A 55,133-nucleotide genomic window follows, 5' to 3' on the forward strand; every position below is an offset into this window, starting at 1 on the left:
GGCCAGGGTGTTGAGATGACCGCGCACCCAGCAGGACGCATCCACCGTGCATTGCAGTTGAGTATCGGGCCAGCCACTTTCATAGCAGGCATTCTCCGTGAGCATTTCCCACAGGGCCTGGATCTGGATCGCTTCGTCGGGCAACCGCGTGCGCTCGGTGTCCAGCCATGCCAGCTGCAGTGTGTCTTCCACCAGGCGCTGCATGCCATCGACCTCGCGGCCGATTCGTTCGCGCAACAGCTCCAGCCCCTGCTCGCTTTCACTGGCCACCCGCAGGCGACTCAGGGGCGTACGCAATTCGTGGGACAAGTCGCGCAGCAGTTGCTGCTGCAAGGCCACGGTGCTTTGCAGGCGCTCGGACATGTGATCGAAGGCCCTGCCCAACTCGCCCAGTTCATCCGAGCGATTGGTGGTCCGGGTCGACAACCTTACGTTCAGTTGATCGGCACGCCAGGCATTGGCCTGTTCACGCAGGCTGTTGAGCGGCACCACCAGCAAACGGTACAGGCCGACGCACAACAGCAAGGTGAACAACCCCGGAATCACGCCGTTGGTGATCACGCGCCAGAACACCCGGTAATGCCCCGGCACAAAGCGCTTGGGCAGTTCGATTACCAGGCTGCCGACGGACGGGTCGCCGGGAAAGGGTATGCGCATCCACGGCCGGCCTTTCTTGTGGATCGGCCAATCGAGGCCGCGCAGAAACGTCAGGCGTTCGACTTCCTTGTCCGTCAGCGATTGGTTGCTCAAGGACTGTAAATCACCGCCGATGACACCGACCCAGCCTTTTTCCCGCTGATACATGCCTTGCAGCCAGTCATCGACACCGGCGCTCTGGCGCTGCTGCCACGCCAGCTCGGCTTCGGCGGCATAGCCCGTCAGAGTGCCGCGAGCTTCATCGGAAAGAAACTGGTTACGCTCCTCCATATAGCGTCCCCAGGACCAGCTGAGCCAGATCATCAGCAAGCAGAACGCAACCAACAGGCAAGCAAGCTTCCAGAACAGCGAATGCCGGCCCGGCAAGTTACATTTCATCGGCGGCGCTCAGGATGTACCCCTTGCCCCATACCGTGCGCACCTCGCGCTCGGTGTAGCCAATGGCCTTGAGCTTGCGGCGGATCTGGCTGATGTGCATGTCCAGGCTGCGGTCATGGGCGGCAAAACCGCGCTGCAGCACCTGTTGATAAAGGAAGGCCTTGCTCAATACTTCGTCGGCGCTGCGATGCAGCGTCTCCAGCAACCGATATTCGCTGCGGGTCAGGCCAGCGGCCTGTTCGCCATAAAAGACCTCGAAACTTTCGTCATCGAAACGCAGGCTGTCCGTCGCAGGGGCCGGCACTGCGGGTACGAGCCGCCGGTCGAGGGCCACCCGCCGCAGAATGGCTTCGATGCGTACCCGCAACTCCACCATGCTGAAGGGTTTTGGCAGGTAATCATCGGCCCCCAGGCGAAAGCCGCTGATGCGATCGGCCTCGGCACCGAGGGCCGACATCAGCAGCACCGGGGTGGAATGGCTCTGGCGCAATTGGGTCAGTACCGCCAGGCCGTCCATGCCCGGCAGCAGAATATCCATCAGCACCACGTCGAAAGGCTGTCGCCGCGCAATGTCCAGGCCTTCCTGGCCGTTCTGGCACCAGGTCACCTGGAAGCCGCTGCGGTCCAGGTGCTCATGAACGTAAGCGCCGAGCACAAGGTCGTCTTCGATGGACAGGATTCGGGGGAGGCCGGCAGTGATGGGAGTCATGACTATCTGCAAACAATTCTCAGTTGTGCTGATTATTCAAGATTGCCACGCCAGGGGCAACCCACGGTTTGTCCGTATCGCCAATGAGCCGCCCTGGCCAACGAATGAGCGCAGCATTTTTACGAAGATTGCCCGCGAGCAAATCGCTACACTGCGCAAGTGGTGCATGGCGGATGCAGGTGCCGGTCTATAAATAGCGGGATGCAGGAGAAATGCGTGCTCAAGAAACTGGGAATCAAAGGCCGCGTGCTGTTGCTGACCCTGTTGCCAACCAGCCTGATGGCGTTGGTGCTTGGGGGATATTTTACCTGGATGCAACAGGCTGACCTGCAAACCCAGCTCATGCAGCGCGGCGAAATGATCGCCGAGCAGTTGGCGCCACTGGCGGCGCCAGCGATGGGCCATCAGGACAACGAACTGCTCGAACGCATCGCCACCCAGGCTCTGGAACAAACCGACGTACGGGCCGTGACCTTCCTGGCTCCCGACCGCACGCTGCTGGCCCACGCCGGCCCGACCATGCTCAATCAGACACCCTCCGGTACTGGCACGCAGTTGCTGCGCCGCAGTGGCAACGATGCGACCCGCTATCTGCTGCCGGTATTCGGCAAACACCGTAACCTGGCCGGGGACCTGATTCCCGAAGAGGCCGACCGCCTGCTCGGCTGGGTCGAACTTGAACTGTCCCATAACGGCATGCTGTTGCGCGGTTACCGCAGCCTGTTCGCCAGCCTGATGTTGATCAGTGCCGGGCTGATCGGTGCGGCACTGCTGGCCCTGCGCATGGGCCGCACGATCAATCGGCCACTGAGCCAGATCAAGCAGGCCGTGGCCCAACTCAAGGACGGTCATCTGGAAACCCGCTTGCCGCCCCTCGGCAGCCAGGAACTGGACGAGCTGGCTTCGGGCATCAACCGCATGGCCGGCACCCTGCAAAACGCCCAGGAAGAATTGCAGCACAGCATCGACCAAGCCACCGAAGACGTGCGCCAGAACCTGGAAACCATCGAGATCCAGAACATCGAGCTGGACCTGGCGCGCAAGGAAGCCCTGGAAGCGAGCCGGATCAAGTCCGAATTCCTGGCCAACATGAGCCATGAAATCCGCACCCCGCTCAATGGCATACTCGGCTTCACCCACCTGCTGCAAAAAAGCGAGCTCACCCCACGCCAGCTCGACTACCTGGGCACCATCGAAAAATCCGCCGACAGCCTGCTGGGCATCATCAACGAGATTCTCGACTTTTCGAAAATCGAGGCCGGCAAGCTGGTGCTCGACCATATTCCGTTCAACCTGCGCGACCTGCTGCAGGACACCCTGACCATCCTCGCCCCGGCCGCCCACGCCAAGCAGCTGGAACTGGTGAGCCTGGTGTACCGGGACACGCCGCTGTCACTGGTGGGCGACCCGTTGCGACTCAAGCAGATCCTGACGAACCTGGTAAGCAACGCGATCAAGTTCACTCGCGAAGGCACCATCGTCGCCCGTGCCATGCTCGAAGAAGAGCACGAAGACACCGTGCAGTTGCGCATCAGCATTCAGGACACCGGCATCGGCCTGTCGAACCAGGACGTGCGCGCGCTGTTCCAGGCCTTCAGCCAGGCCGACAACTCGCTGTCGCGGCAACCCGGCGGCACCGGTCTTGGCCTGGTGATTTCCAAGCGCCTGATCGAACAGATGGGCGGTGAGATCGGCGTCGACAGCACACCGGGGGAAGGGTCGGAATTCTGGATCAGCCTGAGCCTGCCGAAAACCCGCGACGATGCCGAAGACCTTCCCGCCGCGCCCTTGCTCGGGCGCCGGGTGGCGGTGCTGGAAAACCACGAGCTGGCGCGGCAGGCATTGCAGCATCAACTGGAAGACTGCGGCCTGAGCACCACCGCGTTCAATACCCTGGAAAGCCTGACCAATGGCGTCACCGCCGCCCACCAGACCGATCAGGCGATCGACCTCGCCGTGCTCGGCATCACCAGCAACGACATGCCGCCCGAGCGCCTCAACCAGCACATCTGGGACCTCGAGCATCTTGGCTGCAAAGTGCTGGTGCTGTGCCCGACCACGGAACAGACGCTGTTCCATCTTTCCGTGCCCAACCCCCACAGCCAGCTCCAGGCGAAACCGGCCTGCACCCGCAAGCTGCGACGCTCCCTGTCTGACCTGGTCAGCCCGCGCCCGATACGCAGCGAGCCGGGCGAGCCGGTGTCCAGCCGTGCCCCGAAGGTGCTGTGCGTCGACGACAACCCGGCCAACCTGATGCTGGTGCAGACCCTGCTCGAAGACATGGGCGCCAAGGTGCTCGCGGTGGAAAGCGGTTATGCCGCCTTCAAAGCGGTACAGAACGAGACTTTCGACCTGGTGTTGATGGACGTGCAGATGCCCGGCATGGACGGACGCCAGAGCACCGAGGCGATCCGCCAATGGGAAAGCGAACGGCATTGCACGCCGCTGCCGATCGTGGCCCTCACCGCCCACGCCATGGCCAACGAAAAACGTGCGCTGTTGCAAAGCGGCATGGACGACTACCTGACCAAACCGATCAGCGAACGGCAATTGGCGCAGGTGGTGCTGAAATGGAGCGGCCTGGCGCTGCGCAATCACAGCCCGGAGCGCTCCGGTGACGGGCATGGCGGCGCCCATGACCTGTTGGTGCTCGACCACGAGGAAGGATTGCGCCTGGCCGCCGGCAAGGCGGACCTGGCTGCAGACATGCTGGCGATGCTGCTGGCATCCCTGCAGGCCGACCGCGAAGCCATCCGTCTTGCCCAGCAAAGCAATGACCACAACGCCCTGATCGAACGGGTCCATCGCCTGCATGGCGCGACGCGTTATTGCGGCGTACCGCAATTGCGCGCGGCCTGCCAACGCAGCGAAACCCTGCTCAAGCAACAGGACCCGAAAGCCAGCGTGGCACTGGATGAGCTCGACCGGGCGATCAATCGCCTGGCGGCCCATGCGCGCATGAATGCTTGATGCAGCGCAATCGCGCAGTTTTAACATCAGCGCATACTCTGTGGGAGCTGGCTTGCCAGCGATGGCGGCCTCAAGGGCAACGTAGATTTTGCGACCCTCATCGCTGGCAAGCCGACGCCCACAGGATTGGGATAAAGGGGAAATCATGCGTACGATTCTTTTCAGCAGCCAGAACTACGACCGCGATAGTTTTCTTGCGGCCGGGCAACCGGCCGGCATCGAGTTGCACTTTCAGCCTGCGCGCCTGAGCCTCGACACGGTGGCGCTCGCCCAGGGGTACGAAGCGGTCTGCGCGTTCATCAATGATGACCTCGGCGCCGCGGTGCTCGAACGCCTGGCCGCGGGAGGCACGCGCCTGATCGCCTTGCGCTCGGCCGGTTACAACCACGTCGACTTGCCGACGGCAAAGCGCCTGGGCCTGGCCGTCGTGCGCGTCCCGGCCTATTCGCCACACGCCGTGGCCGAACACGCAGTGGCGCTGATCCTCGCACTCAACCGCCGCTTGCACCGCGCCTATAACCGCACCCGCGAAGGGGATTTCAGGCTGCAGGGGCTGACCGGTTTCGACCTGGTGGGCAAGACCGTCGGCGTGGTCGGCACCGGGCAGATTGGCGCCACGTTCGCAAAGATCATGAACGGTTTTGGCTGCCGGCTGCTGGCCTATGACCCCTACCCCGACCCGCAGGTCGAAGCCCTCGGCGCACGCTACCTGAGCCTGCCGCAACTGCTGGCCGAATCGCAGATCATCAGCCTGCACTGCCCGCTCAACGAGCAGAGCAAGCACTTGATCAACCGCCAATCCCTGGCGCACATGCAACCGGGCGCGATGCTGATCAATACCGGACGCGGCGGCCTGGTGGACACCCCCGCGCTGATCGATGCACTGAAAGACGGTCGCCTGGGTTACCTGGGACTGGACGTGTATGAGGAAGAAGCGCAACTGTTCTTCGAGGACCGCTCCGACCTGCCGCTGCAAGACGATGTGCTGGCACGGCTGCTGACCTTCCCCAACGTGATCGTCACCGCGCACCAGGCCTTTCTGACCCACGAAGCGCTGGACGCGATTGCCGCTACTTCGTTGCGCAATATTGCAGCCTGGATAGCCGGCACCCCGGAAAACCTGGTGACAGCAGACTGAAACGGATCGAAGGTCATCTGCCTGCGCGATGCGGCGTGCAAGCCCGTGCTAGCATATCGCGCATATTTGGAGGACCCATGGTCGAACACGATTTCCGCTACAGCCTGATGAACCCGCAACACACCCTCACCGAATGCCGCGCCCTGGTGCCGGGGCGTTATCAGGTCACCGGCAACGGTGGCTCGATTCGCAACAACGACGTGCTGGTCGTGACCCTCAAGGGTGCCAGGGACTTGTCCATGCGCCTGACCGTCGAAACGGTTCGCCACCTGATCAACCCGCCCGGTCAATGGGTCGCGGTAGCCAGTGGCCCGGTGTTCGGCGAACTGGCGATCCACACCTGGCAGGTGAACTGCGACAGCTGCGCCAAAGAGCTCAGCTTCGAGTTCGCCGTCGATGCCAAACTGGGCAACAAGGCTGAAAAGCCTGCCGCCACCGCGCGCATTGCCGAGCTGGGCTGGACCACCGTTGGCGAGAAACACCTGTGCCCGAAATGCCAGGAGCCTGCGTGATGAAACGCCTCGCCCTGACCACGGCGGTCGGTGCCAGCCTGCTGGGCTGCGCCGCCGAGCCGGTGCAGCTTGAACACAATCGCAGCTACATTCTGGAATGGATCGGCGAACGGCCGTTGATGGACTACAGCCACCTGACCATCACCCTCGGTGAAGATGGCCGGGCCTACGGCAATGGCGGCTGCAACCACTGGTTCGCGCCGTACACCCTGGATGGCGACAAACTGAGCTTCGGCAAAATCGGCAGCACCCGCAAACTGTGCGCGCCGGCGCTGATGGAACAGGAAAAACGCTTCCTTCAGGCCCTGGAAAACGTCCAGCACTGGGACGTCTCCCCGATCGAGCAGATCCGCTTCTGGCCGGCCGAAGGCAAGCCGCTGCGCTGGTGGCTCGAGGAGGGTTGATCGCCCTTCTCCTGCATCCAGGTGAATGACTGTGGCCAGGGACCTTGCTCCCTAGCCACAAAAGCTGCCTCGCCAAAGGTGAGCAGGATCACCTGATCAATTCTTCGCCTGCAACGCCTCAAGCTTCGCCATCACCCCCGCCGCCGTCTGCTCCCCCATCAATTGCTCGCGCACCTTGCCCTTGTTATCGATGATGTACGTCACCGGCAACGCCTCGCTGCGCGGCAGTTCGAACAGCTCGGAAGGATCCTGGGCCAGCACCGTGAACCTGATCCCCATTTTCTCGCTCGCGCCCTTCAGCTCTTGACCCTGCACGTTGTCGAAGTTGACCCCGAACACGCCGATTTTCTTGTCCTTGAGCTGCTCGGCCAGGGTGTTCAACTCAGGAATCTCGGTACGGCAAGGCCCGCACCACTCTGCCCAGTAGTTGAGTACCAGCCATTTGCCGTCCAGCCGGTCGGCGGCGATCTTGTGGCCGTCCTGGTCGATACCATAGTCATTACCGCAGCCCCCCAGCATCAACGCTCCGATGATCGCCAATGCTGCTGCCAGTCGCCTTGTCATGTCGTGTTCCCTGTCAAAAATGGAATGCGCCTGCGACCCATCGCCTCTCACGGTTCTGGATTGCGCGCTGCACAGTTAGAATAGCCGCCACCTTACGCAAGATGCGACCCGCTCATGACCGATCTGACGCTTTATCACAACCCGCGCTGCTCGAAATCCCGCGGTGCGCTCGAACTGCTTGAAGCCCGTGGCCTGACTCCGACCGTGGTCCGTTACCTGGACACTCCGCTGGACGCCGCGCAAATCCAGAGCCTGCTGGGCAAGCTCGGGATCAGCGCCCGGCAATTGCTGCGCACCGGCGAAGACGAGTACAAAACCCTCGACCTGGCCAACAGCAGCCTGAGCGAAGCGCAATTGATTGCCGCCATCGCCGCCCACCCGAAACTGATGGAACGGCCGATTCTCGAAGTCGGTGACAAAGCCATCATCGGCCGCCCGCCGGAGCAGATCCTGGAACTGCTGCCATGAGTGCGCCCTACATTCTGGTTCTGTACTACAGCCGCAGCGGCTCGACCAACGAAATGGCCCGGCAGATTGCCCGTGGCGTCGAACAGGCCGGGCTTGAGGCCCGCCTGCGCACCGTGCCGGCGATTTCCACCGAGTGCGAAGCCGTTTCGCCGGAAATTCCCGACGAAGGTGCACTGTATGCCAGCCTCGACGACCTGAAGAACTGCGCCGGCCTGGCACTCGGCAGCCCGACCCGCTTCGGCAACATGGCAGCACCGCTCAAGTACTTCCTCGACGGCACCAGCAACTTGTGGCTGACCGGTGCCCTGGTGGGCAAACCGGCGGGCGTGTTCACCTCCACGGCGAGCCTGCACGGTGGCCAGGAGACGACCCTGCTGTCGATGATGCTGCCGTTGCTGCACCACGGCATGCTGATCACCGGCCTGCCGTACAGCGAATCGGCCCTGCTGGAAACCCAGGGCGGAGGCACGCCATACGGCGCCAGCCACCACGCCGGTGCCGACGGCAAAAACGGCCTGGATGCCCATGAAGTGGCGCTGTGCCGAGCGTTGGGCATGCGCCTGGCCAAGACTGCACAGAAACTGGAGGGCTGAGGGTGGCCAAGAAGCCGAAAATCCTGCCCACCCTCGAATGGCTCGAGCCACGCGTCAAGGCGATGCGCGTGATCAGCCTGTTGTGTTTTTTCGGTCTGGTGGGACTGCTGTGCGTCTACTACCTGTTTGTAGCCGATCTGCACGGCGCCCGGCCTTGGGTGATTTTGCTGATCGAACTGGTGCCGCTGCTGATCCTGGCGCCGGGGATGATCATCGGCAACCCTCGCGGGCACTCGTGGATGTGCTTTGTGGTGAACCTGTATTTCATCAAGGGCGCACTGGCTGCCTATGACCCGAACCGGCAGATCTTCGGTTTGCTGGAGATGGGCGCGAGCCTGGCAGTGTTCTGCTCGGCGCTGTTGTATGTGCGCTGGCGGTATCAGTTGAATCGCAAGCTGGCTGGCGAGGGCGAGATTTCCGTCGCCTGACAGACCGTTTTCGCGAGCAGGCTCGCTCCCACAGGGCCAGCGTAAATCCTGTGGGAGCGAGCCTGCTCGCGAATGGGGCGACCCGGTCTTAATGATTCACTGTGTAAGCCAGCATCATCGAAATCTGGCTCATCGGCCGTCCGCCACTGTCTTCATGCCACTGGTTGAACACGTCCTGCACCAACGCCAGGTCGCGCAGGCTGCTCGGCACCTTGTCGATGATGCCCTGCGCATTCAATGCCGCCACTACGTCATAACTCGGTACAAAGGTGTCCTTGCCAATCATGCGCAGGAAGCGTGGGGCGGACAGCCCGCCCAACTGATGTCCGCGCTTTTTCAGGAAGGTCCAGAGCCCGACGATATCGGTCACCGGCCAGTCGGCGATCAGCGCGCCGAAGCTGCCCTTTTCCTGGGCCACGTCCAGAATGAACTGGGCATTGCGCGGCACGCTCTTGAGCTTGCCCAGGTGACGGATGATCCGCGTGTCCTGCATCAGGCGCTCAAGGTGCTCGGCACTCATCAGCACGACTTTTTCCGGGTCGAACCCGAAGAACACTTCTTCGAAGGCCGGCCACTTGGCATCCACCAGGCTGTGCTTGAGCCCGGCGCGGAATACCCGTAGCGCCATCATCGAGAGGTAGCGATCATCGCTGATCTTGCGCAGTTGCTCGGGAGTCTCGGGTACGGGCAGATAGGCTTGCAGTTCAGCCGCCGAACCGAAGCGGTTCAAGCAGTATTCGTTCAGCCACTTGTAGTCGCGCATGCCCTCTCCTGAGCTATTAGAGAAACCAATGTGGGAGCGAGCCTGCTCGCGAAGGCGGTGTGCCATTCAACATTGAAGTCGGTTGACACTACGCCTTCGCGAGCAAGCTCGCTCCCACAGGGAATGTGGTTAAAGGTTGACCACGTTGACGAAACGCGATGCCGCGGACTCGTCGATCTTGAGGCTGGTGAAGTCAAACAGGTTGCGGTCCGCCAGCTGCGACGGGATCACGTTCTGCAGGCTGCGGAAAATGCTCTCGGTACGGCCCGGGGTCTTACGCTCCCAGTCCTGCAGCATTTCCTTGACCACCTGACGCTGCAGGTTTTCCTGGGAACCACAGAGGTTGCACGGGATGATCGGGAATTGCTTGAAGTCCGAGTAGGCCTGGATGTCTTTTTCGTTGCAGTAGGCCAGCGGGCGGATCACCACGTTACGGCCATCGTCGGCGCGCAGCTTCGGTGGCATGGCCTTGAGCGAACCGTTGAAGAACATGTTCAGGAAAAACGTTTCGACGATGTCATCGCGATGGTGACCGAGGGCCATCTTGGTCGCGCCGATTTCATCGGCAAAGGTATAGAGCGTGCCGCGACGCAGGCGCGAGCACAGCGAGCACGTGGTCTTGCCTTCCGGAATCAGCTCCTTGACCACCGAGTAAGTGTCTTTCTCGACGATGTGGTACTCGATACCCAGTTCTTTCAGGTAGGCCGGCAGCACGTGCTCCGGAAAGCCCGGCTGCTTCTGGTCCATGTTCACGGCCACGATCTCGAACTTGATCGGCGCGACCTTCTGCAAGTGCATCAGCACATCGAGCATGGTGTAGCTGTCCTTGCCACCGGACAGGCAGACCATGACCTTGTCGCCGTCTTCAATCATGTTGAAATCGGCAACCGCCTCACCGGCCAGTCGGCGAAGGCGCTTTTGCAGTTTGTTCTGGTTGACCGTGAGAGTGCCCATGACGCGAAATCCGTGAGGTGTGACGAAAGGCGGGCATTTTACGCAAAAACACTGCCAGGGCGAAGTGCCCCCTATCCCCCTGTGGGAACGAGCCTGCTCACGAAGTCGGTTTCGTCAGCCAACACCGTATTGTCTGACCTATCGCTTTCGCGAGCAGGCTCGCTCCCACAAAGATCCATTGACAGTCCCAGCGGCGATTAACAGAGATGTTTACAGCGCGATTTGCTCTAAAGCCCCTACTCCTTCTGGGGAAACTCATCCCTATACTGCGACATAAGGTCTCATGAAAATTTCAGACCTGTGACTTGCTTGGCCGCATTGGCCCGTAGGCGCTCCACTGGGGGGCGACGGTAAAAAAGAGGAGTGACTGGCATGATCCATCACGTAGTGGGGCTCTTCACCCACCCTGACCAAGAATGGAAAGAGATCCGTGGCGATCAGGAGGAAAGCATCAGCCACATGTACCTGACCCACACGCTGATCCTGGCGGCAATTCCCGCCGTGTCTGCCTTCATAGGCACCACACAGGTCGGCTGGGTCATCGGCAATCGGGCTCCCGTGATGTTGACCGTAGAAAGCGCGATATGGATGACGGTCATGTCGTACGTGGCGATGCTCGGAGGTGTTGCGGTAATGGGCGCATTCATTCACTGGATGGCCCGCACCTATGACGCCAACCCAAGCCTCGCCCGCTGCATCGCGTTTGCAACCTACACCGCCACACCGTTGTTCATCGGCGGCCTCGCCGCCCTGTACCCGCACTTGTGGCTGGGGATGATCGTCGGCACCGCAGCCATCTGCTACACGGTGTACTTGCTGTATGTGGGCTTACCGACATTCATGAACATTCCATCTGACGAGGGCTTCCTGTTTTCAAGTTCGGTGCTCGCCGTAGGCCTGGTGGTGCTGGTCGCCATCATGGCGTTCACCGTCATTGTCTGGGGACTCGGCGTAGGGCCGGTCTACACCAATTAGCCGCTCATCACTGATAATCAGAAACAACCGAAACAGGCCGCCGCAAGGCGGCCTTTCCATTCTTCAGGAACGAGGCGGCGCACGACCATTCGGCACCTGGGCGATTCGCAAGGCCGCAGGGTTGCGGCATACTCGACCGCTCTGGAGATCCATCAAGCATGCCCGAGCAACTCAATTCCCGCGTCGAAGACTGTTTCCAACTAGCCGAATCCTTTTTCAAACGACCTTTCAAGCGCCCCGTGGTGAGCCTCAAGCTGCGCGGGCAAAAAGCCGGTGTCGCGCATTTGCACGAGAACCTGCTGCGCTTCAACCCGCAGCTGTATCGGGAAAACACCGAAGATTTCCTCAAGCAGACCGTCGCCCATGAAGTCGCCCACCTGATCGCCCATCAGTTGTTCGGCGACCGCATCCAGCCCCATGGCGAAGAGTGGCAATTGATCATGCGCGGCGTGTACGAACTGCCGCCCAACCGCTGCCACACCTATGACATCAAACGCCGCAGCGTGACCCGCTACATCTACAAGTGCCCGTGCGCCGACAGCGACTTCCCGTTCTCGGCCCAGCGTCACAGCCTGGTGCGCCAGGGGCGCAGGTACTTGTGTCGGCGGTGTCGCCATACGCTGGTGTTCAGTGGGGAGATGCGGGTCGAATAGCGGAGTGTGTGGTGGCTGTACTGGCCCCTTCGCGGGCAAGCCCGCTCCCACACAGGATTTATGCGACACCAAAGCCTCCCCTGTGGGAGCGAGCCTGCTCGCGAAGAGGCCGGAGTAGACGCTATAGAATGACCTTGGCGCCCCGCAATTCAGCAATCCGCAGCGCACTGAACCCCAACTCCCCCAACACCTGATCCGTATGCTGCCCCAGCGCCGCGCCGATATGCCGAGGCTCAGGCAACCCGTCTGAAAACTTCAGCGGACACGCCATCTGCGCCTGGCTTGATCCGTCGCCCCGCGGCACTTGCGCCACCAACTCCCGTGCCTGCAGTTGCGGATGATGCAGCGCTTCCCCCAGGCTCAATACTGGCTCGACACAAGCATCCAGCTCCGCGAACAGCGCGCGCAACTCGGCAAAGTCATGCTTTTCGAATTCGAGTTTCAGCGCGTCTTTAAGCTGTTGCCGATGCGCCAGTTGCGGTGACAGGCCGAGACCGGCCAGTTCCTCCAGCCCCAAGGCTGTACACAACTGTTTCATGAATGCCGGCTCCAGGCTACCCACCGACAGCCAGCGCCCATCCCGGGAGCGGTAGTAATCGTAGAAGCTGCCGCCATTGAGCACCTGGTTTTCCGGCCCCGGCTCGACGCCACAGGCCAGATACCCGGCACCCGCCATCGCATGCAGGCTGAACGCACAGTCGGTCATGCTGACATCCAGGTGCTGGCCCTGACCGGTTTGCTGCCGGGCAATGACCGCCGCCAACAAGCCAATCACCCCGTGCAACGAGCCTCCGGCGACATCCGCCACCTGCATGCCCAACGGCAACGGCCCACTGTCGGCCCGCCCGGTGTAACTCGCCAGCCCGGACAAGGCCAGGTAGTTGATGTCATGGCCGGCGCGGTCCTTGTAGGGGCCGGTCTGGCCGTAACCGGTGATCGACACATAAATCAATTTCGGATTGATCGCCTTCAGGGCTTCGTAACCCAGGCCAAGACGCTCCATGACGCCCGGGCGAAACTGCTCGAGCACAATGTCGTAGTCCTGCAGCAACGACTTGATCACCTCCAGCGCCTCAGGTTGCTTGAGGTCCAGGGCGAGGCTGCGCTTGTTGCGATTGAGGTACGCATGGCTGGCTGACACGCCTTGATCGTGGGGCGGCAACACCCGTAGCAGATCCATGCGGGTCGGCGATTCGATGCGCAGCACTTCGGCGCCCATGTCCGCCAGCAACAACGAGGCGAACGGCCCCGGCAACAGTGTCGAAAAATCCAGAACCTTGAGTGATGCCAGTGGACCGGGCATGAACGTTCTCCCTTGACGATGCACCCAGCCTAGGCAGCCGTCGGCTTTGCAGCAATCACCTAATGCGCCACGTGCAGTGACCGTTGCGCTCAAACACCAGGCATGAAAAAACCCGCCGAAGCGGGTTTTTCATAGCGACAAGACTTACTTGGCGTTTGTCGGGGTTGCCCCTTCGACGTGGCCCAAAACATCGTCTTTAGGCTCTTCGGCAATACCGCGACCGCCCGAAGCCAGCTCGGCTTGCAGTACGTCGGTGTCCAGTTCCTTGACCCACTTGGCCACAACGATGGTGGCCACGGCGTTACCGACCAGGTTGGTCAGGGCACGGGCTTCGGACATGAAGCGGTCGATGCCGAGGATCAGCGCCAGGCCGGCAACCGGCAGGTGGCCCACGGCGGACAGGGTAGCCGCCAGTACGATGAAGCCGCTACCGGTCACACCCGCAGCGCCCTTGGACGACAGCAGCAACACCACCAGCAGGGTGATCTGGTGCGTGATGTCCATGTGGCTGTCAGTGGCCTGGGCAATGAATACCGCGGCCATGGTCAGGTAGATGGCGGTACCGTCGAGGTTGAACGAGTAGCCGGTCGGGATCACCAGGCCTACGACCGATTTCTTCGCGCCCAGACGCTCCATCTTGATCAGCATGCGTGGCAGCACCGATTCCGACGACGAAGTACCCAGCACGATCAGCAGTTCTTCACGGATGTAGCGGATCATTTTCAGCACGCTGAAACCGTGCAGGCGGGCAATCGAACCCAGCACGATCAGGATGAACAGCAGGCAGGTGATGTAGAAACACGCCATCAACTGGCCCAGTTGCACCAGCGAGCCGACGCCGTAGGCACCGATGGTGAACGCCATGGCACCGAAGGCACCGATTGGCGCGAGCTTCATGATCATGTTGATGATGTTGAACATCACGTGGGCGAAGCGATCGATGAAGTCCAGCAGCGGCTTGCCGTAGTCACCCAGGCGATGCAGGGCGAAGCCGAAGATCACCGAGAACATCAGCACTTGCAGGATGTCGCCGGTGGCGAAGGCGCCGAAGATGGTGGTCGGGATCACGTTCAGCAGGAAGCCGACAACGCTTTGGTCAGCACCGGCTGCAACATAGGCGGCCACCTTGGAGGCATCAAGGGTGGCGACGTCAATGTGCATGCCATTGCCTGGCTGCACAATGTTGACCACGACCAGACCGACCAGCAGGGCAATGGTCGAAACGATCTCGAAGTACAGCAGCGCATAGCCACCGGTCTTGCCGACCGACTTCATGTTCTGCATGCCGGCGATACCGCTGACAACGGTACAGAAGATGATCGGGGCGATGATCATTTTGATCAGCTTGATGAACCCGTCACCCAACGGCTTCACGGCCACACCGATCTGTGGATAGTAGTGACCGAGTGCGATACCGATGACAATTGCAACGATCACCTGGAAATACAGGGATTTGTACAGTGGCTGACGAGTCGTCATTGCAAAGTTCCTCAAGGGTGCCCGGTGTCAACATCCATCTGTTGCCCGCAACACCGCAATTGCGAACCCTCCTGCACTGGAGGGATTTGTTTTTTCGAGCTGCGCAACGGCAGGCATCTGCACGTTGTATCGCAAGGCCCGTGCCACCTTGCGCAAAATCCCTGCAAGCCTTTTGATATCAGGGGTCGCAGCAATTTCCCTGTCACCGGACGTTTACAATCATGTGGCGGATTTCCGCCCTTCCATTAAAAGACGCCCTGCAATTTGGCGGATATCCGCCCTGTTCACGCCCGCAGTGCGCAGCTACCATCCGTCACTCAACGGTCAGAACTGCTGTCATGCGCGAACGCACCATTGCCAGTCATTTCGCCCGCGCCGCCCTTGGTGGTGCGCGTCGGCACGGCTACGACTATTCGGGCCTGCTACAACAACTGGGGATCAGCCCCGAGTTGCTGGACGAGCCCCGGGCGCGCATCGCTCCAGAGCAATTCACTCAGTTGATTCAGGCCTTGTGGCTGGCACTGGACGACGAGTACCTGGGGTTCGGGCAAGCCCCGAGCAGGCCGGGCAGCTTCGCGATGATGTGCCATGCCGTGATTCACTGCCGCAGCCTGGATAAGGCACTCAATCGTGGCTTATTGTTTTATAGCCTATTCCCCGGGGCTCCGCGTTTGACCCTGAGCCGCGAAGATGAATGGGTGCGCCTGAGCCTCGACGACTCGCAGCTTTGGGACCCGGATCATTTCCTCAGTGAAAGCCTGCTGGTGATCTGGCACCGATTCGGCAGCTGGCTGATCGGCCAGCGCATTCGCCTGGAACAGGCCACGTTCAGTTACCCCCGGCCGGAACACGGCGCCGAGTACGACCTGCTGTTTTCCTGTCCGCTCGAGTTTTCCAGTCCCCAGAGCAGCCTGTTGTTTCACAGCCGCTACCTGACCATGCCGCTGTTGCAGGATGAACGCACCCTCAAGCATTTCCTCGAGCGCTCCCCCGCCGACCTGCTCTCGCGCCCCGATGATGGTGACAGTTTGAGCAGCCGTTTGTGCCGTTTGCTCAGTCGCGACAGTTCACGCTGGCCCGATCTGGAAGCCGTAGCCGCGCACCTGCACATCAGCCCCCAGACCTTGCGCCGGCATTTGCGGGAAGAGGGCACGAGCTTTCAGGAATTGAAGGACCAATTGCGCCGGGACATCGCGATCTACCACCTGGGCCGCGCCGACCTGTCGTTGCAACAGATCGCCGAGCAGCTGGGGTTTTCCGAGCCGTCGGCGTTTCACCGGGCGTTCAAGAAGTGGACCGGGCTGACGCCGGGGGCTTATCGGGCGCAGGAGAGCTGAAGTTCAAGAGCAAATTTATCTGGTGTGTTCACTGGCCCCTTCGCGGGCAAGCCCGCTCCCACAGGGATTCACTGCGTCCACAGCAATTGTGTGCGACCCCGATAATTGTGGGAGCGGGCTTGCTCCGGGCGGCGATCCGACGAAGAGGCCCGAAAGAGCACGACCAAACTCAAGGTCATACCACCGGGAAGTGAATCCGGAATGCCGCCCCGCCCATCGGTGAATCGCCCAGGGTCAGCTTGGCGCTGTAGCTCTCGATGATGTCCTTGACCACCGCCAGGCCAATGCCCTGTCCTGGGTGCTGACGGTCCAGGCGCTCGCCGCGCTCGAGAATCCGTGCGCGCTGGTCCTGCGGTACGCCGGGGCCATCGTCCTCGACACACAACTCGATGCCACCGAGGGTTTCGCGCACGCTGATGCGTATTTCACCCAGGCACAGTCGATAGGCGTTTTCCAGCAGGTTGCCCATCATCTCCAATAGAGCGCCCTGCTCGATCGGTACATAGCACGGGTCAGGCAGGTCAAACGCGACGTGCACGCGCTTGTCGCGATAGACCTTGTCGAGCGTGTCGCACAGGCTTTTCAACACTGGCTGCAAACGCACCTGATGACGTACCAGGCCGCTTTTGCGCAGGCTGGCACGCTGCAACTGGTAGCTGATCTGCTGGCTCATGCGTTCGATCTGGGTTTGCAGCACCCAGGCCTGATCGCGATCCTCCGGACGCTGGGCCATGTCTTCGCTGACGCCTTGCAGCACCGCCAGCGGCGTTTTCAGGCTATGGGCCAGGTCATCGAGGGAATCACGGTAGCGACTGCGCTGCTCACGCTCACTGTGCAGCAACCGGTTGAGAGAACCGGTCAGGCGCAGCAATTCCCGGGGATGTTCCTCACTGAGGCTTTCGCGGGTGCCACCTTCGATCTGGTCCAGCTCCTGGCTCAAGCGCCGCAATGCCTGCAAACCCCAGGTCAGGCCGATCCACAACAACGCCAGCAGCACCAGCAATGCCGCGCCAAAACCCAGATAGAGATTTTCCCGCAGGCCTTCGAGGGTCAGTTCGTACTCGCGAACCGGTTGCAGCGCCACGATACTGAAGGCGGCACTTTTGCCGCCGAGCAACTTGACCTCGACGTCGTAGACGAAGAACTCCTGGCCATTTTCTTCGCGGATCCGCGCAAACTCGTTGCCACGTCCATCGTAGCGCGGCTTGTAATTGATGCGTTCTTCCTGGGTCGCCTTCGAACGCCAGACCAGATGCCCTTCACGGTCATAGATGTAGCCGAGCAATCGGCTGTCAGTGAGATTGAAACGTTCGTCGGGCAGTTGCGCCGGCATCTGCAGGCTGTTGTTCTCCACACGGGCAGCAGAGATCAACGTGGTCACGTCCGATGCCAGACGCTGCTCGATGGAGTCCTGCAGCGCCAGGCTGAAGGCACCCTGCATCGCCGGCAGCAACGCCAGCATGAACAGCACCGCCAACAGCGTGGCGGCGAGCATCAGGCGAATGCGCAGCGAACGGATCAAGTGCAACGCTCATTGAACAGGTAACCCAGGCCGCGCACGGTGTCGATCGGCTTGAATCCGCCCGGCCCTTCCAGTTTGCGGCGCAGACGGCCGACCAGCACCTCGATCACATTCGGATCACGCTCGTCGTCATCCGGATAGAGCTGTTCCATCAAGCGGTCCTTGGGCACCACTTGCTGATGGTGACGCATCAGGTATTCGAGAATGCGGTACTCATACGCAGTCAGCGCAAGTGGCTGTTCGTCGAGGGACGCCTGCTTGCGGTTCAGGTCCAGCAGCAACGGGCCAGCAACGATGGTCGACTGGGTGAAGCCGCTGGAGCGGCGCAGCAAGGCATTCAGGCGGGCCTCCAGCTCTTCGAACTGAAACGGCTTGACCAGGTAATCGTCGGCACCGGCGGCCAGGCCTTCGACCTTGTCCTGCCAGTTGCCGCGCGCGGTGAGGATCAGGATCGGGAAGGTCTTGCCGCTTGAGCGCAATTGCCGGATCAGGTCGAGCCCGCTCATGCCCGGCAGACCGAGGTCGATTACCGCCAGGTCAAAGTTGAACTGCGCAGTCTGGTACTGCGCCTCCTCGGCGTTGGCCACGGACTCGACCACATGGCCGCTTTCCGTCAGGCGGGTTTTCAGGTGATGACGCAGCAGCGCTTCATCTTCGACGACCAGCAGTTTCATAACGCTCTCCCGGGCAAATCAACATCTCCAGAGGCGCAACGTCGCACCTCGATAGCTAACATGGCAATGCCGGATCAGTCACTCGGGCTGATCCGGCGCAGGCCGCTTACGAAACGCTTGTCAGAAAGCGTAGTTGGCGGACAGATAGGTCTGCGCACTGCTGGTCAGGTCCAGCGAACCCTGCTTGCTGCCACCGCGCGTGCTCATCTCGGTACTGGCGTTGCTGCGCAGGTAACGGTAACCCAGTTCAACCGAGGTGTTCTGCGAAACCTGTTGCAGCACACCCGCCTGGCCACCAATGGCATAGCCGATATCGCTGTCGCGGCTGAAGCCTGGCGACTCCTGGGTCATTTTCGTCAGGCCCGCGGTGGCACCACCGAACAGCCTGGTGCTGCCACCCACCGGGTAGAACAGATCGTAGCTGCCCAGGAGGTTTTCCTGACGCAGTTTAATGCCGTTGTGCGAGCCCGACACATTGTCGTAAGTGGCGTAGTACCGGCCCTTGGTATTTTGCTGGCCCAGACGAACACCCCAGGTGGTGTCCTTGCCGATCACGCCATCGGCGTTCGGGTGATTGAGGTTGTCGTTCAGTGCGTGGGATTTTTTGACCTTGTCGCTGGTCTGTCCAATAGTAAGGCTGGCGAAGTTGTCGTCGGACGCGAAGGCTGCAGTGCTTGCGCCCAGTACTGTGAATGCCAGAAGCAGTTTTTTGAATCCAGTCATTGGGAGTGTCCTCATGTGCCGTTTGCTTTTCGGGTACGGAGCAAGGTTACGTACCGCGCCCTGAACTCCCCCTGAACGCACCCTGAACCCGGGCTGAACCGCCCCCTCCCGAATGTTTCGACACGTTTCAACAGGAGTTCCGATCATGCGCATGTTCCTCGCCGTCCTCCTGCTGGCCTTGAGCGGGCTCAGCCAGGCCGCCATCCAGACCCGGGAAGTCCCCTACCAAAGTGCCGATGGCACGAAAATGATTGGCTACTACGCCTACGACGATGCCCTCAAGGGTCCGCGCCCCGGAGTCGTGGTGGTGCATGAGTTCTGGGGCCTGAACGACTACGCCAAGCGTCGCGCCCGGGATCTCGCCGGCCTGGGCTACAGCGCCCTGGCCATCGACATGTACGGTGACGGCAAAAAAACCGAGCACCCCAAAGACGCCATGGCCTTCATGCAAGCCGTGTCAAAAGACAATGCCGTGTCGAGCGCGAGGTTCAAGGCCGGGCTCGACCTGCTCAAGCAACAACCGCAGACCGATCCGAATAAAATCGCCGCCATCGGCTACTGCTTCGGTGGTGGCGTGGTGCTCAATGCCGCAAGACAAGGCGTGCCCTTGGCCGGCGTGGTGAGTTTCCATGGCGCGCTGACAACCAATACGCCGGCAACACCTGGCAGCGTCAAGGCGAAGATCCTTGTGGAACACGGGGCGCTGGACAGCATCGTCACCCAGGAAAACATCACGGCTTTCAAGAGCGAGATGGACAAGGCCGGCGCCGACTACAGATTCGTCATGCTCGACGGCGCCAAGCACAGTTTCACCAACCCGGATGCCGATCGACTGGGCCATGGCGATCATGGCGGGCCGGACATTGGCTACAACAAGGCTGCGGATGAAAAATCCTGGGCGGACATGCAGGCGTTTTTCAAGAAGATCTTCAGCTGAAACTCAACTATTGAAGGAAAGCACAGCTCCCTGTGGCGAGGGAGCTTGCTCTCGCTCGGCTGCGAAGCAGTCGTAAATTCTGCAACCGCGCCCTGTCTGACACAATGCGGTTGCAGGTTTTGGGGTGGCTTCGGCACCCAACGGGGGCAAGCCCCCTCGCCACAAAAACGACCGGCCACTACCCAGCCCCAGGGCAACCCGGCAAAATGCCCGGCATGAACGCCACTCCTGCCCTGCCCGTTTGCTGCACCCCCCTCGATGACCATTGGCCGCTGCCGTTTGTGCTGCCCGATACGGTCCTGGTGAGCACTCGTTTCGATAGCACCCGACTGGCCAGCGATGATTTTCAGCGCAGCGCTGTGGAGGCACCGGCAAACATTCAGCGTTCCGTCGCCAAACGGCAGGCCGAATTTCTCGCCGGGCGAGTGTGTGCCCGGGCGGCGTTACAGCGACTCAACGGTTTGGGCTTGATTCCGGCCATTGGTGAAGACCGGGCACCGGTCTGGCCTGCCCATGTCACTGGCTCGATCACCCATAGCACTGGCCGGGCCGCGGCGATTGTTGCGAACAAAAGCCATTGGCGCGGCCTGGGCATGGATCTGGAAAACCTGCTCAATGCCGATCGGGCCGAACGCCTGGCCGGGGAAATCCTCAATCCGCCGGAGCTACAGCGCATGGCGGCCGGTCCTCACGATCAACGGGCGTTGTTGGTCACCCTGACCTTCTCGGTCAAGGAAAGCCTGTTCAAGGCGCTCTATCCGATCGTCCAGCAACGTTTTTATTTCGAGCACGCCGAAGTGCTGGAGTGGCGTGAATCGGGTGAGGTGCGATTGCGACTGCTCACCGACCTGTCCCGCGAATGGTGCAACGGCACCGAGCTGGATGCGCAGTTCGGGGTCAAGGATGGGCAGTTGTTGAGTCTGGTCAGCATAAAGGCCTGAATTTTTTGGCGCATGGCAGGGCCCCTTCGCGAGCAAGCCCGCTCCCACACTGGACCTGTGGTGTTCACAAAGCCCAATGTGGGAGCGGGCTTGCTCGCGAAAGCGGTTGAACATTCACCGAAAATCTCACCGTTTCTCCTGATTCCTCGGCCAACTCAAGCTGAAACATGCCCCACCCAGGCTTTTGCTCTTGCCGATCAACGCCCGCCCGTCATGCCAATGGATGATCCGTCGCACAATGGACAGGCCTAATCCATGGCCTCCAGAAGCACGGGTGCGGCTGTCGTCCAGACGCAGGAACGGCGTGAAGATTTTCTCCCACGCCGACTCCGGCACTCCCGGCCCGTCATCCTCGATATCCACCCGGCATCGCTGCTGCCCCACCTGATAGCTGATGGTCACCCGTGATTGCGCATGGCGCATGGCATTGCTCACCAGATTCTGGATCGCCCGGTGCAGATAACGCGGTTCGGCCTCGACCCAGGCGTCGTCGTTATCGGCCGCTGACAAGCACAACCCGCGCTGTACCGTGACGTCGGCGCGCAACGGCGCCAGTTCTTCAATCACTTGGTTGACCAAGGCATCCAGGTCGATCCGCTGAAAGTTCAGCGCCGGAGAACCCTGTTCGAGCCGTGCATAGGTCAGCATCTCGTCGACCAGCCGGTCGAGGTCCTCGATGTCGTGGTCCATGCCCTGGCAGTATTTTTCCAGGGCCTGTGGCGTGGTGGCCGAGCCGATCATCTCCAGGCCAAAGCGCAGGCGCGCCACCGGCGTGCGCAATTCGTGGGACACCGCGCGCACCAGTTCGCGCTGGATCGCCAGCAACTGTTGCAAGTGTTCGGCCATGCCGTTGAAGGCCGAGGCCAGCCGCCCCACCGAATCCGCACCGCGCGCCGGCACGCGGGTTTCCAGGCTGCCCTTGGCGATGCGCGTGGCCGCGGCCTCCAGGCCACGCAAGCGGCGCTCGAGCTGACGCACCAACAGATAGACGATCAGGCCGATCAGCGTCAGGCCCAGCGCGGCGATCAGCACCAGCCATTCCGGGGGATAGGGATTCATCTGGTACAACGGGCCGATTTCCAGGACCCACGGCGTGCCGACCATGCCGGCAAACACCCGGATCGAATCGCCCCCCTTGCCCAGCGCCATCACCGTGTCACCCTCGGACACCCGGCGGCTCTGGTCTTCGTCCATGTCCGCCGCGTCAACCGTGACCAGGCGCAGGTCGAAGCCGAAGCCCTTGCTTTCCTTCAATTGCGCCAGGCGCAAGGGCTGGTCGGCTACCGGAGTGCGCACCAGTTCATCGGTCAACAGGTAGATGGTTGCCCGGGCCAGCTGTTCGCTGATCTGCTGCACTTCCCCGGTGAGCATCAACTGCTCCTTGTCGCTGACCAGCTTGTACACCTTCGCCGCGTGCGGCCCGGTCTGCTCCACCAAGGCCTGGCCGCGCAACACACGAGTGCGCTGGGTCAGGTCGAGATCCGTCTCGGTAAAGGTTTTCAGCGCCAGCGGAATGCCCAGCAGCCGCTCCCAAACCAGCAAGGCCCGGTGACGCTCGGTCTGGTTCATCGGTTGCAGGTTGTCGGCCATCAGTGAAAACGTGCCGTGGGCCAGGCGCTCGCGGTATTGCTCGCTGCGCACCTGATTGAGCAGGTGCAACGCCAGCACGCCGAGCACCGCCACCAGTATCAGCGCGGCACACATGCCGCCGTAAATGCGCAGGAAGATCGAGTTCACAGGGTCTGGTCTACGCAAGCCTCGGGAACGAACAGATAGCCTTTGCTGCGTACTGTCTTGATCAGCCGCGGGTGCTCGGGATCATCGCCGATCTTCGGGCGGATGCGCGAGATGCGCACATCGATGGAGCGGTCCTGACCGTCATAGCCGATGCCCCGCAGTGCGGTAAAGATCTCTTCCCGGGAGAGGATGCGCCCGGCATTGGCCACCAAAAGCCAGAGCAGGTCGAATTCGGCGCTGGTCAGCTCGATGCCGTTGCCCTGCAGCCAGGCTTCACGCAAGGCGTTGTCGACGATCAGCGGGCCGAACTGCAGGCGCCGCTGTTTTTCCGGGGTGATTTCGGGCGTTTCACTGCGACGCAGCAAGGCCTGGATGCGCGCCAGCAGCAGGCGCGGGCGTACCGGCTTGCACACGTAGTCGTCAGCCCCCAGGTCCAGGCCGAGAATCTGGTCGGTGTCATCGGTGCGGGCGGTGAGCATCAGGATCGGCCCGTCATACCGGGCGCGGACCTTGCGGCAAATGCTCAGGCCATCTTCACCGGGGAGCATCAGGTCGAGGATCACCAGGTCCGGTTGTTCCTTGATGATGCGGTTCGCAGCGAGCGCACCATCGCCTTCGATCGATACACGCAGGCCATTGGCTTCCAGGTAATCGCGGGTCAGTTCGGCCAGTCGCTGGTCGTCCTCCACAATCAATACCTGCCAGGCTTCTTGCTCCACGGGTGACCTCTGCTTGCCAAAAACACTAATAAGGAAGGATCCGCCCGTCTTTTTGTAATGATTCGGGGGGATAAATATGTATACACGCTGGGCCGATTGTATAAACGCCGCCCGTCGAGAACACAAGCGGGTAAATGCGTTCGGACAACAGGGTTTTTTGTGATAGGGTTCGCGCCCTTAAAAATCCGACCGGCCGTTTTCAATCGTAGAAAATCGCTGAAAAAAGGTCCGGTCCAGCAGTGTCGCGGCCTACACGCCGATTCCCTCTTTCACACACAATTTACGCACAGGTTTATCCACAGGTAGTACGTTGCAATCCCCCCCTAAAACGCATTATCTTGTAGCCCGGTGCTAAAAAAACCCTAGATATAGGGTTTTGCGCAAAAAACCAAACACAAACCAGACACCAATTTCAAGCGCTTTTATTGCCTCTGTCCGGTTGAACCAAACGTATTTTCGAAAGACCAAACCGCGCGTGCGGATGGCTACCGTGTTTCGGCCACGAGTGGTGAAAACGGTACGGGTGTTGCAGTCCCGAGACTGTCACCTGCAAAGGACCCCGGTTTCAGGCCCCAGGCGTGAAACCAAAGACTTCGGCATGGAAGCGGCGCCCGATAAAGCCCCCTTCCTACTGTCCCGAAGTTGTTATGCCCGGCGCTCGCCGGTTGTAGTGCTTCAGGACGGAACGGTGGGCACCGTGATGGTGCCCAAACAAACATAGAGAATGTGGAGACACTCCCCCATGCAAACCGACACAACTCGCGAGAACCCGCAGGGCACCTTGCCGCAGGCCGCTGATTCGAATTCGGATCTGTCTGCCACCGCGCCTGGCCAACTGCGCGTGATCAAGCGTAACGGCACTGTCGTTGCCTACACCGATGACAAAATCACCGTCGCCATCACCAAAGCGTTTCTCGCAGTTGAGGGCGGCACCGCTGCCGCCTCGTCGCGAATCCACGACACCGTGGCCCGCCTGACCGAACAGGTCACCGCGACCTTCAAGCGTCGCATGCCATCGGGTGGCACCATCCACATCGAAGAAATCCAGGACCAGGTCGAACTGGCCCTGATGCGTGCCGGCGAGCAGAAAGTCGCTCGTGACTACGTGATCTACCGTGACTCCCGCGCCAAGGAGCGCGCTTCGCACGCTCCGGCCGAAGAAGCGGTCAACGCTCACCCGTCGATCCGCATCACTCGCGCCGACGGCAGCCTTGCTCCACTGGACATGGGCCGCCTGAACACCATCGTCACCGAAGCCTGCGAAGGCCTGGAAGAAGTCGACGGCGACCTGATCCAGCGCGAAACCCTGAAGAACCTGTACGACGGCGTGGCCCTGAACGACGTCAACACCGCCCTGGTGATGACTGCCCGTACCCTGGTTGAGCGCGAGCCGAACTACTCGTTCGTGACCGCCCGCCTGCTGATGGACACCCTGCGTGCCGAAGGCCTGGGCTTCCTCGGTGTGGCCGAAAGCGCCACTCACCACGAAATGGCCGACCTGTATGCGAAGGCGCTGCCGGCCTACATCGCCAAAGGTATCGAGTTCGAACTGCTGAACCCTGTGCTGGCCTCCTTCGACCTGGAAAAACTGGGCAAGGCGATCAACCACGAGCGCGACCAGCAATTCACCTACCTGGGCCTGCAAACCCTGTACGACCGTTACTTCATCCACAAGGATGGCGTGCGCTTCGAACTGCCGCAGATCTTCTTCATGCGCGTGGCCATGGGCCTGGCGATCGAAGAGAAGCAAAAAGAAGACCGTGCGATCGAGTTCTACAACCTGCTGTCGTCCTTCGACTACATGGCTTCGACGCCGACCCTGTTCAACGCCGGTACCCTGCGTCCACAGCTGTCGAGCTGCTACCTGACCACCGTGCCGGATGACCTGTCGGGCATCTACCACGCGATCCACGACAACGCCATGCTGTCGAAATTCGCCGGTGGCCTGGGCAACGACTGGACGCCGGTTCGTGCGCTGGGTTCCTACATCAAGGGCACCAACGGCAAATCCCAGGGCGTCGTGCCGTTCCTGAAAGTCGTCAACGACACCGCCGTTGCCGTTAACCAGGGTGGCAAGCGCAAAGGCGCTGTCTGTGCCTACCTGGAAACCTGGCACATGGACATCGAAGAGTTCATCGAGCTGCGCAAGAACACTGGTGATGACCGTCGTCGTACCCACGACATGAACACCGCCAACTGGATCCCTGACCTGTTCATGAAGCGCGTCTTCGATGACGGCAAGTGGACCCTGTTCTCGCCGTCCGAAGTACCGGACCTGCACGACCTGACCGGCAAGGCCTTCGAAGAGCGCTACGAGTACTACGAAGCCCTGACCGAGTACCCGGGCAAGGTCAAGCTGTTCAAGACCATCCAGGCCAAAGACCTGTGGCGCAAGATGCTGTCCATGCTGTTCGAAACCGGCCACCCATGGCTGACTTTCAAAGACCCGTGCAACCTGCGCAGCCCGCAGCAGCACGTCGGCGTGGTCCACAGCTCGAACCTGTGCACCGAGATCACCTTGAACACCAACAAGGACGAGATCGCCGTTTGCAACCTGGGCTCGATCAACCTGCCGAACCACATCGTCGACGGCAAGCTGGACACCGCCAAGCTGCAACGCACCGTGAACACCGCCGTGCGCATGCTCGACAACGTGATCGACATCAACTACTACTCGGTGCCGCAAGCGAAGAACTCCAACTTCAAGCACCGTCCGGTCGGCCTGGGCATCATGGGCTTCCAGGATGCGCTGTACCTGCAGCACATTCCTTACGGCTCCGACGCTGCCGTCGAGTTCGCCGACAAGTCGATGGAAGCGGTCAGCTACTACGCGATTCAGGCTTCCTGCGACCTGGCCGACGAGCGTGGCGCTTACGACACGTTCCAGGGTTCGCTGTGGTCCAAAGGCATCCTGCCGCTGGATTCGCAACAGATCCTGATCGAGCAGCGTGGCCAGAAGTACATCGATGTCGACCTCAACGAAACCCTGGACTGGGCACCGGTTCGCGCCCGTGTACAGAAAGGCATTCGTAACTCCAACATCATGGCCATCGCACCGACCGCGACCATCGCCAACATCACCGGCGTGTCGCAGTCGATCGAACCGACCTACCAGAACCTGTATGTGAAATCGAACCTGTCGGGCGAATTCACCGTGATCAACCCGTACCTGGTTCGCGACCTGAAGGCTCGCGATCTGTGGGACTCGGTCATGATCAACGACCTGAAGTACTACGACGGTTCGGTGCAGCAGATCGAGCGCATCCCGCAAGAACTCAAAGAGCTCTACGCGACTGCATTCGAAGTGGACACCAAGTGGATCGTCGACGCCGCCAGCCGTCGTCAGAAGTGGATCGACCAGGCTCAGTCGCTGAACCTGTACATCGCTGGCGCTTCGGGCAAGAAGCTGGACGTGACCTACCGCATGGCCTGGTACCGTGGCCTGAAGACCACTTACTACCTCCGTGCCCTGGCTGCGACCAGCACCGAGAAGTCGACCATCAACACCGGCAAGCTGAACGCTGTTTCCAGCGGCGGCAACCACGGTGACGACTCGGTCCTGGCAGCACCAGCCGGCCCTGCTCCAGTGCCGAAGGCTTGCGCCATCGACGAACCGGATTGCGAAGCTTGCCAATAAGCTGAGCCGGTAACACAAAAACCCCCGACAGGCCTTCGGCTTGTCGGGGGTTTTCTTTTGCCCGTCTGCAGGAGCGAGCTCGCTCGCGATGGACGCTAACGATAACGCGTGCTGACTGGTTAAACGTGGCGCTCTCTAGTCCATCGCGAGCGAGCTCGCTCCTGCAGACGGGCAAAAGAAAACCCCCGACAAGCCGAAGGCCTGTCGGGGGTTTTTGTGTTACCGGCTCAGCTTATTGGCAAGCTTCGCAATCCGGTTCGTCGATGGCGCAAGCCTTCGGCACTGGAGCAGGGCCGGCTGGTGCTGCCAGGACCGAGTCGTCACCGTGGTTGCCGCCGCTGNCGGGCCGGGTTTTGCCTGAATAAACACGTTCAACTGTAGGAGCGAGCTCGCTCGCGATGGTCGTCAACGATAACGTTGGATGCCTGATACCCCGCGCTGATTTCAGGTTCTTCGCGAGCAGGCTCGCTCCTGCAGGTTGTTGCCGGCCAAAAAAAAGCCCCTCTCTCGAGGGGCTTTTTATGCAGCGCAATCCAGCATCAAGTCATCTGAATGATGGTCTGCATGATGGTGCTCTGGGTGGAGATGGTCTTGGCGTTCGCCTGATAGTTGCTCTGCGCCTTGATCAGGTCGACCAGTTCGTTGGTCAGGTTGACGTTGGACTCTTCCAGGGAGTTGGAAACGATCGAACCCAGGGTGCCGGTTTCCGGTGCATCGTAGCCCGGGATGCCCGATGCGTAGGTTTCTTTCCAGCTGGTGCCGCCTACCGGCTGCAAGCCTTGCTCGTTGGTGAAGCTGGCCAGGGAAATCTGGCCGATCGGCTTGGTCTGGTTGTTGCTGAAGTTGGCCAGCAACACACCGCTGCCGTCGATGGTCAGGTTGGTGATCTGGCCGGTGGCGTAACCGTTCTGCGAAGGAATCGAACGCGCGGTATCGGCGTTGAACTGGGAGGTGTTGGCCATGGAAATGGTCATGCCGGCCGGGTCGGCGGAAGCACCGTTGGCTGTCCACACGCCATTGGTCACGCTGCCCGGCGTCCAGTTGGTGATCTTCAGGTCGCTGCTGATCACCGAGGTCGGTGGCGTGGTTGGCGGCGTCACCGGCGTGCTGACCGAGACCAGTTTACCGGAAGAGTCGAACTTCATGGTCGAAGGGATCGGTGCGATCACCTTGGGATCGGTGCCATCAGGATTGCGACCATCGATCAGGGTGTAGGTATCCCAGGTGTTCGGTCCGGTCTTGACCATGTATTGATCCATGGGGTGCTGGTTACCCTGCGTATCGAAAACCGGGGTACTGAACGACTTGGTGAAGGTCTCGGTCTTGGACGGATCGAACTTGTTGGCGGCCACTGTCTGGTCGATGACCGGCGACGTGGAGTCCAGGTTGATGGTCGACGAAACAAGGTTGGTGGATTTCGGCGCCAGGTTGGAGGTATCGATCCGCAGGTCGGTCAGCACGCCGTTGACGATCTTGCCGTTGGAGTCGACACCGTAACCTTGCAGGCGGGCAGTGCCGTCGCTGTTGGTGACGTAGCCGTCCTTGTCGGTCTTGAACGTACCGGCGCGGGTGTAGGTCAGCGAGCCGTTGTTGCTCAGGACAAAAAAGCCGTTGCCCTGGATACCCATGTCGAGCACGTTGCCGGTGTTGCTCACGTCACCCTGGCCGAACTGCTGGGAAACGTTGGCCAGGCGCACGCCGTTGCCGACGGTCTTGCTGCCGGTGCCCAGGCGGGTCGCCGAGTACACGTCTTCGAATTCTGCGCGGGACGATTTGAAACCGGTGGTCGCAACGTTGGCGATGTTGTTGCCGGTCACGTCCAGTTGTTTGTTGGCTGCATAGAGACCGCTAAGGCCGATATTGAAAGACATCATCCACTCCTTTGTGCCGTGTTAGTCGGCTCTACATACCAATGGTTTGTACTTTGGACAGGGCAACGCTGCCCAGCCCGGCGAGGTTGAGCATCAACTCACCGCCGGTCTGGCTGATGGTCACGCTGTTGACGGTTGCAGGCAGGTTGGTGATCAACGCGACGGACTTGCCATCGATCGTGGTCGTGGCGCCGAAGCTGTAGGTGCCCGCAGGTACCGTCTCACCCGCATCGTTCTTGCCGTCCCAGATGAAGCTGGCGTTGCCGGCCTTCTGCGAACCGAGGTCGATGGTGCGCACGGTCTTGCCACTGGAATCGGTGATCTTCAGGGTGGCAGACGCCACCGAAGACGGAACCACCACCGTGCCGCTGAGGCTCTTGGTGGTATCGACCACAGCCTTGTCGCCCGGCGCGATGACCGAGCGGCCGACCAGCGACGACGCCTGCAGTGCCTGGGACGAGTTGTAGTTGCTGGCCAGGCCGCTCACGGTGTCGTTGAGCGTGGTAATGCCTTCAAGGCTACTGAACTGCGCCAACTGGGCCACGAACGCGCCGTTGTCCTGGGGCTCCAGCGGGTTCTGGTTTTTCAGCTGGGTCACCAGCAACTGCAGGAACGCATCCTTGCCCAGGGCCTTGTTGCCCGTGGCGCTGCCGGCTGCCGACGCGAGGCCGTCAGTCGTGGTGTTGGTCTTGACCGAGGAGTTGGCCAGGATGTCGTTGAGGCTCAAACCACTGGTGGAATCGGTAACACTCATCTGAGTCGCCCCTTATCACTGACCGAGGGTCAGGACCTTCTGCATCATGGTTTTGGCGGTGTTCATCATTTCGGCGTTGGTCTGGAACGAACGGCTCGCGGAAATCATGTCGGCCATTTCTTCAACCACATTGACGTTCGGGTAGTAGACGTAACCCTTGGCATCGGCCGCCGGATGGTTCGGCTCGTAGCGTGCCTCGAGATTGCTCTGGTCTTCGACCACACCCAGCACCTGCACGCCCTGCCCGGCGGCATCCTGGCTCTGGAACAGCGAGTCGCTGCCACCGCTCTGGCCGCCCTGGAACATGGTGGCGAACACCGGGTGACGCGCGCGGTAGGTCTGGTCGATGCTCGACGAGACGGTCTCGGCGTTGGCGATGTTCGAAGCGACGGTGTTCAAACGCGTGGTCTGCGCACTCATGCCGCTACCGGCAATGTTGAAAACACTGGATAGAGACATGGCTTACTCTCCGCGCAAGGCTGATACCAGCCCTTTGAATTTGCTGTTGAGCAGGGTGAAGCTGGCCTGGAAGCCGATCGCGTTTTCCGCGTAGTTCGACTGTTCCAGTTGAGCATCCACGGTGTTCTGGTCGATCGACGGTTGCATCGGCGTGCGATACAGCAACGACTCGTCGCCATTGCCCAGGCCTTCAGCTTCGATATGACGGCTGTTGGTCATGTTCAAGGCAAAGGTGCCGCTCTTGGTTTTCTCGTTCTGCTCGGCGAGCACTTTCGAGAAGTCCAGGTCCCGAGCCTTGTAGTTCGGGGTATCGGCGTTGGCGATGTTGTTGGCCAGGACTTCGGCACGCTGGGCGCGGAAGCCCAGGGCTTGTTCATGGATACCGAGCGCTTTATCGAAGCTGATGCTCATGTCGGGAAACCTTCGGGTGACCTGATTTTTCGTAGGATCAACTTAGCAAGCCCCATGCCAATTCAAAAAAGCCCGAAAACCGGGGCTTTGCCGGCTACGGCAACGCGGCAATGCCAGAAAAGCGGCAACGGTTTTCCGCCGCCTGCCGCTTTTCTGCCGCTTCCACCAATCCAAAGAACACCGCCATCCCTGTAGGAGCGAGCTTGCTCGCGATGGAGGATCGATCAACACCCGCGTCCGCTGACACACCATCGCGAGCAAGCTCGCTCCTACAGGTGTATGCGGTGTTAGCGGGATATCGGCAGGCATAAAAAAACGGGAGCCTCTAAGGACTCCCGTTTTTTGACAACGCCAGCAAAAATCACTTCGCCTGGTAAATGATCCCCGGGCTGCACTGGACCATCTGGTAATGATCCGGCAATCCGTTCAGCGCTTCGGAAGCACCAAGGAACAGGTAACCGCCCGGCTTCAACGTACTGTGGATGCGCAACAGGATGTCCTTCTTCACCTCGGCGGAGAAGTAGATCAGCACGTTGCGGCAAAACACGATATCGAACTTGCCCAGGCTCGCGTAGCTGTCCAGCAGGTTGAAGGAACGGAACTCCACCCGGCTCTTGATCGGTGCCTTGATCGCCCAGCGCCCCGGCCCTTTCGGGTCGAAATAACGCTGCAGGCGCTCCGGTGACAGACCACGGCCGATGGCCAGGCTGTCGTACTCGCCAGTCTTGCAGTTGTTCAGCATGGTGCCGGACAGGTCGGTGGCAACAATCTGCACGCCCATCCTCAACTGGCCCATGTTGACCCGCTCGAACTCGTCGATGGACATCGACAGCGAATACGGTTCCTGGCCTGAGGAGCACGCCGCCGACCAGATGCGCAGGCGCTGGCCGGGACTGGCCTTGATCGCTTCGGGCAGTACCTTGTTCTTCAAGACTTCAAACGGGTAGGTGTCACGAAACCACAGGGTTTCGTTGGTGGTCATGGCGTCTACCACCTGCTCGCGCAAACCGCTGCGCGGCTGGGTCTGCATCCGCTGAACCAGCTCACCCAAAGACTTGATGCCTTGCTGTTCCATCAGTTTGTTGAGACGGCTGGAGACCAGGTACTGCTTGTTTTCACCGAGCAAAATGCCACAGGCTTTTTCCAGGAACACCCGGAACTGTTCGAAATCCAAATTACCCGTAGACAATGATGCCGCCTCTTAAATCGTGTTGACTGCCAGGGGCGCAGGCCCCTAGCTGATATCTGCTGCCTTGATCCGGTCGACTACCCGGGATGCCAGGTCATCAGGACGGAATTTGGCCAGGAAGTCATCGGCACCGACCTTCTTGACCATCGCCTGATTGAAAACCCCCGACAACGAAGTATGCAGGATGATATGAAGCTTTTGCATGCGCGGGTCGTTGCGGATTTCCGCCGTCAGTGTGTACCCGTCCATCTCCGGCATCTCGATGTCGGAGATCATCATCAGGAACTCTTCTTCCGGTTTCTTGCCTTCATCGACCAGTTTGCGCAGGTAATCCAGCGCTTGCCGACCGTCGTTCAGCGCCACCACTTCAACGCCGACCGTTTGCAGGCAGCGCGTGACCTGCTTGCGCGCCACCGACGAGTCGTCGACCGTCAGCACGCGCAACGAAAGCGCCTTGTGCTGGGTTTCGACATCCACCACGCCGACGGAAATCGCTTCCGGTGTCGGCGCCACTTCCGCCAGCACTTTCTCGACGTCGATGATTTCGACCAGCTGATTGTCGACCCGTGTCACCGCCGTCAGGTAGTGATCGCGCCCGGTGCCCTTGGGTGGTGGATGGATCTCCTCCCAGTTCATGTTGACGATGCGCTCCACCGAGCGCACCAGGAAACCCTGGGTCTTGGTGTTGTACTCCGTGATGATCACGAAGGGATTGTTCTTGTCCTTCAAAGCGCCGGAGCCGGTCGCCATCGCCAGATCAAGGATCGGAATGGTCGCCCCCCGGATGTTCGCCACACCGCACACGACAGGACTGGATTTGGGCATCAGCGTCAGCTGGGGGCATTGCAGCACCTCCCGAACCTTGAACACGTTGATCCCGTACAGCTGCTGGCCGTCGAGACGGAACAACAACAGCTCAAGGCGATTCTGCCCCACCAGTTGCGTGCGCTGGTTTACCGCATCCATTACACCAGCCATGCCCAGACTCCTACACCAACGCCAAGTGTTGTTGCGACGCGCCTTCCACACTAAACGGCACGGCGCTTGCTTTTTTAATCGTTATGAACACAGAACCGACATTTTTTCGACGCCTGACCATACCCTGCCGCAAATTGCTCGGCGTGCTGGCGGCTGTTTGCCTGTTCAACGCTGGCAGCCCTGCCCTTGCTGACGCGGTTACCTTGCCTGACATGCTTATCGGCGTCACTCAGGGCTTTCTTGAGTTCACCGTAGAAGACTATCTGGCTACCAGTCAAACGGAAGGTCGCTACGAGATCCAGGTCAACCCGCTCGACCCGCGCATGCACATGCCCATGTGCGACAAGGAATTGACAGCAACCCTTGAGAGCCCCAAGCCGCTGGGACGGGTCACGGTCAAGGTCCATTGCGAGGGTGCCGCCCCCTGGACCGTCTTCGTGCCCGCTCAAGTCCGCCTGTTTCGCGATGTCGTGACCACCGCCCGGCCACTGCGCCGCGCGGCCATTGTCGAGCCTGGGGATGTGGTCCTGCGCGAACGTGATATCAGCCTGATCAGCCAGGGCTACCTGACCTCCCTTGACCAGGCGATCGGGCAGCGACTGACCCGACCAACGGTCGCCGACCAGGTGATTACCCTGGTGCATATCGAACAGGCCGAAGTCATCCGCAAGGGTGATCAGGTGGTGATTACCGCCCGCAGCGGCACGCTCAGCGTGCGCATGCCGGGCGAAGCCCTGTCGAACGGCGGTCTGAGCGAACAGATCCGGGTGAAAAACCTCAACTCCCAGCGAGTCATCAAGGCACAGGTCATGGCGCCGGGGCAGGTGGAAGTGTCCATGTAAGGCTCTCGGTTCACCGGAATGTGGCGCTTGCCGCGGCTGTTCCCTAGACTGTGCTCCATGCAGGGCAAGCGCTGACGCGCGCGAGGTTCATTGATAAATGGACCTAAAGTTTTCCAGGGAATGGCCGAAACCATGGCAAGCGTCCAAATTCCCAGAGGTTTTTTTATCATGGTCATCGATTTCAGCCGTTTGAACAGCTCCTCGTCCCTTACGGGCAGTACACGTACCAGCGCCAGCAAGGAAAGCGCCGAAGCCGGCAAATCCGCGCCGCTGGAGTCCGCGGCCGAACAGGCCGGTACCGTCAAAAGCGGGGAATCGGTACATCTCAGCAATGAGGCTCAACAGTTGCAGAAGGTCACAGACAAGCTGCGCGATCAGCCTGCCGTCGACAAAGCCCGCGTGGCCGAATTGAAAGCAGCGATTGCCGATGGCAGCTATAAGGTCGACAGCAACCGTGTAGCCAGCAAACTGCTCAACTTCGAAGCCCAGCGCTAGGCCACCGCCGGCGCCAGGCTTTTGGACGCTTAAAACCCAAGGCCAGCCATGCACGACACTAATTTACTGCAACTGATCACCGACGACTTTGCTCCAGCGCAACACCTGCTGGAGTTACTGCAGACCGAATCCCTCGCCTTGCATGGCCGCGACATGCCATTGCTCGAGGACATCCTGGCGCAGAAACAGGCATTGGTGGTCTTGCTCGAACAGCATGGCCGCAAGCGCAGTGAAGTCCTCGCCAGCCTCAACCTGCCGACCAACCGCGGCGGTCTTGAGCAATTGGCCAGCCAGTCGAGCATTGGCGACCAGTTGCTGGCGCAAAGTGACGTGCTGACCGATCTTCTGGCCCAGTGCCAGGCCATCAACGCCAACAACGGTCAGTCAATCCTCACTCAGCAGGCCGCTACGGCCACCCAGCTGAAAATCCTCAACGGTGGTGAAACCCCGGCGCTTTACGATGCCAGCGGAACATTCTCCAAGCTTGCTAAGCCGCGCCCGCTCAGTCAGGCTTAGGCCGCTCGAAGAGCCCGCTCTATCCAAGACGCGAAAGATGCTGGCAAAATGCTGGCCAGTCGTAGTCAAATTTTGTCTGGAGATTGATTAACCGTGTCCAATGCCTTATCCGTGGATGATGCTCCGCAGCCACCCAAGGTGCTCTCCACGCCCTTGGAAATCTCCGGCAACCTGCGCCAGCTGCTCGAAAGCCATGACCCGCTGATCATCACGTTCCACGAGCGCAGCCAGCGCTTCCAGAGCTATCTGGTGGATCTGGACCGTGACAGCAACATGATCGCCCTGGACGAAATGATTCCCCGCGATGGCGAGCGCTACCTGCTGGCGGGCGAACCGTTCAAGGTCGAAGGCTTCCACGAAGGCGTGCGCATTGCCTGGGAAAGCAACGGTCAATTGAACATCGACGAATCCGGTGGCAGCCGCTGCTATCGCGGCACCCTGCCCGATGAAGTGGTGTACCACCAGCGCCGCAATGCATTCCGCGCAGCGCTGAAGCTGGCACAACTGGTCAACGTCAACCTCGACGGCGAAAAGCTCAAGGCTCCCATCAGCGGCAAGCTGCTGGATATTTCCGCGACCGGCTGCAAACTGCGTTTCGACGGCGACATCACTGGCAGCCTGCAACTGGGCCAGGTTTACGACCGCTTCAACGCCGACCTGCCCTTTGGCAAAATGACCGCCCCGGTCGAGCTGCGTTATCTGCATTTCGAAGAAAAGATCTCCACCACTTTCGCCGGCATTCGTTTCCACAACATGAGTGGACTGGTGCAGCGTCAGGTCGAACGCTTCGTCTACCAGTTGCAACGCGAAGCGCGCCGCTTCGACAAAGACGACATCTGATAGAGCGTCAATAAAAAACGGGCAGTCCCTTGCGGTGACTGCCCGTTTTTTTGTGCCCGGGATTTAAGGCCTGGCCTCGCTGAAGTTAGGGTCCCGCCCTGTATCAGGATCTTCCGGCGGCTGATCGGTTTCAGTCTCGGTGACCGTTTCAGGCTCTGATTCAGGCTCTGGCCCGTTACTCACCGGACCCTGCATCTGATCCTGCACCACCTGCTCATCGACACGCGGGTCGAGACAGGCCACCAGCGGTGAACTCGTCATGTTGTCCGGCATGGCCACGTGATGCAGCGGCGCATCTTCCACCTGATGCAGGTTGGTCACCGCTTTCGGGCGAATCCGCCACACCAGGACCAACGCGAAGAAACTGAAAAACGCATAAAGCATCTGGCTGCCGAACAGCTTCATCAGCACGCCGGCCACCAGTGGCCCGATACTCGCACCGACCCCGTAGGTCACCAGCAACATTGCCGTCAGGGACACCCTTCGATCGCCTTCGACGTGGTCGTTGGAGAACGCCACTGCCAACGGATACAGGCAGAACTGCACCAGCGAACAGATAAAACCGGCGATAAACAGCACCTCCAGCGGCACCTGCGGCATGATCGCCAGCGGCAATGCAGCCAGGGCCAGGCTGAACGCAAAACTGCGGATCAACACAGCCCGATCGTAGCGGTCGGACAACCAGCCCAACGGCCACTGCACCAGCAACCCGGCAAAAATGCAGCACCCCATGAACAGGCCGACCTGCTCCGTGGACAACCCTTGCTGCGAGGCATACAGCGGCGCCAGACCGTAGAACGAGCCGACGATCAGGCCCGCCCCGAGCACCGTGCTCAATGACTGTGGCACGCGCTTGATAAAGAACCGTGGCTCCATGGGCGCCGGATGCAAGGGTGCCGGGTGAATCCGTCGTGTCAGGGCCACGGGCACCAGGCACAACGCGAAACACAGGGCGACCAGCATCAGCAGCTCCAGCCCCAGCGCCGGGTGCATGACCAGAATCAGCTGCCCCATCACCAGCCCCAGGTAAGAGGCGATCATGTAGCCGCTGAACACCAGCCCGCGTTGCCTGGCTTCGGCCTGCTCGTTCAGCCAGCTCTCGATCACCATGTACTGGCACATCATGCCAAGGCCGACGATCACCCGCAGGAACAGCCACGCCGGCAGCCAATCGATCAGGCCATGGCCCAGCACCGCCGCGCCGACAATCCCGGCACAGGCCGAATAAGCGCGGATATGCCCGACCCGGGCAATCAACCGGTGACCTATCTTGCCTCCCAGCACCAGGCCGAAGTAGTTGGCGGCCATCAAGGCACCGACCCACAGGCTGTCGACATGGTCGGCCGCCAGGCGCAGGCCCAGGTAAGTACTCAACAGGCCCGAGCCGATCAACATCATCAGCGAGGCGAAATACAGTGCTCGAAAGGATTTCCAGATTTGGCGCATCGGCGTTCCGAGCGGCTCCTTGCAGTGAGAATCGGCTATCGCTAAACGATAGCCGGATGTCGACGGATCGTCAGGCCTGAGCAGCTAATACACGCCGTTCCCAGGGAGTAATTTCATCAAGGAAACTGCTCAGCTCCAGGTTCTTCGAAGCAATGTAGCCTTCGATGAATTCCGCACCGAACAGTTCCTTGGCCAACTGGCTACGTTTCAGACGCTCGAGTGCCGCATGCAAGGTACAGGGCAACGAAAGATTGTCCGGCACTTCGAACTCACCCTGGATCGGCGCGCTCGGTTCCAACGCATTCTCGATGCCATGCAACCCCGCCGCCAGGCTTGCGGCAATCGCCAGATACGGATTGGCATCGGCGCCCGGCAGGCGGTTCTCGACCCGACGGGCCACCGGCAGACTGGCCGGAATACGCAGGCCGGCCGCCCGGTTGTCGTGGGACCAGCAGGCATTATTCGGAGAAGCGTAAGGGTGGCACAAACGCTGATAGGAGTTCACGTTCGGCGCAAACAACGCAGTGAAGTCGGCCATGCAAGCTTGCTGACCGGCAATGAAATGGCGGAAGGTGGCTGTCTCCTGCCCCGCCTCATCGCTGAACACGTTGCGCCCCGAATCGATCTCGACGACGCTCTGGTGGATATGCATCGAACTGCCCGGCGTATGCGCCAGCGGCTTGGCCATGCACACCACGCTCAGACCGTGCTTGAGAGCAACTTCCTTGAGCAGGTGCTTGAACAGGAACGTCTGGTCGGCCAGCAACAGCGGATCGCCATGCAGCAGATTGATCTCGAACTGGCTGACGCCCATTTCGTGCATGAAGGTATCGCGCGGCAAGCCCAACGCAGCCATGCACTCGTAGACTTCATTGAAGAAGGGGCGCAGCCCGTTGTTGGAGCTGACGCTGAACGCCGACTGACCATCCTCGCGACGACCGTCCAGCCCCAGTGGCGGTTGAAAAGCCTGGTTCGGATCGGTGTTGGGGGCGAAGACAAAAAACTCGAGCTCGGTCGCCACCACTGGCGCCAGGCCACGGGCCGCGTAACGGGCAATCACCGACTTGAGCTGGCCGCGAGTCGACAGATTGCAGCTGGTGGTGGTGCCCAGCTCATCCGCATCGCAAATGGCGAAGGCCCGCGGTGGATGGCTCCAGGGCAGGCGATGGATTTGTGCGGGGTCCGGAATCAGCGCCAGGTCGCCGTCGTCGCTGCCGTAAAAACGCGCCGGCGGGTATCCGCCCATGATGCATTGCAGCAGCACGCCCCGCGCCATCTGCAAACGTCGACCGTCGAGAAACCCCTCGCTGGTCATCACTTTGCCCCGTGGAACGCCATTCAAATCCGGCGTGACACATTCAACTTCATCAATGCCCGTCAATCGCTGCGCGAGTGAACTCAGGCCAACGGTCGTCATGACGCTATCCTTGTTATTGTGCGGGCCGCGAACGGCGACCGTACAAAATAGGCTCCACGTGTTCGGAATTTCAAGCAGCGTCGATAAATATGCTGCCTGTCAGGGCAGGTAAAGCCGGAACACCCCGCCACCCAACGGCCCGCCATTGCTGATTTCGGTGCGTCCGCCGACGCCATTGCGTTGATGCAACCCAGCAATCCGTCCGGCAAAGTACAGGCCCAGGCCGGTGCTGCCGGTGCTTTGATTGATGCCCTGCACATAATCGGCCTGACGCTCGATCATCTGCGCCGGATACCCCTCGCCATCGTCATTGATGGTCAACACCAGTTGCCCGGCTTCGTCGCTGGCACTGATCAACACCGCATGCCGCGCAAAGCGAATCGCGTTGTTGATGCAGTTGGCCAATACCGACGCGATCAACTCGCGGTCGAAGAAACCCAGCGGGCTCAGCGGGTCCACTTCATAGGTGGCCATGATGCCGCGGCTGGCGAACACCTCCTGATGACAAGCCAGTTGCGCTTCGATGAAGTCGTCCAGTTCATGGTAGGCCGGCTGCAACGGCATCTGGTTGACGCCGAGCTTATACAGGCCCAGCAACTGCACCAGCATGCCGTTGAGGTGAGCGAACTCGAAGTCGATCACGCCCTGCTCCGGCGTCTGCCGGTCCGACTCCGGCAATCGCGCCAGCCATTGGCTCTGGGCCTGCATCAGCATGGCCAGCGAGTTCTTCATGTCGTGCACGGTAGAGGCGATCACCGTGGAGAAATCCAGTGCCTGCCGGTTGTCGTTCATTGGCCAAACGCCTTGCTTTTCAGCTTCTGGTAACGCGGATAGCGCGCGTCGCTGTCGGGCATCAGGCCAACCATTTTCAGGCAGGTCCGGCACTCTTCCAGCTCCGCTGAAGGAGCGCCGGTATCGGTGCCGTGCAACAACGACTGCGCCAGGTTAAGGGCGATACTGATGTTCTTCGGCTGCATGGCCAGGGCTTTGCGAAAGACCTGCCGGGCCTCCACCAGATTGCCGGTCTTGTACACGCGCACGCCCTGCCGGTTGAGCTCGGCGGCGGCGTTACCGGAATTGAGGATGCTCGGGTCGTCGGTCTGCTTGGCGATGTCCTTCATGACCGCCGGATCGTCGCCATAGATCTCCACGCAGTTTTTCAGCATCGCGGTGCCGGCCTCGCTCTGCCCGAGCATTTTCAGTTGCTTGGCCACCAGCAACGCCGCTTCGGCGCTCATGAATTGCTCCATGCCATCGAGGCGCAACAGCGCTTGCTCGGTGAGCTTGTCAGCCGTCTCGGCATCGTTGAGCAACAGGCTGGTGGCCTTCATCAGGCGCGCGCGAATCTGCAGGCCCGGGTCGGAAGGGTTTTCCTTGGCCACGGCGCTCAATGTGGTGTTGATCTCCAGCCGGGTCCGGGTGTCCAGCCCCCTTTCGCTGCCCTTGCTGATCAATGCGTGGGCCAGCCCGAGGTTGCTCTCGGCATCCTTGAACCGCGACTGCGCCCCCTGGCTCACGGCCTGGCGATAGGCCTTGGCCGCGGTGTCGAAATCCTCGTTGGTCATCGCCAGCTTGCCCAGCAACGCTTGCCGGCGCACCGCCAGCGGCGACAGGCGAATCGCCTCTTCCAGAACGCGCTGCGCGCCCTTGGTGTCGCCTTCGGCAACCAGCACGTCAGCCATGCCGTCATACAGCGACGGCATCATCGGGAAGACCTTCAGGGCTTTTTCGTAAATGCCTTTGGCCTGCCCGACCTGGCCGCGCTTGAACAGCAACTTGCCCAACCCGGCAAACGCCCATGGCAACGGGCGGTCGGCGATGATGCCATCGTACAGCCGCTCCAGCGCTTCGTTCTGATTGAGATCGCGCAGGGCGTCGGCGCGGTAGCGCAGGCACAGCGGCGAATAGCGGATGTCTTGCTTGCACAAGGCGATGCAGGCGTTGAGCACCTCCATCGGCTTGCCGCGGTCAAGGGCCTGCAGGATCGGCTTGAGCAGGGTCTTGCGCTGCTCAAGACGCTCCAGGCGCTGGGCCAGGCTGGACCGGTTGAAGGGCTTGGTCAGATAGGCATCGGGTTCGTGCTCCAGCGCACTGAGCACCATGGCCTGGCTGGTTTCGGCGGTGACCATGACGAACACCGCTTCATGGCTGATCAGCTTTTCCTCCATCAGGTCTTCGAGCACCTGCTGGCCGTTTTTCTTGCCGTCACCCAGGTGAAAGTCCTGCAGGATGAAGTCGTACTGTTTCTGCGAACACATCTTCAGTGCCTGTTCGCCAGTGTCGGCAGTGTCCACTTCCTTGACGCCCAGTTCGCGCAACATCGACCGAACCGAACTGCGGAAGTCCGAGAAATCATCGACGATCAGAAAACGCTTTTGGTGATACGACAGCATCGAAGATTTCCAGGCAATTTAAGAAGAAGAACCCAAAGGCAAATACACGGACGGACTCAGCTTCGCAGCCCCTGTTTTGGCGCGCAGATGATAACGGGTGGCACTAGGCTATCAAACACCTACTCACAGAGATGAAGCCCCCAAGCCAACCGCAAAAGGCAAAATGGCCCCTGACTGCCCGGGTTATCGGCCAGCAGTGGCGTTCCCTTGAGAGCCTTGCGCAAGGCTCACTCCGGATAGGTGAAGGCGTTGCTGAAAACGAGACATCGCGCACAAAAAAGCCCCGCCGGAATCAATTTTCCGACGGGGCTTTCCGGACAGCGAAGTGCTGAAAAATGATGGTGTCCCAGGGCAGGTTCGAACTGCCAACCTTCCCCTTAGGAGGGGGATGCTCTATCCAATTGAGCTACTGAGACACAAGTCGGCCGCAACGAAACGCGACGCGATGGACGGCGTGCATGTTAACGGCAGGGCCCGCTTTTGTCATGTCGTCCGTAGGGCTTTTTAAGTGTAGGCAGACGCCTCGGCCGGGGGCGGGCCCGTTTACCGTGCAAATTGCATTGCTGCCAAAAGCCACCCTTGCAAAATGCAATAGGGTGCTTTACCAAAAATAACTTAATTCATTGTTTTTTAAGAATTTAATTGCCGATAGACTCTGGCATGCGAGCTGCCTCTACTGTTCTTGTAGAGCAACCGAGGCCCACGCCATGAACAGCGTCCTTTTACTCTCGAATGCAATCGCACTGGCTGTTTTATCGGGATTTCATTTTGTTCCCGAGAGCGGCACTACGCAGGTTGCCCAGCTTATGCCGCATTACCTTCAGCTGCAGAAGGCGCCGCAACTGGCGCAATTGAGTGATCGGCACGGATTTGTCAGCCCGCAAGCGAGCCAGGAAAACATCCTGCTAACGGCGCCGTCATCCGAACGCTTGGTATTTTGAATCCCCCACCAGGAGCACAGCATGTCCAGATCAGCCGCGAGTTTCTTCATCCTCGCCTTGTTGAGTGGCATTTTTCATCTGTCATTGACCCAGGACATGGTCGTCACCCTCCCCCTGATCGCCTGTGCGGTCTTCAGCGGCCTGTTCGTGCTCGCACTGATCGCCGGACGCAAGATCAAGTTCGATCCGGTACTGCGTTGATCCCGGCCTGGCAGACCCGGTGCAAGGGCCTGCCATCCATCCCGAATTGACCCTCTACAAGACTTCCCCCTAGTAAATCGGCCATTTGCCACTATTCTGTAAAGGCAAGGAACAGCGATCGAGTCCACCTTTTCCTCCCGTCAGAAACCTTTCGTCGGGTGGAGGATGCGTTATGCGTTACGGTCCGGTCGAACTTTTCAAACCAGTCCGCATTTCTGATAATTGGTGCTGGCAGAACGCCTTTATCCAGTTCAATATTTGTCACAGAATTGACGCCAAGGATCTGGCTGGTTTGGGGCATGATGCGTGCCTCTATCAATTCAGGTTGAACATTTGGTCAGAGCGCTTGTCCTATCAGACATCCTGCGGCCAATCCCGAAAACCGCTCCCCTGAACTAACCGGTTAAATATATGCGCCCATTGAAACAGGCAATTTATTCCAGCCGTACGGCTGACAAGTTCGTCGTACGTCTGCCAGACGGAATGCGTGAACGCATTGCCGAGGTGGCTCGCAATCATCATCGCAGCATGAACTCCGAAATCATTGCGCGCCTTGAGCAGAGTCTTATTCAGGAAGGCGCACTGGGAGAAGAGTTGAGCATGCGCCTGGACAGCCCGGAGCTTTCCTTGCACGAACGCGAGCTGCTGCAGCGCTTCCGACAACTCTCCCATCGACAGCAGAACGCCCTGGTTTCGCTGATCGCGCATGACGCTGAAATGGCCGCCGACGCGTCCTGATTCAAGCAGAAAGCTCAAGCCAGCCTGATCGCTGGCTTTTTTTTGCCTGAAATCCAGGCAAAAAAAACCCGCCAAGTGGCGGGTTTTCAATGAACGGGACATCAGAGCAGGAAGATTGTCGCCAACCCGAGGAAGATGAAAAAGCCGCCGCTGTCGGTCATGGCCGTAATCATCACACTGGCCCCCATTGCCGGGTCGCGCCCCATCTTCGCCAGGGTCATCGGGATCAAGACCCCCATCAACGCTGCAAGGAGCAAGTTGAGCGTCATCGCGGCGGTCATCACCACCCCCAATGACCAACTGCCATAGAGCAGGTAGGCAACCACGCCAATCACCCCGCCCCAGATCACGCCGTTGATCAACGCGACGGCCAATTCCTTGCGCATCAGGCGCGAAGTATTGCCGGTGCTCACCTGGTCCAGCGCCATGGCCCGGACAATCATGGTGATGGTCTGGTTACCCGAGTTGCCGCCGATGCCCGCCACGATCGGCATCAATGCCGCAAGCGCCACGAGCTTCTCGATCGAACCTTCGAACAAACCGATGACCCGGGAAGCCACGAACGCGGTAATCAGGTTGATCGCCAGCCAGGCCCAACGGTTACGCAGGGATTTCCAGACCGACGCAAAAATGTCTTCTTCTTCACGCAGACCCGCCATGTTGAGAACTTCGCTTTCGCTCTCTTCACGGATCAGGTCAACCATTTCATCGATGGTCAGACGGCCGATCAGCTTGCCGTTCTTGTCGACCACGGGCGCGGAGATCAAGTCATAACGCTCGAATGCCTGGGCAGCATCGTAAGCGTCTTCGTCCGGGTGAAAACTCACCGGATCGCTGGCCATCACCTCGGAAACCTGTTTGTCCGGATCGTTGACCAGCAAACGCTTGATCGGCAACACACCCTTGAGGACGCCGTCGTAATCGACCACGAACAGTTTGTCGGTATGGCCCGGCAACTCCTTGAGACGGCGCAGATAACGCAAGACCACTTCAAGGCTGACATCCTCACGGATGGTCACCATCTCGAAGTCCATCAGCGCACCGACCTGCTCCTCGTCATAGGACAGTGCCGAACGCACACGCTCGCGTTGTTGCTGGTCGAGGGTCTCCATGAGCTCATGGACGACGTCTCGCGGCAGCTCGGAGGCCAGGTCAGCGAGTTCGTCGGCATCCATGTCCTTGGCCGCAGCCAGGAGCTCGTGATCGTCCATGTCGGCGATCAGCGATTCACGAACCGAATCGGATACTTCGAGAAGGATGTCGCCGTCGCGATCGGCCTTGACCAATTGCCAGAGCGTCAGACGGTCGTCCAGCGGCAAGGCTTCAAGGATGTAGGCGACGTCGGCGGAGTGCAGGTCATCGAGCTTGCGTTGCAACTCGACAAGGTTCTGCCGGTGGACCAGGTTCTCGACCCGGTCATGATGCGGGCCTTCCTGGCGGTGAGTCAGGTCTTCTACCACTCGCTGGCGCTGCAGCAACTCAACCACCTGAGCCAGGCGATCCTGCAAGCTTTCCTGCGTTTTCTTTACTTCAACTTCAGACATAGGCGAACTCCACTCCCAGCAGCGGGGCACGCCGGAAGGATCAATCAGTCAATTCATGATTGGTAAAACGGGGTACTGAGTAACTACTGGGTAAGTCCATGGAGGTATTCCACAAGCCCCGGCGGGGCTGACGGGCGCAATGATACACCGCCTGACGGTTTTAAACGTTAAAAAATCGTGGCTGAAACAAGCGCTTGCACAACAATCTTGAGCGTTGTCCTGATCCGTCAAAATGCGACGACGTATTCTGAAAAGAAAACACACCGCTTCGAAAATTGTAGTCGCTACCCTTGAAAAGGAACGTCATGGAGGACGGCCGATGTCATCGATTTCACAATGCCTTTTACTGCTCAGCCTGCTCGGCCCCCTGCCCCTGGCACTCGCCACCACCGTTCAACGCTGCGAAGCGGCCGATGGACGCATTACCTTCACCACGCTCAGCTGTGCCGCAGGGGAACGCGCCTCACTTCAAGACGTCCGCGCCCTTCCCCCTGGCAGCACAGTGGCGCTTATCCCGCCAGCCGAACCCCGTGAAACGTCAGCAATGAACATCAACAGCACAGAGCCGACCGTGGTCGGCCGGGCGCAGGACAAGTGTGGAAACCTGATCAGCGCCAGGGAGCGCCGGGAAGCGATCATCAATCAGCGGGTGGTCGCGGGCATGAGCCAGCAAGACGTCGAGAGCGCGCTTGGCAAGCCAGACAAGATCAGTATTCGCAATTCGGCCACGACCTACCGTTACGACACCCAAAGAGGTCGCAGCGCACAGGTGGAGTTCGACGAGAGGGGATGCACGAAGGGAAAAGCCAAATCCCGGACGGCAAAAAGCCCGCTTTAAAGGCGGGCTTTTTGTTTGTATGGTGCACTCGACAGGATTCGAACCTGTGACCGCTCGGTTCGTAGCCGAGTACTCTATCCAGCTGAGCTACGAGTGCAATTTGTGTTTTTAGACCAGATCACAACTGGTTGAAGCCAAGTCATTCACATCACTGCAAACAACTCTTAAATGGTGCACTCGACAGGATTCGAACCTGTGACCGCTCGGTTCGTAGCCGAGTACTCTATCCAGCTGAGCTACGAGTGCAATTTGTGTTTTTAGACCAGATCACAACTGGTTGAAGCCAAGTCATTCACATCACTGCAAACAACTCTTAAATGGTGCACTCGACAGGATTCGAACCTGTGACCGCTCGGTTCGTAGCCGAGTACTCTATCCAGCTGAGCTACGAGTGCAATTTGTGTTTTTAGACCAGATCACAACTGGTTGAAGCCAAGTCATTCACATCACTGCAAACAACTCTTAAATGGTGCACTCGACAGGATTCGAACCTGTGACCGCTCGGTTCGTAGCCGAGTACTCTATCCAGCTGAGCTACGAGTGCAATTTGTGTTTTTAGACCAGATCACAACTGGTTGAAGCCAAGTCATTCACATCACTGCAAACAACTCTTAAATGGTGCACTCGACAGGATTCGAACCTGTGACCGCTCGGTTCGTAGCCGAGTACTCTATCCAGCTGAGCTACGAGTGCATTTGTTGCCGCGCATTATAGGCCGTCTAATCTCTATGTCAAACACTTTTTCTAGTAATTTCAACAACTTACCGAAGAAGCCAGATTACAACGTACTAAGCAAATAATGGCGGAGAACGGGGGATTCGAACCCCCGACACCCTTTTGAGGTGTACTCCCTTAGCAGGGGAGCGCCTTCGGCCACTCGGCCAGCTCTCCGCAACACGGGGCGTATATTAACCAGCTTCTTCCCCGTTTGCAAACATAAAAAACGATAAAAATTAATGGCTTGGTTCTTCGTCCTTCTCTTTCTTGATACGCAGGTAAATTTCCTCCCGGTGAACAGCCACCTCTTTGGGAGCATTAACACCGATGCGCACTTGATTTCCTTTGACGCCGAGCACGGTCACGGTGATTTCGCCATCACCGATAATCAGGCTTTCTGCGCACCGACGAGTCAGAATCAGCATACCTTTCTCCTCACGCATTTCATTTCAGGGACAACAGTCTGCAAAAAAAAGGCACTCGACCCACAACCGGAGCGGTCGCAGCCCTACATGCCTGAGTATTGACTAGCGCGAGCAAAAGAACAGTCTCGGGGGGTCACGCCATTCAAAAAAACAAAAGGCGCGGTCAGACCGCGCCTTTTGGCAAACGCATCACTCGCCCTGTCGGGCCGGTGCGTCCAGTTCGAAAGCCGTGTGCAGAGCGCGCACAGCCAGTTCCAGATACTTCTCTTCGATCACTACGGAGACTTTGATTTCCGAAGTCGAGATCATCTGGATGTTGATGCTTTCCTTGGCCAGGGATTCGAACATGCGGCTGGCAACGCCTGCGTGAGAACGCATGCCAACGCCGACGATCGACACCTTGGCGATCTTGGTGTCGCCCACGACTTCACGGGCACCCAGCTCGCCAGCGGTCTTTTCCAGCACGGCTTGCGCCGCCTGGTAGTCGTTGCGGTGCACGGTGAAGGTGAAGTCGGTGGTGTTATCGTGCGCGACGTTCTGCACGATCATGTCGACTTCAATGTTCGCGGCACTGATCGGGCCGAGAATCTTGAATGCAACGCCCGGGATGTCTGGCACGCCACGGATGGTCAGCTTGGCTTCATCGCGGTTGAAAGCGATACCGGAAATGATCGGCTGTTCCATGGTTTCCTCTTCATCAATAGTAATGAGGGTGCCCGGACCCTCCTTGAAGCTGTGCAGTACGCGCAGCGGAACGTTGTACTTGCCGGCGAACTCGACCGCACGGATCTGCAACACCTTGGAACCGAGGCTGGCCATTTCCAGCATCTCTTCGAAGGTGATCTTGTCCAGGCGCTGAGCCACGGACACCACACGCGGGTCGGTGGTGTAGACGCCGTCGACGTCGGTGTAGATCTGGCATTCGTCAGCCTTCAGGGCTGCCGCCAGCGCCACGCCGGTGGTGTCGGAACCGCCACGACCGAGGGTGGTGATATTGCCGTGCTCGTCGACGCCCTGGAAACCGGCGACCACTACCACACGACCTGCCTTCAGATCACCGCGAATCTTCTGGTCATCAATCTGCAGGATACGCGCTTTATTGTGTGCGCTATCCGTCAGAATCCGCACCTGATTGCCGGTGTAGGACACCGCCGGCACGCCACGCTTGATCAGTGCCATGGCCAACAGGGCAATCGTCACCTGCTCACCGGTGGAGACGATCACGTCCAGCTCGCGCGGAACCGGTTGACCGTCGCCACTGATTTGCTTGGCCAGATCGATCAGACGGTTGGTTTCGCCGCTCATTGCAGACAGCACAACCACCAGGTCATCGCCGGCATCGCGGAATTTCTTAACCTTGTCGGCGACCTGCTCGATTCTCTCGACGGTGCCGACCGAGGTGCCTCCAAATTTCTGTACGATCAAAGCCATTTCAAAGCCGCCTCTGCCCATGAAGGGCGCCCAAATAATCACTCAAACAGCATTGCGGCCCGCCACTAGACTGCGAGCCGCACGTACTGCCTTATAGACCCTGCTCTACAAACGGAACGGTCAGGGCCAGTGCCGCATCCAGTGCGCCAGCGTCGGTACCGCCGCCTTGCGCCATGTCTGGACGACCACCGCCCTTCCCGCCCACTGCCGCAGCGGCTTGCTTCATCAAATCACCGGCTTTGAGTTGGCCAGTCAGGTCTTTGGTTACGCCTGCAACCAGAACGACCTTATCCTCATGGACACTGCCGAGCAGGATCACTGCGCGGCCGAGTTTGTTTTTCAGTTGATCGACCAGCGCCAGCAGCGCCTTGCCATCCTGGCCGTCCAGACGCACGGCCAGCACTTTCACGTCCTTGACGTCCAGCGCCTGGGCCGACAGGTCGTCGCCCGCGGCACTGGCAGCCTTGGCTTGCAACTGCTCGAGTTGCTTCTCCAGCAGACGGTTGCGCTCCAGCACAGCCGACAGCTTGTCGATCAGGTTGTCGCGGCTGCCCTTGACCAGGCTGGCCGCTTCCTTGAGTTGTTCTTCCGCCGCGTTCAAGTAGGCCAGCGCTTGCGCACCGGTGACAGCTTCGATACGACGCACACCCGATGCCACACCGCCTTCGCTGATGATTTTCAGCAGGCCGATGTCGCCGGTACGGTTGGCGTGGATACCGCCGCACAGCTCAACGGAGAAATCGCCCATGCTCAGCACGCGCACGTTGTCGCCGTATTTCTCGCCGAACAGCGCCATGGCGCCTTTCTGCTTGGCGGTTTCGATGTCGGTTTCTTCGGTTTCAACTTCGGAGTTCTTGCGAATCTCGGCGTTGACGATGTCTTCCAGCGCTTTGAGCTGTTCAGGCTTGATGGCCTCGAAGTGGCTGAAGTCGAAGCGCAGGCGCTGACTGTCGACCAGCGAGCCTTTCTGCTGAACGTGATCGCCCAGCACCTGGCGCAATGCGGCGTGCAGCAAGTGAGTCGCCGAGTGGTTCAGCGACGTCGCGTGACGCACTTCGGCATCGACATGAGCCTCGACCGGAGCACCTACGATCAGGCTGCCCGAATCCAGCACACCGTGGTGCAGGAACGCACCGCCGGTCTTGGTGGTGTCACGCACGTCGAAACGCGCAGCGCCAGCCTGGAGGAAGCCGCAATCGCCGATCTGGCCACCGGACTCCGCATAGAACGGCGTCTGGTTCAGAACGACCACGCCCTCTTCGCCTTCGCTCAGCACGTCAACCGATTGCCCGTCCTTATAGAGAGCAACGATCCTGGCCGAACCGCTGTGAGCGGTGTAACCGGTGAACTCGGTGTCCACATCGACCTTGACCAGACTGTTGTAGTCCATGCCGAAGGAACTGGCGGAACGGGCACGGACGCGCTGGGCTTCCATCTCGCGTTCAAAACCTGCTTCGTCGATGGTCAGGCTGCGCTCGCGAGCGATGTCGCCGGTCAGGTCCATCGGGAAACCGTAGGTGTCGTAGAGTTTGAACACCACGTCGCCCGGTACCACGTCGCCCTTGAGCTCGGCCAGATCCTGCTCGAGGATCTTCAGGCCCTGCTCCAGGGTCTTGGCGAATTGCTCTTCTTCGGCCTTCAGCACGCGCTCGATGTGCGCTTGCTGGGATTTCAGTTCCGGGAAGGCTTCACCCATCTCGGCGACCAGGGCCGCGACGATCTGGTAGAAGAAGCTGCCCTTGGCGCCCAGCTTGTTACCGTGACGGCAGGCGCGACGGATGATCCGGCGCAGCACGTAACCGCGGCCTTCGTTGGACGGCAGCACGCCATCGGCGATCAGGAAACCGCAGGAACGGATGTGGTCAGCCACGACTTTCAGGGAAGCCTGAGCGTCGTTGGTGCAACCAATGGCCTTGGCCGATGCGTTCAGCAGGCTCTGGAACAGGTCGATTTCATAGTTCGAGTGAACGTGCTGCAGCACGGCACTGATCCGCTCCAGGCCCATGCCGGTGTCGACCGACGGCGCTGGCAGCGGGTGCAACACGCCATCGGCGGTGCGGTTGAACTGCATGAACACGTTGTTCCAGATCTCGATGTAACGGTCGCCGTCTTCTTCCGGCGAGCCCGGCGGGCCGCCCCAGATGTCGGCGCCGTGATCGTAGAAAATCTCGGTGCAAGGACCGCACGGGCCGGTATCGCCCATGGTCCAGAAGTTGTCGGAGGCGTACGGCGCGCCCTTGTTGTCGCCGATGCGCACCATGCGCTCGGCCGGAACCCCGATTTCCTTGGTCCAGATGTCATACGCCTCGTCATCGCTGGCGTAGACGGTGACCCAGAGCTTTTCCTTCGGCAGGTTCAGCCACTTGTCGGAAGTCAGGAAGTTCCAGGCGTAGCTGATGGCGTCACGCTTGAAATAATCACCGAAGCTGAAGTTACCCAGCATTTCGAAGAAAGTGTGGTGACGAGCGGTATAACCGACGTTTTCCAGGTCGTTGTGCTTGCCGCCGGCGCGCACGCATTTCTGGCTGCTGACAGCGCGGGTGTACGCGCGCTTTTCCTGGCCCAGGAAGCAGTCCTTGAACTGGTTCATCCCCGCGTTAGTGAACAGCAGGGTTGGGTCGTTGCCCGGAATCAAAGAGCTGGAGGCTACACGGGTGTGGCCTTGCTCTTCGAAGAAGCGAAGGAAGGCTTCACGGATTTCTGCGCTTTTCATTAGGTTCTTCCACGGAGGCTGCGGCCAAAGGCCTGTTCGAAACGTCAACAGACGAAGCGACGGCAAAGGGCCGCATTATATCGGCCCTGCGCGCGGGGTACAGCGTGTTTATACGATAGAAACGGTCAATTGGAGTGCTAACGCTATCACTTGCGCGAAAAGTCGACGAATGTCGCGACGACTTGCCCGATTTGCGCACGGCTGACGTCCATGTGCGTGACCATGCGCAGGCGCGCGGCGGCACTGAGCCTGACCCCGCGCTCGGCGGCAAACGCCTTGAGCGCCTCGGCCTTGTCGCCCATCTGCACGTAAACCATGTTGGTCTGCACCGGCTCGACCTCGAAGCCCGCCGCACGCAGGCCTTCGGCCAGCAATTGCGCGTTGGCGTGGTCGTCGGCCAGGCGCTCTACGTTGTGATCCAGTGCATACAGGCCTGCCGCCGCCAGAATCCCGGCCTGGCGCATACCACCACCGACCATTTTACGCAGGCGCCGGGCCTTGCCGATCAGTTCGGCCGAGCCGCACAGCACCGAACCGACCGGCGCGCCCAGCCCTTTGGACAGGCACACCGAGACGGAATCGAAATGTTGGGTGATTTCCCGGGCATCCACACCCAGCTTCACCGCCGCGTTATACAAACGCGCACCGTCCAGGTGCAGTTGCAAGCCATGCTCGCGGGTAAAACTGCGCGCCTGCGCCAGGTATTCCAGCGGCAGGACCTTGCCCTGCATGGTGTTTTCCAGCGCCAGCAAGCGGGTGCGGGCGAAGTGGAAGTCATCCGGTTTGATCGCCGCCGCGACATGGGCCAGGTCCAGCGAACCATCGGCCTGCACTTCCAGCGGTTGCGGCTGGATGGAGCCGAGCACCGCTGCGCCACCCCCTTCGTATTTATAGGTGTGGGCCTGCTGGCCGACGATGTACTCGTCACCGCGATCGCAATGGGCCATCAATCCAAGCAGGTTGCTCATGGTGCCAGTCGGCACGAACAGTGCCGCGGCAAACCCCAGGCGCCTGGCCAGTTCGGCTTCCAGGTGATTGACCGTCGGGTCTTCGCCATACACGTCATCGCCGGTGGCAGCGTTGGCCATCGCGTCGAGCATGCCGGCGCAAGGTTGGGTGACGGTGTCGCTGCGAAGATCGATAACGCTCATGAATCTGGCCTCGGTAAGCAGGGGAAAATCCCTTTCAGGAAAGAATTACTGCGGGCATGGCGACGATTAATCAACCCTTGCGTAGGAAAAGGCCGATTAAACCAACAGAAAAGTCGATAACAATCATCCAAAAGGGGCCATGCGCATACCGCAAATATGTGATAAAAACGCTGCGCCGCCAAACATTCCGGCGGCAAAAACGTTCTCAGGGCGGGGTGCAACTCCCCACCGGCGGTAATTGCGCGCAATGCGCATAGCCCGCGAGCGCTTGGTGACAGCACGGCTTCGGCGGTGCCTGGCAGCAAGGTCAGCAGACCCGGTGTGATCCCGGGGCCGACGGTCATAGTCCGGATGAAGAGAGAACGGGATTGACAGCAAAGGGCCATCCGCCAGCATTCGTGCGAGCGTGCGTCCCCTTGAATCCCCTTCGATTCATAACGCCCTGTTTTTCACACAAACAGGAGTCAGAACATGCAACCCACCGCAATCGACAGCAAAAGCAAACACCACCACGGCGAGCGCGTTGCGTTCATCCAGGCCTGCTGGCACAAGGATATTGTCGATCAGAGCCGTAAAGGCTTCGTCGCCGAAATGATTGCCCAGGGTTATCAGGAGTCCGACATCGATTTCTTCGAAGTCGGCGGTGCCTTTGAAATGCCCCTGCACGCCAAGCTGCTGGCCAAGACCGGTCGTTATGCCGGCATCGTCGCCGCAGCCCTGGTGGTGGACGGCGGGATCTACCGCCACGAGTTCGTCGCCCAGTCGGTCGTCAGCGGCCTGATGCAGGTTCAGCTGGAAACCGAAGTGCCGGTGTTCTCGGTGTCCCTGACCCCGCACCACTTCCATGCCGGTGAAGAACTGCACCACAAGTTCTTCTTCGAGCATTTCGTGCATAAAGGCCAGGAAGCGGCGAAGACGTGTGCGGATACGTTGTCGAAGATTCGCAGCCTGCGTCGCACTGAACCACGTGCCGTAGCCGTCTAAACACCGCAAAACCCTGTAGGAGCGAGCTTGCTCGCGATGGTCGTCAACGATAACGCGGGAAGCCTGGCACCCCGCGGCGCTCTCGGGTTCATCGCGAGCAAGCTCGCTCCTACAAAGGTTGAATGCCGTAATCAGGCCAGGTTTTCGTCGGTAGTCGGCACGATCAGGATGCCGGCACGCAGGCCATTCTTCACCTTGGGGTTGGGGAAGATGATCCGGGCACCCTCCTCCTCGATGATCCAGCGGGTGTTGGCGATGTCTTCAGCCAGCAGGTAACCCACATCCAGTTCGGAAAAATTCTCGATATCCGCCGGCAGGTTCAAGCGGAAGCTGTCGCTGTGCTTGATGATTTCCCGTGCCACGCTGTACAGCTGCAAACCGTCCAGTGCCGCTTCCGTCAGTTCCGGTTCGGTCCCTTCGATGATCTGCTTGAGGCGTTCCTCCAGCAGCGAGACATTGACCCCGGCGTTTTGTCCGAATGGCCGCGCCTTGCCGAGTTCCAGGGTAAAAGCCTCTGCACCGAGCTTGTCGTAGGTATAAGAACTGAAAACGATAGACGGCTTGTTCTGCAGCAACACCGCCTCCATGCCGGCGGCGCGCAGGCGCGCCAGTTCCTGGCGCGAATGCTGGCGGTCTTCTTTCCACGGGTACAACGCGAATTGCTCGATTTTCGAGCCACGAATGGCCGTGTGCAGGTCGTAGTGCAGGCGCTGGCGATCCGGCAGGCTGAAGAAACTCGCAGCCAGGCGCTCCAGCTCACAGGCGCGCAGGGCTTCGGAACCGCTGCTTTGTTCGTGACGGCCGTTGAACAGCCGATTGACGTCCTGCTCGATAAAACGCTCGCCTTTGCGAATCGCTTCGGGGTTGCCGAACAGGAACAGAATACGTGCGCGCGGCTTCAAGTCGCCGCGGGCAATGTCATGCAACAGGCGATCGAGCAACTCGATCGGCGCTGTTTCGTTGCCATGGATCCCCGCCGACAGCAGCAGGTCCAGGCCATTGTCACGCGCTTCGGGTGGCCGGACTTCCAGCGCACCTTCGCTCAACCAGCGCATGCGCACGCCTTCGACAGTCAGTTGAGTCTTCTCCGCCGGTTCACGACCGGCGAGGGTCAGTTCAAGCAGTTTGCCGAGGGCGAGCATAGAGCGGTTTCCTTAGTGATCGTGGTTGCAATCCGGGCCGTGAACGTGTTCCTCGTCGGTGAGGTCAGCCGGTTCCATCTCCAGTTGCAGACTTACCAGATTAGTCGCCAATGGGCGCAGCAGCAGGTTGGCGTATTCGGCATCGCCTTCTTCGACGTCCACGCCGATCAGCAATTGACCACGGCCGTCCTGCTGGATCCACAGCTCTTTGCCTTGCCACATGACCGCAACGCGGGTGCAGGAGGTTTCCAGTTGCGTGCCGTCAGTGTCTTCAAGGATCAGCTGCAGTTTGTCGCTCATGTCATTACGCTCTCGTTTGAGATGAAGCGGCGCGCTGTCGTGCCCGAAGCGCGCCGTCGATCAATTGATCTGGAATGGATAAACCGCGCCCAGTTTAAGGATTTGCGTCAGTTCATCCAGTGCCGTCCGGCACTCAAGCAGCAATTGCGGGTCCGCCAGATCGTTTTCGGTCATGCGGTCGCGGTAATGCTTCTCGACCCATTCGGTCAGAGTGCCGTACAACGGCGCCGTCATGATAACCCCTGGGTTGACGGCCGCCAGTTCGGTTTCGTTGAGTGCGACACGCAACCGCAGGCAAGCCGGGCCACCGCCGTTCTGCATGCTCTGCTTGAGATCGAAGACTTTCACTTCGCGGATCAGGCCGCCGGAGCTGGTCAAACCCTGCAAGTACTGCCAGACACGCTCATTGCCACGGCATTCTTCCGGCACGATCAACAGCATGGAGCCGTCAGGACGTGACAGCAGCTGGCTATTGAACAGGTAGGAGCGAACCGCGTCTTCCACGGTTACCGCGGAACGCGGCACACAGACAGACTGAAATTTCCCACCGACCTTGGCGAGTTTGCTCTGCAATTCGGCCAGCATCTTCTCGGTCTCGAGGAAAGCGTCCTCGTGATAGAACAGCACTTCCCCGTTGCCGACGGCGATCACGTCGTTGTGGAACACACCCTGATCGATCACCGACGGGTTCTGTTGCGCATAGACCACGCCGTCATCGCTCAAGCCGTGCAAGCGGGCAACGGCCTGCGACGCTTCGAGGGTCTGGCGTGCCGGGTACTTCTGCGGAGCCGGGTAGCGCGTGTCGAACGCACTGCGGCCGAACACGAAGAACTCAACACCGGCTTCGCCGTACTCACGGCAGAAACGCGTGTGGTTGGCCGCGCCCTCGTCACCGAACTGCGCCACGGCCGGCAGGGCGGCGTGGTGGGCAAAGTGTTTCTGGTCAGCGAACATCGCCCCCAGCACGCGGCTGGTGGTCGGGTGTTCGATGCTGCGGTGGTATTTGCAGTTGAGGTTGGCGGCGGTGAAATGCACACGGCCATCAGCGGTGTCAGCGCTCGGGCTGACGGTGGCGGCGTTGGCCACCCACATGCTCGAGGCTGAGCAACTGGCCACCAGCAACGGCATCGCGTCTTTGGCAGCGCGTTCGATCACTTCAGCGTCGGTGCCGCCGAAGCCCAGGCGACGCAGTGCAGCCACATCCGGGCGCTCTTGCGGTGCC

General features: G+C 60.0%; 53 protein-coding genes, 7 tRNA genes and 1 riboswitch (2 of these 61 running past the window's edge). Of the genes, 23 read left to right on the forward strand and 37 right to left on the reverse strand.

Annotation, left to right across the window (positions count from 1 at the left end):
* Both ACLD1X_RS09570 and ACLD1X_RS09575 read right to left on the reverse strand, forming a co-directional pair.
* Positions 1 to 1,035, reverse strand: the 5' portion of a protein-coding gene (locus ACLD1X_RS09570) for a histidine kinase sensor domain-containing protein (RefSeq protein WP_429367085.1). Its footprint begins 369 nt before the window's first position; 1,035 of the gene's 1,404 nt are visible here — the first part of the coding sequence; the start codon lies at positions 1,033 to 1,035; its stop codon lies off the left edge, out of view.
* Positions 1,025 to 1,744 carry a response regulator transcription factor gene (locus ACLD1X_RS09575; protein ID WP_429367086.1) on the reverse strand — a complete coding sequence of 240 codons (720 nt, stop codon included), beginning with the start codon at positions 1,742 to 1,744 and terminating at the stop codon, positions 1,025 to 1,027. Before ACLD1X_RS09575 ends, ACLD1X_RS09570 begins: the two co-directional genes overlap by 11 nt.
* Between ACLD1X_RS09575 and ACLD1X_RS09580 the strand changes: the two genes are divergently transcribed.
* From ACLD1X_RS09580 to ACLD1X_RS09600, 5 genes are all read left to right on the forward strand, one after another.
* Entirely contained in the window at positions 1,743 to 1,937 is a 195-nt protein-coding gene (locus ACLD1X_RS09580; RefSeq protein ID WP_429367087.1) for a hypothetical protein, read from the forward strand. The two genes, ACLD1X_RS09575 and ACLD1X_RS09580, sit on opposite strands and share 2 nt — an antisense overlap.
* 23 nt (positions 1,938 to 1,960) lie before the next feature.
* Positions 1,961 to 4,714: a response regulator gene (locus ACLD1X_RS09585; RefSeq protein WP_429367088.1), complete on the forward strand. Its 2,754-nt coding sequence runs from the start codon at positions 1,961 to 1,963 to the stop codon at positions 4,712 to 4,714.
* A 145-nt stretch (positions 4,715 to 4,859) separates the two neighbouring features.
* The gene (locus ACLD1X_RS09590; RefSeq protein ID WP_429367089.1) at positions 4,860 to 5,852 is read left to right on the forward strand and encodes a 2-hydroxyacid dehydrogenase; all 993 of its coding nucleotides are present in this window, start codon (positions 4,860 to 4,862) and stop codon (positions 5,850 to 5,852) included.
* Between the two features lie 77 nt (positions 5,853 to 5,929).
* A complete protein-coding gene (locus ACLD1X_RS09595) occupies positions 5,930 to 6,364 on the forward strand; it encodes a hypothetical protein (protein WP_095942673.1) in 435 nt (144 codons plus the stop codon).
* On the forward strand, positions 6,364 to 6,768 hold the full coding sequence (locus tag ACLD1X_RS09600; RefSeq protein ID WP_429367090.1) for an META domain-containing protein: 405 nt from the start codon (positions 6,364 to 6,366) through the stop codon (positions 6,766 to 6,768). Before ACLD1X_RS09595 ends, ACLD1X_RS09600 begins: the two co-directional genes overlap by 1 nt.
* Positions 6,769 to 6,864: 96 nt before the next feature.
* On the opposite strand, the gene ACLD1X_RS09605 is transcribed toward ACLD1X_RS09600, so the two are convergent.
* The gene (locus ACLD1X_RS09605; RefSeq protein WP_429367091.1) at positions 6,865 to 7,332 is read right to left on the reverse strand and encodes a TlpA disulfide reductase family protein; all 468 of its coding nucleotides are present in this window, start codon (positions 7,330 to 7,332) and stop codon (positions 6,865 to 6,867) included.
* Between the two features lie 114 nt (positions 7,333 to 7,446).
* On the opposite strand from ACLD1X_RS09605, the gene arsC reads away from it, so the two are divergent.
* From arsC to ACLD1X_RS09620, 3 genes are read left to right on the forward strand one after another with little or no spacing between them, the layout of a single operon-like run.
* Positions 7,447 to 7,800, forward strand: a complete 354-nt coding sequence (gene arsC / locus ACLD1X_RS09610; RefSeq protein WP_057396389.1) for an arsenate reductase (glutaredoxin) — start codon at positions 7,447 to 7,449, stop codon at positions 7,798 to 7,800.
* A complete protein-coding gene (wrbA, locus tag ACLD1X_RS09615) occupies positions 7,797 to 8,393 on the forward strand; it encodes an NAD(P)H:quinone oxidoreductase (RefSeq protein ID WP_429367092.1) in 597 nt (198 codons plus the stop codon). The genes arsC and wrbA overlap by 4 nt, the downstream gene beginning before the upstream one ends.
* A gap of 2 nt (positions 8,394 to 8,395) precedes the next feature.
* Positions 8,396 to 8,821 (forward strand): DUF2069 domain-containing protein, encoded by a 426-nt coding sequence (locus tag ACLD1X_RS09620; protein ID WP_429367093.1) that lies wholly within the window; start codon positions 8,396 to 8,398, stop codon positions 8,819 to 8,821.
* 88 nt (positions 8,822 to 8,909) lie between these two features.
* Here ACLD1X_RS09620 and ACLD1X_RS09625 read toward each other — a convergent pair whose 3' ends face one another.
* Together ACLD1X_RS09625 and ttcA are read right to left on the reverse strand one after the other, a co-directional pair.
* Positions 8,910 to 9,584, reverse strand: a complete 675-nt coding sequence (locus ACLD1X_RS09625) for a DNA-3-methyladenine glycosylase I (RefSeq protein ID WP_429367094.1) — start codon at positions 9,582 to 9,584, stop codon at positions 8,910 to 8,912.
* A 129-nt stretch (positions 9,585 to 9,713) separates the two neighbouring features.
* Positions 9,714 to 10,538: a tRNA 2-thiocytidine(32) synthetase TtcA gene (gene ttcA, locus ACLD1X_RS09630; RefSeq protein WP_008016509.1), complete on the reverse strand. Its 825-nt coding sequence runs from the start codon at positions 10,536 to 10,538 to the stop codon at positions 9,714 to 9,716.
* A 372-nt stretch (positions 10,539 to 10,910) separates the two neighbouring features.
* On the opposite strand from ttcA, the gene ACLD1X_RS09635 reads away from it, so the two are divergent.
* Complete coding sequence (locus ACLD1X_RS09635) at positions 10,911 to 11,513, forward strand: Yip1 family protein (protein ID WP_429367095.1); 603 nt, start codon at positions 10,911 to 10,913, stop codon at positions 11,511 to 11,513.
* 158 nt (positions 11,514 to 11,671) lie between these two features.
* Positions 11,672 to 12,166: a SprT family zinc-dependent metalloprotease gene (locus tag ACLD1X_RS09640; RefSeq protein ID WP_429367096.1), complete on the forward strand. Its 495-nt coding sequence runs from the start codon at positions 11,672 to 11,674 to the stop codon at positions 12,164 to 12,166.
* A 121-nt stretch (positions 12,167 to 12,287) separates the two neighbouring features.
* Here ACLD1X_RS09640 and ACLD1X_RS09645 read toward each other — a convergent pair whose 3' ends face one another.
* On the reverse strand, positions 12,288 to 13,469 hold the full coding sequence (locus tag ACLD1X_RS09645) for a CaiB/BaiF CoA transferase family protein (protein ID WP_429367097.1): 1,182 nt from the start codon (positions 13,467 to 13,469) through the stop codon (positions 12,288 to 12,290).
* Positions 13,470 to 13,613: 144 nt separating this feature from the next.
* Positions 13,614 to 14,948 carry a dicarboxylate/amino acid:cation symporter gene (locus ACLD1X_RS09650; protein WP_429367098.1) on the reverse strand — a complete coding sequence of 445 codons (1,335 nt, stop codon included), beginning with the start codon at positions 14,946 to 14,948 and terminating at the stop codon, positions 13,614 to 13,616.
* 338 nt (positions 14,949 to 15,286) lie between these two features.
* Here ACLD1X_RS09650 and ACLD1X_RS09655 point away from each other — a divergent pair, with 338 nt between their 5' ends.
* Positions 15,287 to 16,285 (forward strand): AraC family transcriptional regulator, encoded by a 999-nt coding sequence (locus tag ACLD1X_RS09655; protein ID WP_429367099.1) that lies wholly within the window; start codon positions 15,287 to 15,289, stop codon positions 16,283 to 16,285.
* Positions 16,286 to 16,460: 175 nt separating this feature from the next.
* Here the strand turns inward: ACLD1X_RS09655 and ACLD1X_RS09660 are convergent, their stop codons facing one another.
* From ACLD1X_RS09660 to ACLD1X_RS09670, 3 genes are all read right to left on the reverse strand, one after another.
* Positions 16,461 to 17,807 carry an ATP-binding protein gene (locus ACLD1X_RS09660; RefSeq protein ID WP_429367100.1) on the reverse strand — a complete coding sequence of 449 codons (1,347 nt, stop codon included), beginning with the start codon at positions 17,805 to 17,807 and terminating at the stop codon, positions 16,461 to 16,463.
* Positions 17,804 to 18,481, reverse strand: a complete 678-nt coding sequence (locus ACLD1X_RS09665; RefSeq protein WP_429367101.1) for a response regulator — start codon at positions 18,479 to 18,481, stop codon at positions 17,804 to 17,806. Before ACLD1X_RS09665 ends, ACLD1X_RS09660 begins: the two co-directional genes overlap by 4 nt.
* A gap of 120 nt (positions 18,482 to 18,601) precedes the next feature.
* Positions 18,602 to 19,204, reverse strand: coding sequence for a hypothetical protein (locus ACLD1X_RS09670; RefSeq protein WP_429367102.1), 603 nt, complete (start codon positions 19,202 to 19,204; stop codon positions 18,602 to 18,604).
* 145 nt (positions 19,205 to 19,349) lie between these two features.
* On the opposite strand from ACLD1X_RS09670, the gene ACLD1X_RS09675 reads away from it, so the two are divergent.
* Positions 19,350 to 20,141, forward strand: coding sequence for a dienelactone hydrolase family protein (locus ACLD1X_RS09675; RefSeq protein WP_429367103.1), 792 nt, complete (start codon positions 19,350 to 19,352; stop codon positions 20,139 to 20,141).
* A 215-nt stretch (positions 20,142 to 20,356) separates the two neighbouring features.
* Complete coding sequence (locus tag ACLD1X_RS09680) at positions 20,357 to 21,082, forward strand: 4'-phosphopantetheinyl transferase family protein (RefSeq protein WP_429367104.1); 726 nt, start codon at positions 20,357 to 20,359, stop codon at positions 21,080 to 21,082.
* Between the two features lie 126 nt (positions 21,083 to 21,208).
* Here ACLD1X_RS09680 and ACLD1X_RS09685 read toward each other — a convergent pair whose 3' ends face one another.
* Positions 21,209 to 22,819: an ATP-binding protein gene (locus tag ACLD1X_RS09685; RefSeq protein WP_429367105.1), complete on the reverse strand. Its 1,611-nt coding sequence runs from the start codon at positions 22,817 to 22,819 to the stop codon at positions 21,209 to 21,211.
* Positions 22,816 to 23,538, reverse strand: a complete 723-nt coding sequence (locus tag ACLD1X_RS09690) for a response regulator (protein ID WP_429367106.1) — start codon at positions 23,536 to 23,538, stop codon at positions 22,816 to 22,818. The genes ACLD1X_RS09685 and ACLD1X_RS09690 overlap by 4 nt, the downstream gene beginning before the upstream one ends.
* A gap of 742 nt (positions 23,539 to 24,280) precedes the next feature.
* On the opposite strand from ACLD1X_RS09690, the gene ACLD1X_RS09695 reads away from it, so the two are divergent.
* Positions 24,281 to 27,175 (forward strand): ribonucleoside-diphosphate reductase subunit alpha, encoded by a 2,895-nt coding sequence (locus ACLD1X_RS09695; RefSeq protein ID WP_429367107.1) that lies wholly within the window; start codon positions 24,281 to 24,283, stop codon positions 27,173 to 27,175.
* Between the two features lie 539 nt (positions 27,176 to 27,714).
* Here ACLD1X_RS09695 and flgE read toward each other — a convergent pair.
* The 6 genes from flgE to ACLD1X_RS09725 all read right to left on the reverse strand — a co-directional run bounded on the left by flgE (position 27,715) and on the right by ACLD1X_RS09725 (position 32,837).
* Positions 27,715 to 29,046, reverse strand: a complete 1,332-nt coding sequence (gene flgE, locus ACLD1X_RS09700; RefSeq protein ID WP_429367108.1) for a flagellar hook protein FlgE — start codon at positions 29,044 to 29,046, stop codon at positions 27,715 to 27,717.
* Positions 29,047 to 29,077: 31 nt separating this feature from the next.
* Positions 29,078 to 29,800: a flagellar hook assembly protein FlgD gene (gene flgD, locus ACLD1X_RS09705; protein WP_429367109.1), complete on the reverse strand. Its 723-nt coding sequence runs from the start codon at positions 29,798 to 29,800 to the stop codon at positions 29,078 to 29,080.
* A 15-nt stretch (positions 29,801 to 29,815) separates the two neighbouring features.
* Positions 29,816 to 30,259 carry a flagellar basal body rod protein FlgC gene (gene flgC, locus ACLD1X_RS09710; protein ID WP_007980123.1) on the reverse strand — a complete coding sequence of 148 codons (444 nt, stop codon included), beginning with the start codon at positions 30,257 to 30,259 and terminating at the stop codon, positions 29,816 to 29,818.
* Between the two features lie 3 nt (positions 30,260 to 30,262).
* Complete coding sequence (gene flgB / locus ACLD1X_RS09715) at positions 30,263 to 30,670, reverse strand: flagellar basal body rod protein FlgB (RefSeq protein WP_008051530.1); 408 nt, start codon at positions 30,668 to 30,670, stop codon at positions 30,263 to 30,265.
* 361 nt (positions 30,671 to 31,031) lie between these two features.
* On the reverse strand, positions 31,032 to 31,859 hold the full coding sequence (cheR, locus tag ACLD1X_RS09720) for a protein-glutamate O-methyltransferase CheR (RefSeq protein WP_007980127.1): 828 nt from the start codon (positions 31,857 to 31,859) through the stop codon (positions 31,032 to 31,034).
* A 45-nt stretch (positions 31,860 to 31,904) separates the two neighbouring features.
* A complete protein-coding gene (locus ACLD1X_RS09725; RefSeq protein WP_085717184.1) occupies positions 31,905 to 32,837 on the reverse strand; it encodes a chemotaxis protein CheV in 933 nt (310 codons plus the stop codon).
* A gap of 83 nt (positions 32,838 to 32,920) precedes the next feature.
* Between ACLD1X_RS09725 and flgA the strand changes: the two genes are divergently transcribed.
* From flgA to ACLD1X_RS09745, 4 genes are all read left to right on the forward strand, one after another.
* On the forward strand, positions 32,921 to 33,679 hold the full coding sequence (gene flgA, locus ACLD1X_RS09730; protein WP_429367110.1) for a flagellar basal body P-ring formation chaperone FlgA: 759 nt from the start codon (positions 32,921 to 32,923) through the stop codon (positions 33,677 to 33,679).
* 168 nt (positions 33,680 to 33,847) lie between these two features.
* Positions 33,848 to 34,174 (forward strand): flagellar biosynthesis anti-sigma factor FlgM, encoded by a 327-nt coding sequence (gene flgM / locus ACLD1X_RS09735; protein WP_429367111.1) that lies wholly within the window; start codon positions 33,848 to 33,850, stop codon positions 34,172 to 34,174.
* A gap of 48 nt (positions 34,175 to 34,222) precedes the next feature.
* Complete coding sequence (locus ACLD1X_RS09740) at positions 34,223 to 34,690, forward strand: flagella synthesis protein FlgN (RefSeq protein ID WP_429367112.1); 468 nt, start codon at positions 34,223 to 34,225, stop codon at positions 34,688 to 34,690.
* Positions 34,691 to 34,783: 93 nt separating this feature from the next.
* Positions 34,784 to 35,530 carry a flagellar brake protein gene (locus ACLD1X_RS09745; protein WP_429367113.1) on the forward strand — a complete coding sequence of 249 codons (747 nt, stop codon included), beginning with the start codon at positions 34,784 to 34,786 and terminating at the stop codon, positions 35,528 to 35,530.
* A 63-nt stretch (positions 35,531 to 35,593) separates the two neighbouring features.
* On the opposite strand, the gene ACLD1X_RS09750 is transcribed toward ACLD1X_RS09745, so the two are convergent.
* From ACLD1X_RS09750 to ACLD1X_RS09770, 5 genes are all read right to left on the reverse strand, one after another.
* Positions 35,594 to 36,976 carry an MFS transporter gene (locus ACLD1X_RS09750; protein ID WP_429367114.1) on the reverse strand — a complete coding sequence of 461 codons (1,383 nt, stop codon included), beginning with the start codon at positions 36,974 to 36,976 and terminating at the stop codon, positions 35,594 to 35,596.
* 70 nt (positions 36,977 to 37,046) lie between these two features.
* Complete coding sequence (locus ACLD1X_RS09755) at positions 37,047 to 38,291, reverse strand: glutamine synthetase family protein (RefSeq protein WP_429367143.1); 1,245 nt, start codon at positions 38,289 to 38,291, stop codon at positions 37,047 to 37,049.
* A gap of 201 nt (positions 38,292 to 38,492) precedes the next feature.
* A complete protein-coding gene (locus ACLD1X_RS09760) occupies positions 38,493 to 39,185 on the reverse strand; it encodes a sensor histidine kinase (RefSeq protein WP_429367115.1) in 693 nt (230 codons plus the stop codon).
* On the reverse strand, positions 39,182 to 40,786 hold the full coding sequence (locus ACLD1X_RS09765) for a response regulator (RefSeq protein WP_429367116.1): 1,605 nt from the start codon (positions 40,784 to 40,786) through the stop codon (positions 39,182 to 39,184). The genes ACLD1X_RS09760 and ACLD1X_RS09765 overlap by 4 nt, the downstream gene beginning before the upstream one ends.
* Before the next feature lie 339 nt (positions 40,787 to 41,125).
* Positions 41,126 to 41,202 (reverse strand) — tRNA-Arg (locus ACLD1X_RS09770).
* A 291-nt stretch (positions 41,203 to 41,493) separates the two neighbouring features.
* Between ACLD1X_RS09770 and ACLD1X_RS09775 the strand changes: the two genes are divergently transcribed.
* From ACLD1X_RS09775 to ACLD1X_RS09785, 3 genes are all read left to right on the forward strand, one after another.
* Positions 41,494 to 41,727, forward strand: a complete 234-nt coding sequence (locus ACLD1X_RS09775; RefSeq protein WP_429367117.1) for a hypothetical protein — start codon at positions 41,494 to 41,496, stop codon at positions 41,725 to 41,727.
* A 21-nt stretch (positions 41,728 to 41,748) separates the two neighbouring features.
* Positions 41,749 to 41,928 carry a PA3371 family protein gene (locus ACLD1X_RS09780; RefSeq protein WP_429367118.1) on the forward strand — a complete coding sequence of 60 codons (180 nt, stop codon included), beginning with the start codon at positions 41,749 to 41,751 and terminating at the stop codon, positions 41,926 to 41,928.
* A 411-nt stretch (positions 41,929 to 42,339) separates the two neighbouring features.
* Positions 42,340 to 42,666 (forward strand): Arc family DNA-binding protein, encoded by a 327-nt coding sequence (locus tag ACLD1X_RS09785; RefSeq protein WP_003178899.1) that lies wholly within the window; start codon positions 42,340 to 42,342, stop codon positions 42,664 to 42,666.
* A 101-nt stretch (positions 42,667 to 42,767) separates the two neighbouring features.
* On the opposite strand, the gene mgtE is transcribed toward ACLD1X_RS09785, so the two are convergent.
* On the reverse strand, positions 42,768 to 44,210 hold the full coding sequence (mgtE, locus tag ACLD1X_RS09790) for a magnesium transporter (protein WP_007971042.1): 1,443 nt from the start codon (positions 44,208 to 44,210) through the stop codon (positions 42,768 to 42,770).
* 319 nt (positions 44,211 to 44,529) lie between these two features.
* On the opposite strand from mgtE, the gene ACLD1X_RS09795 reads away from it, so the two are divergent.
* Complete coding sequence (locus tag ACLD1X_RS09795; RefSeq protein WP_429367119.1) at positions 44,530 to 45,048, forward strand: cell envelope protein SmpA; 519 nt, start codon at positions 44,530 to 44,532, stop codon at positions 45,046 to 45,048.
* A 20-nt stretch (positions 45,049 to 45,068) separates the two neighbouring features.
* Here ACLD1X_RS09795 and ACLD1X_RS09800 read toward each other — a convergent pair.
* The 10 genes from ACLD1X_RS09800 to ltaE form a co-directional block, all read right to left on the reverse strand.
* Positions 45,069 to 45,145 (reverse strand) — tRNA-Arg (locus ACLD1X_RS09800).
* Between the two features lie 72 nt (positions 45,146 to 45,217).
* Positions 45,218 to 45,294, reverse strand: a tRNA-Arg gene (locus ACLD1X_RS09805).
* Between the two features lie 72 nt (positions 45,295 to 45,366).
* Positions 45,367 to 45,443: transfer RNA gene (locus ACLD1X_RS09810), tRNA-Arg, on the reverse strand.
* 72 nt (positions 45,444 to 45,515) lie between these two features.
* Positions 45,516 to 45,592 (reverse strand) — tRNA-Arg (locus ACLD1X_RS09815).
* A gap of 72 nt (positions 45,593 to 45,664) precedes the next feature.
* Positions 45,665 to 45,741, reverse strand: a tRNA-Arg gene (locus ACLD1X_RS09820).
* 107 nt (positions 45,742 to 45,848) lie between these two features.
* Positions 45,849 to 45,939 (reverse strand) — tRNA-Ser (locus ACLD1X_RS09825).
* A 62-nt stretch (positions 45,940 to 46,001) separates the two neighbouring features.
* Positions 46,002 to 46,190, reverse strand: a complete 189-nt coding sequence (gene csrA, locus ACLD1X_RS09830; protein WP_002554426.1) for a carbon storage regulator CsrA — start codon at positions 46,188 to 46,190, stop codon at positions 46,002 to 46,004.
* 189 nt (positions 46,191 to 46,379) lie between these two features.
* Positions 46,380 to 47,621, reverse strand: a complete 1,242-nt coding sequence (locus tag ACLD1X_RS09835) for an aspartate kinase (RefSeq protein ID WP_007971040.1) — start codon at positions 47,619 to 47,621, stop codon at positions 46,380 to 46,382.
* Between the two features lie 91 nt (positions 47,622 to 47,712).
* A complete protein-coding gene (alaS, locus tag ACLD1X_RS09840) occupies positions 47,713 to 50,334 on the reverse strand; it encodes an alanine--tRNA ligase (RefSeq protein ID WP_429367120.1) in 2,622 nt (873 codons plus the stop codon).
* A 146-nt stretch (positions 50,335 to 50,480) separates the two neighbouring features.
* On the reverse strand, positions 50,481 to 51,485 hold the full coding sequence (gene ltaE, locus ACLD1X_RS09845; protein WP_429367121.1) for a low-specificity L-threonine aldolase: 1,005 nt from the start codon (positions 51,483 to 51,485) through the stop codon (positions 50,481 to 50,483).
* Positions 51,486 to 51,682: 197 nt separating this feature from the next.
* Positions 51,683 to 51,853, forward strand: a riboswitch (FMN riboswitch).
* Between the two features lie 103 nt (positions 51,854 to 51,956).
* Here ltaE and ACLD1X_RS09850 point away from each other — a divergent pair.
* Complete coding sequence (locus tag ACLD1X_RS09850) at positions 51,957 to 52,469, forward strand: 6,7-dimethyl-8-ribityllumazine synthase (protein ID WP_429367122.1); 513 nt, start codon at positions 51,957 to 51,959, stop codon at positions 52,467 to 52,469.
* 131 nt (positions 52,470 to 52,600) lie between these two features.
* Here ACLD1X_RS09850 and astE read toward each other — a convergent pair whose 3' ends face one another.
* The 3 genes in view from astE to astB are tightly spaced (at most 60 nt apart) and all read right to left on the reverse strand, a layout consistent with a single transcriptional unit that may run on beyond the window.
* A complete protein-coding gene (astE, locus tag ACLD1X_RS09855; RefSeq protein ID WP_429367123.1) occupies positions 52,601 to 53,611 on the reverse strand; it encodes a succinylglutamate desuccinylase in 1,011 nt (336 codons plus the stop codon).
* Between the two features lie 12 nt (positions 53,612 to 53,623).
* The gene (locus ACLD1X_RS09860; RefSeq protein ID WP_429367124.1) at positions 53,624 to 53,911 is read right to left on the reverse strand and encodes a topoisomerase II; all 288 of its coding nucleotides are present in this window, start codon (positions 53,909 to 53,911) and stop codon (positions 53,624 to 53,626) included.
* Between the two features lie 60 nt (positions 53,912 to 53,971).
* Positions 53,972 to 55,133 carry the 3' portion of an N-succinylarginine dihydrolase gene (gene astB, locus ACLD1X_RS09865; protein ID WP_429367125.1) on the reverse strand. 185 nt of this gene lie beyond the right edge of the window, so only the last 1,162 of its 1,347 coding nucleotides appear in the window; its start codon lies beyond the right edge, outside the window; the stop codon is at positions 53,972 to 53,974.

Origin of the sequence: Pseudomonas sp. 18173, assembly GCF_050432945.1 — a bacterium.
GTDB lineage: Bacteria > Pseudomonadota > Gammaproteobacteria > Pseudomonadales > Pseudomonadaceae > Aquipseudomonas.

What these genes read in the sequence shown, in the direction of transcription:
- ltaE (WP_429367121.1), bottom strand. Translation starts at nt 51,485, where the DNA reads ATGAGCGTTATCGATCTTCGCAGCGACACCGTCACCCAACCTTGCGCC.
- mgtE (WP_007971042.1), bottom strand. Translation starts at nt 44,210, where the DNA reads ATGTCTGAAGTTGAAGTAAAGAAAACGCAGGAAAGCTTGCAGGATCGC.
- ACLD1X_RS09635 (WP_429367095.1), top strand. Translation starts at nt 10,911, where the DNA reads ATGATCCATCACGTAGTGGGGCTCTTCACCCACCCTGACCAAGAATGG.
- ACLD1X_RS09665 (WP_429367101.1), bottom strand. Translation starts at nt 18,481, where the DNA reads ATGAAACTGCTGGTCGTCGAAGATGAAGCGCTGCTGCGTCATCACCTG.
- ACLD1X_RS09595 (WP_095942673.1), top strand. Translation starts at nt 5,930, where the DNA reads ATGGTCGAACACGATTTCCGCTACAGCCTGATGAACCCGCAACACACC.
- ACLD1X_RS09605 (WP_429367091.1), bottom strand. Translation starts at nt 7,332, where the DNA reads ATGACAAGGCGACTGGCAGCAGCATTGGCGATCATCGGAGCGTTGATG.
- ttcA (WP_008016509.1), bottom strand. Translation starts at nt 10,538, where the DNA reads ATGGGCACTCTCACGGTCAACCAGAACAAACTGCAAAAGCGCCTTCGC.
- ACLD1X_RS09765 (WP_429367116.1), bottom strand. Translation starts at nt 40,786, where the DNA reads ATGCTGTCGTATCACCAAAAGCGTTTTCTGATCGTCGATGATTTCTCG.
- flgA (WP_429367110.1), top strand. Translation starts at nt 32,921, where the DNA reads ATGAACACAGAACCGACATTTTTTCGACGCCTGACCATACCCTGCCGC.
- flgD (WP_429367109.1), bottom strand. Translation starts at nt 29,800, where the DNA reads ATGAGTGTTACCGATTCCACCAGTGGTTTGAGCCTCAACGACATCCTG.
- csrA (WP_002554426.1), bottom strand. Translation starts at nt 46,190, where the DNA reads ATGCTGATTCTGACTCGTCGGTGCGCAGAAAGCCTGATTATCGGTGAT.
- ACLD1X_RS09755 (WP_429367143.1), bottom strand. Translation starts at nt 38,291, where the DNA reads ATGACCAGCGAGGGGTTTCTCGACGGTCGACGTTTGCAGATGGCGCGG.
- ACLD1X_RS09670 (WP_429367102.1), bottom strand. Translation starts at nt 19,204, where the DNA reads ATGACTGGATTCAAAAAACTGCTTCTGGCATTCACAGTACTGGGCGCA.
- ACLD1X_RS09645 (WP_429367097.1), bottom strand. Translation starts at nt 13,469, where the DNA reads ATGCCCGGTCCACTGGCATCACTCAAGGTTCTGGATTTTTCGACACTG.
- ACLD1X_RS09795 (WP_429367119.1), top strand. Translation starts at nt 44,530, where the DNA reads ATGTCATCGATTTCACAATGCCTTTTACTGCTCAGCCTGCTCGGCCCC.
- flgM (WP_429367111.1), top strand. Translation starts at nt 33,848, where the DNA reads ATGGTCATCGATTTCAGCCGTTTGAACAGCTCCTCGTCCCTTACGGGC.
- ACLD1X_RS09650 (WP_429367098.1), bottom strand. Translation starts at nt 14,948, where the DNA reads ATGACGACTCGTCAGCCACTGTACAAATCCCTGTATTTCCAGGTGATC.
- ACLD1X_RS09655 (WP_429367099.1), top strand. Translation starts at nt 15,287, where the DNA reads ATGCGCGAACGCACCATTGCCAGTCATTTCGCCCGCGCCGCCCTTGGT.
- ACLD1X_RS09860 (WP_429367124.1), bottom strand. Translation starts at nt 53,911, where the DNA reads ATGAGCGACAAACTGCAGCTGATCCTTGAAGACACTGACGGCACGCAA.
- ACLD1X_RS09680 (WP_429367104.1), top strand. Translation starts at nt 20,357, where the DNA reads ATGAACGCCACTCCTGCCCTGCCCGTTTGCTGCACCCCCCTCGATGAC.
- ACLD1X_RS09580 (WP_429367087.1), top strand. Translation starts at nt 1,743, where the DNA reads ATGACTATCTGCAAACAATTCTCAGTTGTGCTGATTATTCAAGATTGC.
- arsC (WP_057396389.1), top strand. Translation starts at nt 7,447, where the DNA reads ATGACCGATCTGACGCTTTATCACAACCCGCGCTGCTCGAAATCCCGC.
- ACLD1X_RS09675 (WP_429367103.1), top strand. Translation starts at nt 19,350, where the DNA reads ATGCGCATGTTCCTCGCCGTCCTCCTGCTGGCCTTGAGCGGGCTCAGC.
- astE (WP_429367123.1), bottom strand. Translation starts at nt 53,611, where the DNA reads ATGCTCGCCCTCGGCAAACTGCTTGAACTGACCCTCGCCGGTCGTGAA.
- ACLD1X_RS09625 (WP_429367094.1), bottom strand. Translation starts at nt 9,584, where the DNA reads ATGCGCGACTACAAGTGGCTGAACGAATACTGCTTGAACCGCTTCGGT.
- ACLD1X_RS09575 (WP_429367086.1), bottom strand. Translation starts at nt 1,744, where the DNA reads ATGACTCCCATCACTGCCGGCCTCCCCCGAATCCTGTCCATCGAAGAC.
- wrbA (WP_429367092.1), top strand. Translation starts at nt 7,797, where the DNA reads ATGAGTGCGCCCTACATTCTGGTTCTGTACTACAGCCGCAGCGGCTCG.
- ACLD1X_RS09640 (WP_429367096.1), top strand. Translation starts at nt 11,672, where the DNA reads ATGCCCGAGCAACTCAATTCCCGCGTCGAAGACTGTTTCCAACTAGCC.
- ACLD1X_RS09740 (WP_429367112.1), top strand. Translation starts at nt 34,223, where the DNA reads ATGCACGACACTAATTTACTGCAACTGATCACCGACGACTTTGCTCCA.
- ACLD1X_RS09590 (WP_429367089.1), top strand. Translation starts at nt 4,860, where the DNA reads ATGCGTACGATTCTTTTCAGCAGCCAGAACTACGACCGCGATAGTTTT.
- alaS (WP_429367120.1), bottom strand. Translation starts at nt 50,334, where the DNA reads ATGAAAAGCGCAGAAATCCGTGAAGCCTTCCTTCGCTTCTTCGAAGAG.
- ACLD1X_RS09760 (WP_429367115.1), bottom strand. Translation starts at nt 39,185, where the DNA reads ATGAACGACAACCGGCAGGCACTGGATTTCTCCACGGTGATCGCCTCT.
- ACLD1X_RS09725 (WP_085717184.1), bottom strand. Translation starts at nt 32,837, where the DNA reads ATGGCTGGTGTAATGGATGCGGTAAACCAGCGCACGCAACTGGTGGGG.
- ACLD1X_RS09780 (WP_429367118.1), top strand. Translation starts at nt 41,749, where the DNA reads ATGTCCAGATCAGCCGCGAGTTTCTTCATCCTCGCCTTGTTGAGTGGC.
- ACLD1X_RS09695 (WP_429367107.1), top strand. Translation starts at nt 24,281, where the DNA reads ATGCAAACCGACACAACTCGCGAGAACCCGCAGGGCACCTTGCCGCAG.
- flgC (WP_007980123.1), bottom strand. Translation starts at nt 30,259, where the DNA reads ATGTCTCTATCCAGTGTTTTCAACATTGCCGGTAGCGGCATGAGTGCG.
- ACLD1X_RS09600 (WP_429367090.1), top strand. Translation starts at nt 6,364, where the DNA reads ATGAAACGCCTCGCCCTGACCACGGCGGTCGGTGCCAGCCTGCTGGGC.
- ACLD1X_RS09835 (WP_007971040.1), bottom strand. Translation starts at nt 47,621, where the DNA reads ATGGCTTTGATCGTACAGAAATTTGGAGGCACCTCGGTCGGCACCGTC.
- flgB (WP_008051530.1), bottom strand. Translation starts at nt 30,670, where the DNA reads ATGAGCATCAGCTTCGATAAAGCGCTCGGTATCCATGAACAAGCCCTG.
- ACLD1X_RS09850 (WP_429367122.1), top strand. Translation starts at nt 51,957, where the DNA reads ATGCAACCCACCGCAATCGACAGCAAAAGCAAACACCACCACGGCGAG.
- ACLD1X_RS09785 (WP_003178899.1), top strand. Translation starts at nt 42,340, where the DNA reads ATGCGCCCATTGAAACAGGCAATTTATTCCAGCCGTACGGCTGACAAG.
- ACLD1X_RS09750 (WP_429367114.1), bottom strand. Translation starts at nt 36,976, where the DNA reads ATGCGCCAAATCTGGAAATCCTTTCGAGCACTGTATTTCGCCTCGCTG.
- flgE (WP_429367108.1), bottom strand. Translation starts at nt 29,046, where the DNA reads ATGTCTTTCAATATCGGCCTTAGCGGTCTCTATGCAGCCAACAAACAA.
- ACLD1X_RS09775 (WP_429367117.1), top strand. Translation starts at nt 41,494, where the DNA reads ATGAACAGCGTCCTTTTACTCTCGAATGCAATCGCACTGGCTGTTTTA.